The following is a 54,726-nucleotide window of genomic DNA, read 5'->3' on the forward strand; positions in this document are numbered from 1 at the left end:
GGTCATGTGTCCTCCGGGGCCGCGCCCGCTGTGTTTCGATGCCGCAAGGATACGCGCTCACGGCAGGGCGTTGCCGGAGATGCGACACTGCGCGAACGCCCACCGCGGAGTACCGCCATGCGCATCCTGATCCTGTCCTTGTCCCTGCTGGCCATCGTGCTGCTGGTGGCCTGCCAGCGTCCTCCGACGCCGAACCCGGAGAAGCCACCGGTACCCAAAGCGATGTCGCGTGCGATGCAGGAGCCGCTGGACCGCGCCAAGGGCGCGCAGAAGGCCGTGGATGAAGCCGCCGCACGCGAGCGCAAGGCCGAGGCCGACGCGGCGCAATGACGAGTGGCCCATGGGGTCAGAGCCCTTTGCGAAGCCAAGGGATCCAACCCCATGAACGAGAACGCCCGGCCAAGGCCGGGCGTTTCGCTGTCCAGTAGTTCCACGATCTGCGTGGATGGCTTCCGTCAGAACCCGCAGAAGCAGTAAGCAAGCGCCTTCACCGGTGCGCCATTGCCCTTCTCACGGGCCGCGTTCTCGACAAAGCGCAGCTGCGTATCCACTTCGGGCATCGTGCGTGCCAGCATCATCCGCGCCATGCCCGAATCGGACAGCATCCAGGCACCGGCGCGGCTGCCGGCGAAACCGCTGACGAACTGTGCGAACGGCGTGGCTGCCTTCTCGATGTAGCGCACCCGGTAGGCATCGGCCTTGCCCAGCTTGGCCCGGCTGGCGGCGTCGGCCACGGCATCCTTCAGGCCACCGAAGGCGTCAACCAGGCCACGTTCCTTGGCCTGTGCACCGCTCCACACGCGGCCACGGGCCACTTCGTCGACGGCCTCGACCGGCTTCTTGCGGGCGTCGGCGACGCGACCGGTGAAGTCGGCGTAACCCTTGTTGATCACCGTCTGGATGACCTGGCCCACCGCCGGATCCATCGGACGGGTGACATCGAAGGCACCCGCGAAACGGGTGGTGCCGACACCATCGGTATGCACGCCGATCTTGTCCAGCGCGCGGCTGAAGTTCGGCACCATGCCGAAGATGCCGATCGAACCGGTGATGGTCGACGGATCGGCATAGATGCGATCGGCATTCATGCTGATCCAGTAGCCACCGGAGGCAGCCAGGTCGCCCATCGACACCACCACCGGCTTGCCGGCAGCCTGCAGGGCTACCACTTCACGACGGATCTGCTCGGAGGCGAACACTTCACCGCCCGGCGAATCCACCCGCAGCACCACCGACTTCACGTTGTCGTCGTCGCGCGCGGCACGCAGCAGCGCCGAGGTCGACTCGCCACCGATGCGGCCGGCCGGCAGGTCACCGCCACTGATTTCGCCGGCAGCCACCACCACGGCCACCTGCGGACGCGAGTCCACCGGGTTGCGGCGCGCGTCGAGCAGGGCCAGGTAGCGGCCGAAGTCGACGTTGCGGAAACCACCGTCGGCATCCTCGTCGGCCACGCCGCGCTCGATCATCAGATCCTCGAATTCCTCGCGGGTCTTCAGCGCGGTCACCAGCTTCTGCTGCAGCGCGAACTTGGCCAGGTCGCCACCGGCGGCGGCGATGCCTTCCGGCAGCGTGTCGATGCCGGCGGCCAGCTGTGCCGGGTCCAGGCGGCGGGCCTTGGCGATGTCGCCCAGGTAGCGCTGCCACACGTCGTTCATCCAGAACAGGTCGGCTTCCTTGGAGGCCGGCGACGCGGCGTCGAGCACGTACGGCTCGGCCGCGGACTTGTACTCGCCCACCTTGAACAGGTGCACGTCCACGCCCAGCTTGTCCTGCAGGCCGGTGCGGAAGTACTGGCGATAGCGGCCCAGGCCTTCGAGCACGACCGAACCCATCGGGTCCAGGTAGACCTCGTCGGCCTGCGCGGCCAGCAGGTACTGCGACTGGCCCATGCTCTCGCTGTAGGCCACCAGCTGCTTGCCGGAGGCACGCAGATCCTGCAGCGCGGCGGCCACTTCACGCAGCGAAGCGAACCCGGACGGCTGCAGCTTGTCCAGCTCCAGCACCACGCGCTCGATCTTCTTGTCGTCCTTGGCCGACTCGATCACCCGCAGCAGATCGCGCAGCTGGATTTCCTCGGCACCGTTGTCACCCACCGCCTTGGCCAGCGCGCGGCTGACCGGATCGGCACTGAACTGCTCGACCAGGCGGCCTTCCGGCGCGATCACCAGGGTGGTGCGGTCCTGCAGCGACTTGCTGGCACCGGCGCCCATGCCGGCGGCGATGACGAACATCACCAGCAGCAGGAACAGCAGGCCGAAGAACACCAGGTTGAGGATCAACCGGCGGGTGAAGTTCATGACGTCCCACAGCCCGATGAAGAAACTGGCGACGGGGTTGCGACGCGCCGGGGGCAGCGGGGGCACGGGTTGATTCATGGAACGCTCCGGATGGCTTCTTGCCGTGGTACCAGCATAGCCGGTGCCGCGTGATGCAGCATCGGACACAAGTCAGGGGATCGCCCGTCACGGGTGAACGTAGCGGGCAGGAAGATCAGGACAGCGCGGACTGCCCGATGCGCTGGCTGCTGCGGCGCAGGCGCCAGCCCATCAGGATCGCAGCGGCGGTCAGGCCGACGATCAGGCCGATCCACATGCCCTGCGGGCCCATGCCCAGCCCCAGGCCGAGCCCGGCGCCGAGCGGCATGCCCAGGCCCCAGTACGCGAACATGGCGATGAACATCGGCACGCGGGTGTCCTTCAGCCCGCGCAGCGCGCCGGCCGACAGTACCTGGATGCCGTCCGGGAACTGGAAGGTGGCCGCGTACAGCAGCAGGGTCGAGGCCAGCCCGGCCACCGCCAGGTCGTTGGTGTACACGCCGACGATGGCGTCGTGGCCGAACAGCAGCACCGCCGCCGACAGCGTCTGCGTGCCCATGATGATCGCGTAACCGGCCCAGGCCGCGCGTCGCACGCCGAAGCCGTCACCACGGCCGACCGCATGGCCGACGCGCACGGTGGTGGCCTCGGCCACGCCCATCGGGATCATGAAGCACAGCTGCGCGACGTTGATCGCGATCTGGTGAGCCGCCGCTTCATTGGCTCCCAGGCGACCGATCAGCAACGCGGTGACGATGAACAAGCCACCTTCCATCAGCACGGTGATGCCGATCGGCAGGCCGGTGCGCAGCAGCTCCCAGATCGCCTTCCAGCGCGGCCCTTCGAAATGCGAGAACAGCTGCAGGTGGGCAAAGCGCTTGGTGCGCCACAGGTACAGGGCAAACGCCGTGGCCTGCAGCCACATCATCACCGCCGAAGCGATGCCCAGGCCTTCCGCCCCCAGTTCCGGGAAGCCGAGCTTGCCGTTGGCCAGCACGTAGCCCATTGGCGCCAGCACCAGCAGGCCACCGAAGCCGAGCAGCATGGTCGGCAACGTCCAGTGCATGCCTTCGCTCAGGTAGCGCATGCAGAAGTACAGGGTCAGCGCAGGTCCGCCCCAGCGCACCGCATGCAGGAACGCGGTCGCCCCCGGCACGATGTCCGGCGCGATGCCGAAGGCCGGCAGCAACGGCGGCACCACGGTGAGGAAGGTGAACATGATCAGGCCCAGGCCCAGCGCCAGCCACAACGCCTGGCGGAACAGCGGGCCGATCTCGCGCTCGCGGCCGGCGCCATGCAGCTGCGACACCGAGGCGGTAAGCGAGATGAGCGTGCCGATCGGGATCAGCATCGGCAGCCACAACAGTGCGGTACCGATGGTCACCGCAGCCAGGGTCGCCGTAGCGTGGTGGCCGGCAATCACGTTGTCGACGAAGGAGATCAGACCGGTGGACACATGGCCCAGCACGAGCGGCAGGGCGAGCAGACCGGTGGCGCCGACTTCCTTGCTGAAGCGCGGCGTGGAGGTTGCAGTAGACATAAGGTGCTTGACGCGAACTGCGGTTGCGCGCGAAGGGCACAGGCACCGGGTTTGCGGCCGGTCATCTTACGCGCGCAGCGCGGGTATTCCCATGACACGGCGTGAATGCTGGGTTCCAGCCGCCCCACACAAAAGGGGACGGAGGGAATTAAGTCGTTTCAGGCCCGTTAGTGCCGGATGCGACTTAATCCCCTCCGTCCCCTTTTTTACTGGCCGGCCTGACGCTTCAGCCAGCTGTCGCGCTCGGCGGCGGGCACGGCGAGGAAGGCGCTGCGCACCGTGTCGCGTTCCTGCGGCGGCGTGCGCTGCGCGACCAGGGTCAGCTGGGCCAGCTGCGCCGGGCTGAGTTGGCGCAGCACGGCCAGCGCGGTCTCGCGTTGCGCCGGTGGAACGAATCCGAACAGCCCGTGCAGCTTGGGGAATTCCAGGCCCAGCTGCGGGCCCAGCCGCCATCCGTCGCGGAACGCCTGATCCTGCGCCTGGAACTGCTGCCGCATGCGCTGCTGTTGATCGGCCGGCAGCGAATTGAAGCGCGCAGCCGCCTGACGGATGCGCTCGCGCTCTGCTTCCGGCAATGCGCGCCAGGCGGCGTAGTCGGCACGGCGCTGTCGCTGCTGCTGCGCATCCAGCTGGGCGAACTCCGCAGGTGCTGTTGCAGCGGCCGACGCCGGCGTGGCCGGCGAACTGCCCGCAACCGGTGGCGGCAACGGCACGCTCAACGGCTGCGGTGCGGCGGACAGCGACAGCGGCAGGGCCAGCAGCAGGCTGGCGAGCACGGACTTATTCATCGGCGGCAGCAGTTTCCAGCGTGGCACTGGCCGGCTCCGGCCGGCTCGGCTTGGCTTGCGATTCATCCACCGGCAGCGGGCCGCCCGCGGCAGTCCACGCGTACAGGTCGGCATCGGCGACCAGCGGGTAGTCGCGATCTGCCAGCATCGCTGCGTCATCATTGGCTTGCGCCTGGCCCGCGTCCGGTGCGGCGTCGACCTTGCTCGGTGGCAGGGCTTCCACGGTCACCGGACCGGCTTCGGCCACCACGCCCTCCGGCAAGGGTGCATCGCTGCCGAACGAATGTCCCTGCAGGTGGCGCCAACCCAGCGCCGCGGCCAGCAGTACCGCCACGGTCACCAGCAGGATCAGCGGACCGCGCCAGCGCGGCTTGGCACTCGCCCGACGGCGCTTGGCGTTGGCAGTGGCCCGCTCGTCGCGCTGGGGAGCGCGCCAGCTGGAGGCCGGTGCTTCATTGTGGGTGGTGGGTGCGGCCGGCTGCTGCAGTTGCTGCAGGCGCGCGGCCGGCAGGTCACGGACACGGGCCTGTACCTGCTCGGCCAACTGGCGCCAGGCCGCGGCATCGGGCCGGCCCTGGGCATCACGCGGGCAGGCATCGGCCAGCAGGTGCTGGTAGCCGGCCTCGTCCTGGTCGAGCACGCGCATGGCGATGCCCTCGTCGAGGCTGCCGCCCACCCGCAGCAGCAGCGCCAGTCGTGGAAGTGGCGGCATCGCGCCCAACGCGGCCAACGACGGCGCCCACTGCCCGCCCGCCGGCTCGCGCAGCGCCTGGCGCTGGCCCAGCAGGGTCCAGAAGCGGGTCGGCCATTGCGCCATCGGCAGGTCGCTGGCGACCGCCGCAAACGCGCGCATCACCGCCACCAGGGTCTGCTCGGCACGCGCGGCATCGCCGCACTGCAGTTCAGCCACCACCAGGGCGCGGCGCTCGACGCCACGCAGGAACGCCGACAGCGCGCCGGCCGCGGTCGAGGAAACAGGGGCGGGCACAGCCGTCATCGGTCACTCCAAAGGTCTGCCGGCATGATAGCGGCAGCCCATCGGCACCCGTAGGACTTGCGCCCACAGGCACTTCGTGCTGCAGGTTGTGCACAGCACCACGCTCCCCGCGCGGGAAACTGCGGCATGCAGCTGAATTCACTCTGTTTCAGCAATGTTTCACACTCAAGTCGTTGATTTTGAATGACTTTGAAGTGTGGCGATTTTTTGACCAACCCAAGGGTGAGCTCGTCGCCATCGGCCTCCTAGGTTCCCGTCGACCGGTAACGCACAACGTTATCCACAGAACATGTGGATAAGACTGAATCTCCAATGGACACCGATATTTAGGTGACATTTATGATTCAACGGTCGTCGCCCGGGCACGTCTGCCCCCTGCCATTCCAGCGCGCATGGCCCGTTACACTGGCCCGATGCTTTCACCCATTCCGACCCTGCAGGTCGCCCTGCCCGTCCCGCTGCCGCGCCTGTTCGACTACCTGTCGCCGGAGGGCGATGGCCCCACGACCGCAGTCGGCTGCCGCCTGAAGGTGCCGTTCGGCAACCGCGAGCTGGTCGGCGTGGTGGCCGGCCACGGCCAGACCGACGATGGCCAGGGACTGCGCCAGGCGCTGGCCTGGTGCGACCTGCAGCCGCTGCTGCAGGGCGAACTCTGGCAGAGCCTGCAGTGGCTGGCGCGCTACACCCATGCGCCACTGGGCGAGGTGCTGAGCACCGCCCTGCCCGGCCCGCTGCGCCATGGCGAGGTCCTGCCCGACACACACCACTGGGGTTGGCAGCTGACCACCGAAGGCCACGCCCAGCGTGAAAAGCTGCGCGCCGGCAGCCGTCCGCGGCAACTGGCCGAGCTGCTGGCCGGGGCGATCGTGGATGAGGACGTGCTCGGCGAACGCATGGCCGACTGGCGCATCGCTGCACGCAGCCTGGCCAAGCGCGCGCTGGCCGAGCGCGTTGCGTTGAGCGTGGCCCCCCAGCATGCACAGCCACTGCCCGGCCCCACGCTCAACCCGGACCAGGCCGGGGCGGTGGCGGCGATCAACGCTGCCGACGGCTTCCAGCCGTTCCTGCTGGATGGCGTGACCGGCAGCGGCAAGACCGAGGTCTACCTGCAGGCGATCATCCACTGCCTGGCGCAGGGCAGACAGGCGCTGGTGCTGGTGCCGGAAATCGGCCTGACCCCGCAGACCCTGGCACGTTTCCGCGGTCGTCTCGGCATCGCCGTGCACGCCTTGCATTCGGGGTTGAATGACAACGAGCGCGCGCGCGTCTGGGCGGCCGCCTCACGTGGCGAAGCACGGGTCATCGTCGGCACCCGCTCGGCGGTGTTCACGCCGTTGCCGCAGGCCGGCCTGTTGATCGTCGACGAGGAACACGACGGCAGCTACAAGCAGCAGGACGGCATCCGTTATCACGCGCGCGATTTCGCTCTGGTCCGGGCCAAGGCGCTGGGCATTCCGGTACTGCTCGGCAGCGCCACGCCCTCGCTGGAAACCCTGCACAACGCCTATGCAGGCCGCTACACCCACCTGCGCCTGAAGCAACGTGCCGGCGATGCACGGCCACCGCGCGTGCGCATCCTCGATGTGCGCAAACGGCCCTTGCACGACGGCCTCTCGGCCGACGTGCTGGCCGGCATCGGCGAGCACCTGCAGCGCGGCCAGCAGGTGCTGGTGTTCAAGAACCGCCGCGGCTACGCACCGGTGCTGCTGTGTCACGACTGCGGCTGGACCGCGCCGTGCCAGCGCTGCGATGCGCCGATGACCGTGCATGGCGGCGGCCGGCGCCTGCAATGCCACCACTGTGGCGCGCGCCAACCGGCGCCGTTGGCGTGCCCGGCCTGCGGCAGCCTGGCACTGCAGCCGCAGGGTATCGGCACCGAACGCCTGGAAGAACACCTCACCGCCGCCTTCGCCGACTTCCCGGTGGTGCGCATCGACCGCGGCACCACCTCGCGACGCGACGCGCTGGAACAGCAGCTGGCGAAACTGGGCGACCAGCCCGGCATCCTGGTCGGCACGCAGATCCTGGCCAAGGGCCACGACCTGCCGAAGCTGACCCTGGTGGTGGTGGTCGGCATCGACGAAGGCCTGTTCTCCGCCGACTTCCGCGCCAGCGAGAAGCTGGCGCAGCAGCTGATCCAGGTGGCCGGTCGTGCCGGACGTGCACGTGACCCCGGCGAGGTCTGGCTGCAGACCCATCACCCGGGTCACCCGCTGCTGGAAACCCTGGTCAGCGGTGGCTACCACCCGTTTGCGCAGGCCGAGTTGAACCAGCGCCAGGCGGCCGGGTTCCCGCCATTCGCGCATCTGGCGCTGATGCGTGCTGAAGCGCAGCAGGTGGAGCATGCCAATGCATTCCTGCTGGCCGCGCGGCAGCTGCTGGGCGAGCAGGACGTGGTCGAGGCCTACGGGCCGATGCCAGCCCCGATGCCACGCCGCGCCGGCTACCAGCGCACGCAGCTGCTGCTGTCGGCGCCGCAGCGGCCGCCCCTGCATGGCGTGCTTTCGCAACTGGTACCGCAGCTGTATGCGCTGCCGGAAGCCCGCAAGGTGCGCTGGTCGCTGGATGTGGATCCGACGGATCTGTATTGACGGGTCAGAGCCCACCCGTCGGGTGGGATCCGACCCCGAACGCCTTCGCTTACGTCAGCGGCGACATCACGCCGCGCTGGTAGGCCGGCCGCTCGCGCAGGCGCGCATACCAATCCGCCAGGTGCGGAAGCTCCGGCCGCTGGATCGGCAGCTCGTACCAGGCGTAGACCAGCGAGCCCAGCGGGATGTCGCCCATCGCGAACTTCTCGCCCGACAGCCACGGCTGCCTGGCCAGGGTAGCGTCGGCCATCGCCAGGTAGTCACCGGCGCGCACGATGGCGGCACTGATGCGCGCTTCGTCGCGGTCGGCCGGCGCGGTGCGCATGATGCCCCAGACCAGGTCGCTGTACAGCGGTGCCATCCGCGAAGTGCTCCAGTCCATCCACTTCTCGGCCTGGGCGCGTTCCATCGGGTCCTCGGCGTACAGCGTGCCCAGCGCATAGCGCGCGCTCAGGTAGCGCACGATGGCGTTCGATTCCCACAGCGGCAGGCCGTGGTCTTCGATCACCGGCACCAGGCCGTTGGGATTCATCGCCTGGTACTCCGGCGTCTGCGTGCCGCCGTGGCTGCCGCCGACCTCGATGGATTGGTACGGCAGGCCGATTTCCTCGGCACACCACAGCACCTTGCGGACGTTGCTGGAATTGCGGCGGCCCCAGATCTTCAACATGCGGGTTTCCTTTGCTGGCAATGCGAGCGGCAACGATACGCCTGATCGATACAGGTGTGTGCGTGCCGGATGCGGGACCTGGCATCCGGGCATTGCCGGCAAGCGGCCGGCACTACCGGTTCTTCTTTGGCAGCGCGCGCACGTAGGAGGACTTGCCATCCTTCTTCAGCTCGAACAGGCCGATCGCCGCCAGCAGATCGCTGAGCTTGCCGTAGCCGTAGTTGCGCGGATCGAACGAGGCCTGGTTGCCGATCTGGCTGCCAACCGGGCCGAGGTGCGACCAGCCATCCTCGCCCTCGGCCGCGGACACCGCACGGCGCAGCATCTTCACCAGCCGCGTGTCGCTGCGCATCTCCGCGCCACTCTTGCGCGGACGCGAATCGTCGTTGGCCACCGGCTCGTTCGAAGCCTGCTCGCTGGACGCCTGCTCGGCATCCGGCACGCTGGCATGGGTCTGGCCCAGTGCCTCCAGGTAGGTGAACTTCGAGCACGCATTGACGAACGGCTCGGGCGTCTTCTTCTCGCCGAAGCCATATACCTTCACGCCATCTGTCAGCAGGCGCATCACCATCGGGGTGAAGTCCGCATCGCTGGAGACGATGGCGAAGCCATCAAGGTTGCGCGCGTACAGCAGGTCCATGGCATCGATCACCATCGCCATGTCCGAAGCGTTCTTGCCCTTGCTGTAGGCGAACTGCTGGATCGGGCGGATCGCATACTCATGCAGCACCGCTTCCCACCCCTTCAGTCGCGGGCTCTTCCAGTTGCCGTAGGCACGGCGCACGTTGGCCACGCCGTAGCGGGCGACTTCCGCCAGGACCTCGTCGATCTTCGAGGCCGGCGCATTGTCGGCGTCGATCAACAGGGCGATGCGCTTTTCCGGTTCGCTCATGGGCTCCTCACGGGCCGTTGCCTGAACCCGAGTATCGCCGATCCGGGCAGGCGCTGACGTGACAGGTGGCCGCCGTGCGAAGATGCCAGGCGCTTCCCCCGATGCCCCCACTGGAGTGAGTCGATGAGTCGCGAGCGCGTTCCCCACCTGGTCGTTGTCGGCGGCGGTTTTGCCGGTCTCTGGGCCACCCGTGCCCTGGCCCGCGAGCGCATACGCATCACCCTGGTCGATCGCCGCAACCATCACCTGTTCCAGCCGCTGCTGTACCAGGTGGCCACCGCCGGCCTGTCCGCGCCGGATATCGCCGCACCGCTGCGCCACATCCTCGGCCACCAGCGCAATGTGGAAGTCCGCCTCGGCGAAGTGGTGGCCATCGACAAGCAGGCGCGGCAGATCCGCATGGCCGATGGCAGCACGCTGGACTACGACAGCCTGCTGCTGGCCACCGGCGCCACCCACGCCTACTTCGGCAACGACCAGTGGGCCGATGATGCGCCCGGCCTGAAGACGCTGGACGATGCCATCGCGCTGCGCCGCAAGCTGCTGCTGGCGTTCGAACGCGCCGAGGCCGAACCGGACCCGGCGAAGAAAGCGGCGTGGCTGAGTTTCGCCATCGTCGGTGGTGGTCCCACCGGTGTCGAACTGGCCGGCACCCTGGCCGAGATCGCGCGCCACACGCTGCGCAACGAATTCCGCCACATCGACCCGGCCAGCGCCAAGGTGCGGCTGGTCGAGGCTGGGCCGCGCGTGCTGTCCTCGTTCCCGGATGTGCTTTCGCTGAAGGCGCGCCGCCAACTGGAAAAGCTGGGCGTGGAAGTGCTGACCGGAACCCCGGTGAGCGACATCGACAGCCAGGGCTTCAAGCTCGGCGAACAGTTCGTACCGGCGCGCACCGTGGTCTGGGCCGCCGGCGTGGCCGCTTCACCGCTGGCGCGCACGCTGGACGTGCCGCTGGACCGCGCCGGACGCGTGCCGGTGCAACCGGACCTGACCCTGCCCGATCACCCGGAGCTGTTCGTGGCCGGCGACCTGGCCGCGCTGAGCCAGGCCGACGGCAAGCCGGTCCCCGGTGTGGCACCGGCCGCCAAGCAGATGGGCAAATACGTGGCCAAGGTGATCCGCGCACGGCTGCACGGCACGCCCGAGCCCGGTCCGTTCAAGTACGCGGACTACGGCAACCTGGCCACCATCGGCCGCATGGCCGCGATCGTGCACCTGGGCCGACTGCAGCTGTCGGGCGTGCTGGCGTGGTGGTTCTGGCTGGCCGCGCACGTGTTCTTCCTGATCGGTTTCCGCAACCGCATCGTGGTGCTGCTGAACTGGGCCGTGGCGTACTGGAGCTACCAACGCAGCGCGCGCATCATCTTCGGTGATGACCGCGACGACCGGCGGCCGAAGCGGTAGGGCTGCGCGCAGCGGGGTCGGATCCCTTTCCGCAGGAAAGGACTCTGACCCCGTCAACACCCTCCACGCATGGCGTGGATCTACCGGTTCATCGGGCCACCGGGCACCCGCCGTTTCGACCAGGTCCGGCAGAAGTCCTCCTTCCTCGCGGTGTCGGCAATCTGCGCAGTACTCCAATGCCGGGTGATCCAGATCGCCAATGCGGTACTGCTGAGATGCCAGCGCGGCATGCCGCGCTGTGGTTGCCGCCACAGGTGGCGCCGGGCAATCCAGAAGGCCTCCCGCTCCACTTCCGGCACCTTCTTCTTCATCACGTCCTTGTCGAAGAACTGCGCGGCGAAACGCCAGGGATTCATCGGCTGGTATCCCGCGCGTGGTTCACTGCTGCACGCAGCCATACCACTGGGCGCGCGGTCGGCCGGCTTCGGCCGACCGCCTGCCAATGCCAGCCCGAGCAGGTACAGCAGGCCAGGCAACAGCGCGATGCCGGCGACCAGCACGACGACGGAGATCCATGCTTTGCCGGCGGCGCGCATCGTTCACGGCGCCTTCGGTTTCGGGTACCACAGCGACGACAATGACCGACGGTCGTGCTGAAAAGCAAAGGTGGACATCCGGGTCTCCAGCGCTTGGCGCGGAGCGATCATCGCATGGCCCGGCAGCCCATCCACGCATGGCGTGGACCTACAGAATCCGGAGCCGAGCGTGGGCCCAGCTCTACAGAAGGCTGGAATCCGGCGCCTGCAGCCAGGCCAGCTTGCGCTCGCGGGGCTGCTGCTTGAGCTGCCACTCGGCGCGTGAGGCGGCGGCCCGGTCCGGGTATTCGCGCACGGCCAGCACGCGCAGCGGTGGCCGGGCCCGGGTGTAGCGCGCGCCCTTGCCGGCCTGGTGGGCGGCGAAGCGCGCGTCCACGTCGGTGCTGATGCCGGCGTAATAGCTGCCATCGCGGCATTCGAGCAGGTACAGGAACCACGGGCGGAGGGACGGGGCCATGCCTGGATTATGCCGTGCTGCACTGCAGCGGATATACTGGCGCCCGAATGCAGGAGAGAGGCGCCGCGCTGGCGCCCGCCGAAGGCGCAGGCTCCCATGATCGCTCAGGCCGGTGGGCTGGAATCCCACCAACCATGCATTCGACTCGCCGAGCTGGAGAGAGGTCACCGGGCACGCCCGGGACGATCCGCCGAAGGGGCACGCGGCCGACGCCGCTGAACTCTCAGGCAAAAGGACAGCGGGAGCGGCACCGGTCATCGTCATCCCGTCATTGCGCAGGCAGTGGCGGTCGTCGCGCATGGCCGGCCCCACCGCTCTCGGAGCCTGTCCCATGCTGCTGTCCATCATCTACCTGATTGCCATTTCCGCCGAAGCCATGACCGGCGCACTGGCCGCCGGCCGCCGCCGCATGGACCTGTTCGGCGTGGTCATGATCGCCTGCGTCACCGCCCTCGGTGGTGGATCACTGCGCGACATCCTGCTTGGCCACTATCCGCTGGGCTGGGTCAAACATCCCGAGTACCTCGGCTTTACCGTGTGCGCGGCGCTGATCGCCACCTGGGTCGCACGCTGGATGCACCACTTCCGCCGCACCTTTCTGGTGCTCGACGGGCTGGGCCTGATCGCCTTCACCCTGATCGGCTGTTCGATCGCACGCGAAGCCGGACATGCGATGCCGATCGTGCTGATCGCCGGCATGCTGACCGGCGCGTTCGGCGGCGTGCTGCGCGACATCCTCTGCAACGAGGTGCCGCTGATCTTCCAGAAGGAGCTGTACGCGATCATCGCGCTGCTGACCGGCGCGGCCTACCTGTTGCTGCTGCACTGGGGCGTGGCCGATGCCACCGCGATCCTGTGCTGCCTGGGCGGCGGCTTCGCGCTGCGCCTGCTGGCGATCCACTACCGCTGGGAAATGCCGAAGTTCGTGTACCACGACGAAGTGCATTGAGGTTCGCGTTCGCCTTGGATTCCATGCTGGGCGCGGATCGACTGCACCACCCCGGCGATGTACCTGGCGCTGTCGCTCATGCGCAGCGCCAGGCGCATCGCCGGTGCGGACGGGCCGGTCTCCAACTCCGGCCGGCCCTGATCGCGGCCGCACCCCCGCAGGCGCTGGCCGCCATCCACACACGTGCCGCCATCAGGCGGCTTCATTCACGCGGCCTCGGACACCTTCACTTCACGACGGGCACGCACGGCCGCAGCCAATCGCTCCAGCACCGTCACGGTGGTGTCCCAGTCGATGCAGCCATCGGTGATGCTCTGCCCGTAGACCAGCGGCTGGCCTTCCACCAGTTCCTGGCGGCCACCGACCAGATGGCTCTCGATCATCACGCCGACGATGCGCTGTTCGCCGTCTTCCATCTGAGCGGCGATGTCGTCGATCACCTTCGGCTGGTTCTCCGGGTTCTTCAGGCTGTTGGCATGGCTGGCGTCGATCATCAGTCGCGCCGGCAGCTTGGCCTTGGCCAGCACCTGGCAGGCCTCAGCCACGCTGCCAGCGTCGTAGTTCGGTTGCTTGCCACCGCGCAGGATCACATGGCAATCCGGGTTGCCGGTGGTCGACACGATGGCAGTGCCGCCCTGCTTGGTGACCGACAGGAAATGATGCGGGTTGGATGCCGCACCCACCGCGTCGGCAGCGATCTTCACGTTGCCATCGGTGCCGTTCTTGAAGCCGACCGGGCACGACAGCCCCGAAGCCAGCTCGCGATGCACCTGGCTTTCGGTGGTGCGTGCGCCGATCGCGCCCCATGCCACCAGGTCGGCGATGTACTGCGGCGAGATCACATCGAGGAATTCAACACCGGCCGGCAGGCCGAGCTTGTTGATGTCGCGCAGCAGGCCACGGGCGATGCGCAGGCCCTTGTCGATCCTGAAGCTGCCGTCCAGGTCCGGGTCGTTGATCAGGCCCTTCCAGCCCACCGTGGTGCGCGGCTTCTCGAAGTACACGCGCATGACGATTTCCAGCTCGCCAGCCAGCGAATCGCGCAGCGGCTTCAGGCGCTGGGCGTACTCGATGGCGGCCTTCGGGTCGTGGATCGAGCACGGGCCCACCACCACCGCCAGGCGATCGTCGCGGCCGTGCAGGATCTGGTGCAGGGCCGCGCGCGAGGCGCTGACGGTGTCGGAAGCTTCATCGTCACAGGGCAGCATCGCCAGCAGCTGGGCAGGCGGTGTCAGCGGTTCGATGGTGCGGATACGCAGGTCGTCGGTGTGCGGGGGCATTGCAGGAGATCTCCGGAACGTTGGGGGTCCCCAGCGTGGCGGCATGAAAAAAGCCGCCAGGTTCGCTGGCGGCTTTCGGGAATGCGTCTGAAGCTTTCTTCAGGGTGAGCGCAGTCCTTCCTCCGCCAGTGGCTTCGGAAAGTAATACCAGTAAAAGCGGGTAGCGGCTGCGTTCATGGGATCTATTGATAGCACAGCTTTTGCGCAGTGCAAAATGTTTCATCCGCAACTGGGGGCGCGGTTCAGTGATGCGCCTGCCCGCGCAGCCCACGCGGCGGCCGCCGTGCAACGTCGCTCATCTGCCATGCACTTCCACGTCCAGCAGCAGGCCTTCGTGGATGTCGGCCCAGCGCTCCAGCACGCGGTCCAGCTCCTGCCGGGCCTCGTCCAGCTGCTCGGGATTGAGCAGGGAACGGGCGGTGTAGAGATCGGACACCAGCCGGCGCAGTACCGCTTCGGGGATGGCCACCGAGGGCCCTTCCATCTGCGGCAGCTGCAGTGCCGGCGTATCGCCCTGCGGGCCGTACAGCGTTACCTGGAGCGTGCTCTGCATGATCAACTTCCCTGCGGATGGACATGGGCAATGTCCTGTTTACCGCGTCTGGGTGACAGGCGCATGTGCCATGCGCGTCCGGGGTGCCGCTACAAGGCGGCCAGATCGGCCAGGTGCTGGACCATCCCATCGTCTGCGCCGACGGCGTTGGTGGTGGCGAAGTACTGATGCCAACCGGTGGCGGCAATGCCGGCCACCAGGGCGTCGGCGTCCGCGCGGCTTGCACAGCGCCAGACCGCATAGAACTGCTCATCGCTGCCGTGCTGTACGCCCGTGGCAATGCGGCCCATCGCCAGCGGTGTGATGCGGACCGGATCGAACTGCCGCATGCCAGCACCGATGCGGGCGAAGAAGGCGGTGCGTTGGTCAGGCGGGAGCGCGGTCCAGGCCGGGGTGGCGGTGTAGAGCTCGATGAGGGTGTGGGACATGGAAGGTCTTCCTTTAGGTTGATGAGATTGCCGGCCAGCGGCCGGCACTACCGGAGCGAGCGCATGGCGCGTTTGCGGATGTAGGCATTGGCATCGCCAGGGTGCTGCTGTTGCCACCGCGCGCACAGCTCGCGCAGCCACTGCGGTTGAGTCTTGCCGGCATCGTTGAGCCAGTTCCCGACCGAGTCCTGCACGTAGCGCTCCGGGTCGTTGGCCATTGCTTCCAGCATCGGCAATGCGAGTTCTGGATGCTGCTTGAACAGCGCGATATGCGTGGACCACACGCCTCGTGGGCGCAGCGCTTCGCAGGCGAAGCGGCGCAGGTAAGGCGATGCCTCCTGCGTCCACATGTGCAGGTACTCAAGCGCCTGCAACGGTGCGGCAACGATGTCGCTGCGCAGCGCCAGCCATGCCCATTCGCGCACGCCGAAGTGCGGGTCGTCAGCCAGCGGACGCATCGCCCGCAGCTTGGCCGGCAGCGTCGCGCCGGCATCGCTGCCGATCAGGTAGCAGGCCCAGCCACGCACGGTGTCTGATGCGTGTGCCTGCCAGTGCGCGGGATCACCCTGCCCGGCTTCGCGCAGCAACCGCGCCGCCAGCGCCATGCGCTGGGTGATGCCCCTGCCGGAGGCGTCGCGCATACGTTGCAGCGCTTTCGGCTCGAGCGCAGGTGCCACCCCCTGTAACAGCGCGGCGAAATCCACTGCCAGGCATTCGGCCAGATGCGTGGCAGCGGCACCACCGCTGTTGAGTGCACGCAGCCGTTCCGCGGGAATGGGCGTGCTCATGCGGCGGCTTCCCGCCCGGTGTCCGTGTGCTGCCAGACCTTATGCAGCAGCTGTGACAGCTGCTGCCGTTCATCAGCATCCAGGCCGTTGAACAGGCCGCTGATCCATTGTGTGTGCTGCTCGAACAGCGACTCGGCCAAACGCTTGCCCCGTGCAGTCAACACGATCTGCAGACGACGGCCATCCTCGTCATCGCTGCGACGCTGCAGCAGGCCTTCGCGCTGCAGGCCATCGAGCAGGCCGCTGATGGTGGCCCGGGTCACGCCAGCGCGCTCGGCCAGCGCGTGCGGCGCCAGTGCGCCGCCGGCCCCGTGCAGCAGGAACAGCACGATGAAGCGACCCTCGCTGAGCCCGTGCGGTGCCAACCGTGCAGCGCAGTCGCGATCGATCGACGAGGACAACGAGAGCAGCTGGAAGCACAGGCGCAGCTGCGCGATGTTGGCGTGGCCGCGCCGCTGCGCTTCCTCCAGCAACGCCTGATGCTTGGCTTCGATCATCCTTCCCTCGCAGCATGATTAGGCGCCTAATCATATGGCGGAATGACCAGTGGAGGCAAATCGGAGTTGACTCAGGAAGTGCGTCCCAGCAGCAGCCGCGCGACCAGCCCCCCGCCCTCGCGGTGCAGCAGCTGAAGTTCGCCCGCGTGGCGCTTCGCCACGTTGGCAGCCACGGCCAGTCCAAGTCCGGCGCCCCCGGTGGCGCGGCTACGTGAGCCCTCGCTACGCTGGAACGGTTGCAGCAGGCGTGCGCGATCGATCTCGGCGATGCCAGGCCCGCGGTCCATCACGTCCAGCTGAACCCCGTCACCCGCCATGGCGACCGACAGCTCCACGGCGCCCGCGTAGCGCTCGGCGTTGTCGATGAGATTGTCGACCGCGCGCCGGAGCAGCAGCGCATCGCCATGCCACGGCAACGTATCCGGGCCCTGAAGGGAAATGTCGACCCCGCGCAGCAGCGCCGCCTGCACGCACTCCTCCAGCAGCGCTGAAAGATCCAGCATGCGCATCTGCAACGGCTGCAGCTCACCGCGTGCGTAGTCGAGCACCTGCTCGATCATCGTATCCATGCGCTCGATGTCTGCCACCATCCTGGCGGCCTGTGGCGCGGGAGCGAACTCCGCGCGCAGGCGCAGGCCGGTCAAGGGCGTGCGCAGGTCATGCGCCACTGCCGCCAGCATATGCGTCATGTCCCGTGCCTGGGCGCGCAGGCGTTCGCGACCGGCGCTGATCGCTGTGGCCAGTACCTGCACTTCGCGTGGACCATCATCAGGCAACGGCGTTTCAGCCTGCAGGTCGACCCGTGCGCTGGCTTCAGCCAGGCGTCGCAGCGGGCGCCCCAACCGGATTGACGCCCACGCCGCCAGAGGTGCCAGCAGGATCGCACCGCCCAGCAGGGCGAGCATCACCTGGCGGCGCCAGGCCGCCAGATCACTGTGGTCGCTGCCGACCACCCGCCATCGGCCATCGGCTTGCCGCATCCCCAGTTCGAACGGCGGCCACTGCATGGCAGTCAGCAACGCGGCCTGCGATTTCAGCACGCCAGCACGAGCGGAGGCGTCCAGTACCGCGCCACCCTCGATGACCTGCACATCGGGCGCCCTGCCCTGCCCCGTCCACACCAGGCGTACATTCCCGGCCGGCAGGTCCATCTGCACCGCCGCCAACTGGGTGAGCCAGTCGCTGGCGCTGCCCCGGGGCGGCGCGTCCTGCGTCGACATATGCAATCCCAGTGGCGCCGGCGCCTGTTCCCCACGCAGCACCTGCATCGCATGGTCCAGCCGCATCGGTGGCGGCGCGGGCCGGGGCATCCACCCCACTACCGCAACGCTGACCAGGGTTGCCAGCAGCAGGCTGGCCAAGGCCAGCATCGCGATCCAGCGGGTGGTCGACCACCGGCTGCTCACAACACCCCTACCTCCGCGTTGAAGCGGTACCCTTCGCCGCGCAGTGTCTGCACAAGGGCTTCAGCGCCGGACGCGGCCTGCCCGAGCTTGCGGCGCAGGCGGCTGATCGCAAGGTCGACGGCACGGTCCACGCTGTCACTGGCTTCTCCGCGACTCAACTGCAGCAGCTGTTCGCGCGCCAGCACCCGCCCGGGACGTTCAGCCAGTGCCAGCAGCAGGGAGAATTCACCGCGGCTCAGCACCAGTTCGGCACCATCCGGCGCGAACAGGCGACGCTGGTCAGGCAGCAATCGCCAGCCATCAAACCGCAGCTCGCTGGCCACCTGTGCGCGCAGCTTGTCCTGCCTGCGCAGCAGCGCGCGTACCCGCGCCAACAGCTCGCGCGGATCAAACGGCTTGGCCAGGTAGTCGTCCGCGCCCATCTCCAGGCCGATCACGCGATCCGGCGCGGCCCCCATCGCCGACAGCATCAGGATCGGGATCGCCCGCGCCTGCAGCCGGCGGCAAACCGACAGGCCATCCTCACCGGGCATCATCCAGTCGAGGATGATCAGGTCAGGACGTTCAACCTGCAGCAACACGTCCAGCGCTGTTGCATCCGCCGCCACACGCACCTGGTAGCCGTGCAGCAGCAGGTGGTCGGCGATGGCGTCACGAATGCTGGCATCGTCATCGACGACGATGACGCGGATGGGAGTGTTCATTCCCCCAGTATCCCGCACCTGTGTATCAGGACGGTATCAATGCCGATATCGCGGTGATACGCCGCTGCGCGCCAATGGTCGCCCACGATCACTGCGGAGTCTTCCCTTGCGCCTGTTCCTGCTGCCCCTGTTCGCCATCCCCTTGCCGGCGCTCGCCTCCGATGCCGCCGAGCACGTCCTGCCGATGTGGATGCAGGGCGGTCATCCGGCAGTGGCCGTCTCGCTGGACGGGCGTACAGAGCCGCTGCGCTTCGTGGTCGACAGTGCCGCCGGGGCAACCCTGGTCGATGCACGCGTAGTGCGGCGCTATGGTTTGCAGGATGCGGAAGCGGCAGTGTCGCAGGCCCAGGGCGCGAGCGCGAAGGCGGCGCGGTTGCAGCGCATGCGCAGCACAGCATGGCAGCTGGGCAGTTGGCAATTGAAGGCCAGTGGCATGCAGGTCGACCTGTCATCGCTGGCGGAGGGCGATGATCCGGCCATTGACGGCTTGATCGGCAACGATCTGACCGGGCGCTGGGACACCCGTTGGGACTTCGGCCGCAATCAACTGGCGCTGTGGACAGCCGGCGGCCTGGACCTGGAAGGACCGGGTTGCCAACCCAATGCGCTGCCCGGCCGCGGCGACGGCCTGCGCCAGTTCGGCTTCATCACGCTTGCCTTGGGTACGCCCGGCGTGGACGCCATCGCCGTGGTCGACACCGGTGCCGCGCAGACCGTCCTCAACGCCGAAGCAGCCCGCGCACTGGGCCTGCGCACCGACGGCAGCGATGCTCGGGTGCGTGCACGTGAAAAGGGCACCGAGGGGCTGGGTGGCGGTGCACAGGCAACCTGGCTGTACACCCTGCCCGGCATGACCGGCAGCGGCTGGCAGCACCCGCCGATGGAGGTCCGGATCAGCGAACTGCCGGTGTTCAGGGCGATCGGCCTGGAGGCGCGACCGGCCTTGATCCTCGGTGCCGACGCGATGCGCGGTGGCCAGGTGGACATCGGTGCGGGTGCCGCGCGGATCTGCCTGCGCCGACCCGGCTGACGTCCGGCGCATGACGGCGGGACCTGGCAGGCGTAGCATCGCGCCACGTCCTGCCAGGAGTTCCACGCATGCGCCGTGCTGTCCTGCTGTTGCTGACGCTGCTCCCGCCGGCCGTGCTGGCCGCGCCGCCGCCGCTACCCTCGCCCGCGCGCATCGATGCCGAAGCACAGCGGCTGATGCAGGCGGCCCATGCGCGCGGGATGGCGCTGGCGGTGATCGATGGCGGCAAGGTGGTACACGTGGCCGCCTACGGCGAACGCAACGCCGCAGGCGAGCCGCTGCGCACCGATACCGTGATGTACGCCGCCTCGCTGACCAAGATGGCGTTCGGCCACCTGGTCGCACAGCTTGCCCAGGACGCGCGGATCGCGCTGGACGCCAGCATCGCCACGGCGCTGGACAAGCCGCTGCCGGACTACCCGCCAGAGCCGAAGAAGTACGCCGACTACAGCGTACTGGCCGATGATGCGCGCTGGCGCCGGCTCACCCCGCGCCTGCTGCTCAACCATTCCAGTGGCTTCGCCAACTTCGGGTTCCTGGAACCCGATGGCCGCCTGAAGTTCCACTTCGATCCCGGCAGTCGTTACGGGTATTCCGGCGAAGGGCTGATCCTGCTGCAGTTCGTGATCGAGCGTGGACGGCTGGGCCAGGACGTGGGTGCATTGATGCAGCGGCAGGTATTCGACCGCTTCGGCATGGTCCGCACCAGCATGATGTGGCGTGAGGATTTCGCCGCCAACCTGGCCGATGGCTGGACTGCGGAAGGCACGGCCGAGCCGCACGATGAACGCAGCCGCGTGCGTGCGGCCGGTTCGATGGACACCACCATCGCCGACATGGCGCGCTTCGCCGCCGGCTATGTCCGCGGCGATGGGCTGTCGCCTGCAATGCGCAGGGAACTGGTGCGGCCGCAGCTGCCGATCACCACCGCCAGCCAGTTCCCAACGCTGCAGCCGGAGCTGCCCGCGGCGCAGCGACGCCAGGATCTGGCCGCGGGCCTGGGCGTGGTGACGTTCCGCGGCCCGCAGGGCGCAGGCTTCTACAAGGGCGGCCACGACGATGCGGTCGGCAACACGCTGGTGTGCATCGAACAGCACAAACGCTGCGTGGTGATTCTGGGCAACGATGTACGGGCGGAAGCTGCGTTCCCGGCACTGGTGGCATTCGTGCTGGGCGATACCGGCGTGCCGTGGCAGTGGGAGTATGGCGCGGCGAAGGTATTCGTCGAATGAGGGTGCGATCACGCGTGCATGGCGAATGCGGCCAGGGCGAGCATCCACGCCACGCGTGGATGGCACTCCTCAACGCGCCTGCTCGAAGAACATCAGGTACACCAGCCGGCCATTCTCTGGCCGATCACCGAACGCTGGCCCGGCGGTGTGCCAGAACCAGGGCCGCAGCAGCACCAGCCGGTTGAAGCGCATCGGAATGCGCATGGTCATTTCCCACTGGCTGTCGTCGTTGCTGTCGCGCTCGATGATGTCGCGATGCATGTCGCCGCCGTTGGCGTAGCCCAATGCGGCCAGCTCCGCCGCATCCAGGGCCATGCGTTCGGTGCCGGTACGGCGGTGGCGGAAGAACTCGGTGCCGCCCTCGCAGTGCTCCGGTGCACTCAGGTAGAGAATGCCCGACCAGTGCGAGCGGTCGGCGTGTACCTTAGCGCGGCCGGTGTCGCCGGCAAGGGTAAGGCGGAACTTGCCGTGCGACTGCAGCGGGTTGACCGGCCGCAGCGGTTCGTTGACCAGTCGCGAGACCGCGCCGGACAGTCCATCCAGGTCCAGCCGCTGCTGTGAATTGCGGCCGGGGAATGCGCCCTCCTGAACGGGATAGTCCAGGCCCAGTGCCGCCTGGCGCAACCCTTGCGCATCGGCGGGAGAAAGGAAGTCGTCAACGACGATGAACGAGGTAGGCATGGTCACCGAGCGTAGCGATGCACTGCGGCGACGGCAACCGGGCAACAAAAAACCCCGCCTTGCGGCGGGGTTCTTCTTTACATCACATCGGGAAGGCGTGCCGACCGAGGCCGGCAACGACCGCCGGAGGCGTGGACTTAGAAGTCCATGCCGCCCATGCCGCCCATGCCACCCATGCCACCAGCGCCGCCCATGGCCGGCTCGTCCTTCTTCGGAGCTTCGGCAACCATGGCTTCGGTGGTGATCATCAGGCCGGCGATCGAGGCCGCGTTCTGCAGGGCCGAACGGGTCACCTTGGTCGGGTCCAGGATGCCGAACTGCAGCATGTCGCCGAACTCGCCGGTGGCCGCGTTGTAGCCGAAGCTGCCGGTGCCTTCCTTGACCTTGTTGATGATGACCGACGGCTCGTCGCCGGCGTTGGCCACGATCTCGCGCAGCGGGGCTTCCATCGCACGCAGGGCGATCTGGATGCCGTGGTTCTGGTCTTCGTTGGCACCCTTCAGGCCGGCCAGCGCAGTGATCGCGCGGACCAGGGCGACGCCGCCGCCCGGAACCACGCCTTCTTCAACGGCCGCACGGGTGGCGTGCAGGGCGTCGTCGACGCGGTCCTTCTTTTCCTTCATTTCGATTTCGGTCGAGGCGCCGACCTTGATCACGGCAACACCGCCGGCCAGCTTGGCCACGCGTTCCTGCAGCTTCTCGCGATCGTAATCCGAGGAGGTGTCCTGGATCTGGGTCTTGATCTGCGCCACGCGTGCATCAACGTTGGCCTTGTCGCCGACGCCGTCGATGATGGTGGTGTTCTCCTTGGAGACCTGCACCTTCTTGGCGCGGCCCAGGTCCTTGATGGTGGCCTTTTCCAGCGAGAGGCCGACTTCTTCGGAGATCACGGTGCCGCCGGTCAGCACGGCCATGTCTTCCAGCATCGCCTTGCGACGGTCGCCGAAGCCCGGGGCCTTGACGGCCACGACCTTGACGATGCCACGGATGGTGTTAACCACCAGGGTCGCCAGCGCTTCGCCTTCGACTTCTTCGGCGACGATCAGCAGCGGCTTGCCGGCCTTGGCGACGCCTTCCAGCACCGGCAGCAGGTCACGGACGTTGGAGATCTTCTTGTCGTGCAGCAGGATGAACGGGTCATCCAGGTCAGCGGTCTGCGACTGCTGGTTGTTGATGAAGTACGGCGACAGGTAGCCGCGGTCGAACTGCATGCCCTTGACCACGTCCAGCTCGTTGTCCAGGCCCGAGCCTTCTTCAACGGTGATGACGCCTTCCTTGCCGACTTCCTTCATCGCGTCAGCGATGATCTGGCCGATCGACTCATCCGAGTTGGCCGAGATGGTACCGACCTGGGCAATCGCCTTGTCGTCGGCGGTCGGCTTGGAGATGTTCTTCAGCTCGGCGACGGCAGCCGAAACGGCCTTGTCGATACCGCGCTTGAGGTCCATCGGGTTCATGCCGGCGGCAACGGCCTTGGCGCCTTCGCGGATCAGGGCCTGGGCCAGCACGGTGGCGGTGGTGGTGCCGTCGCCGGCATCGTCGTTGGTGCGCGAAGCAACTTCCTTCACCATCTGCGCGCCCATGTTCTCGAACTTGTCAGCCAGTTCGATTTCCTTGGCGACGGAGACGCCGTCCTTGGTGATGGTCGGGGCGCCGAAGCTCTTTTCCAGCACGACGTTGCGGCCCTTCGGGCCCAGGGTGGCCTTGACGGCATTGGCGAGAACATTGACGCCGCGCACCATGCGCGAACGGGCGTCTTCACCGAAACGAATATCCTTGGCAGCCATTGCATTTACCTCATTGGTAGCGCCGGACGATGCCCGGCGGCTGGGAGTCTGGGATCAGGTTGAAACAGGTCGCGCCGGGGCTCAGCCGATGACGGCGAGCACGTCGTCTTCGCGCAGGACCTTGTATTCGACGCCTTCGCTCTTGTACGAGCTGCCGGCGTACTGGCCGTAGATGACCTTGTCGCCGACCTTCAGCGACGGCGCGCGCACGTTGCCGTTGTCCAGCGGCTTGCCCGGGCCGACGGCCACGACCTCACCCTTGGTGGACTTTTCCTTGGCCGAGTCGGGGATGACGATGCCACCGGCGGAGATTTCGTCGGCTTCGATCGGCTTGACCACAACGCGGTCGTGCAGCGGCTTGATGCTCATAGGAGACCTCTTAAGTGATTGATTGGTCTAAAAAAGTCCGGCGATGTTAGCACTCACCCCAGGCGAGTGCCAGAACCGCACGTGAAGAAACCCGACAACGTCGGGAGCAGGGCAGAGATGGAGCCCCGCCGCCCCCTTTCAAGGGCGGAACTAAAAAAAATTTTCCCGCCCGCGCGCCTCGCCCAAGGCGTCGGTCCTGGACAATTTCGGTGACAAGCGTCGCACTGTCAGATATCTGACGTTCATTTACGACAAAGTGTCACTGGATCGGCCTTAGGCTCGGTCAGGCATTCCCAATCACAAGGAGTCGTCGATGCGATTGCTGTCCCCGCTTGCCGCCGCCTGCCTGCTGGCGCTGGCCACTGCGCCGGTCCAGGCCGAGGTCTTCATCAATGAACTGCACTACGACGACAGCACCGCCGCCGGTGACGTCGGCGAAGCGATCGAGGTCGTAGCCACTGCCGGTGAGGACCTGTCCGGCTACCGCCTGTACCTCTACAACGGCAGCAATCCGTCGGCCGCCACCGTCTATGCCAACAATCCGGTCCCGGCCGGCACCGCCGCCGGCTGCGGCAGCGCCACCATCGCCGTGGTCAACTATCCGACCAACGGCATCCAGAATGGTCCGAACGACGGCATCGCCCTGGTCGATGCCAGCGGCAAGGTGGTCCAGTTCCTCAGCTACGAGGGCGCCATCACCGCCTCCGGTGGCCCTGCCGCCGGCATGACCAGCCAGAACATCCCGGTGGCCGAAAGCAACAGCACGGGGCCGGGTACGTCACTGCAGCTGACCGGCAGCGGCAGCCAGTACACCCACTTCACCTGGGCCGATTCGGCCGGCCAGACCTTCGGCAGCTGCAACAACGGCCAGACCTTCAGCGGCGGTGGCACGCCAGGCCCGAACACGCCGCCGTCAGTCTCCACCACCACCCCGGCGCAGGGCAGCAGCACCTTCCCCGCTGCCGCCGACCTGGAAGTGGTGTTCAGCGAGACGGTGAACCTGGCCAGTGGCGCCTTCGCCCTGAGCTGCGGCACCTCCGGCACCGTGCCGCTGACCTTCCCGGCCAGCGGCCGCAGCGTGAAGCTGTCCACCAATACCGCGCTGGTGGCTGGTGAAGCCTGCCGCTTCGACATCCGCGCCGCGCGCATCACCGACCTGCAGGGCGCGCATCCGGCCGCCGACAGCCGCATCGCCTTCACCGTGGCCAGCACCGGCGGCAATCCGGACCCGGGCAACCCGGGCGTGCCGGCCGGCTACTACTCCAGGGTCAACACCAGCAGCCCCAGCCAGCTGCGCTGCTCGCTGCACGCCACCATCAAGGGCCATACCGCCTACCCGTACAGCGGCTCGGGCACCAGCACCTGGACCATCCTGGAAATCGCCGACGAGGATCCGAACAACCCGAACCGCATCCTCGATGCCTACCGCAACCGCAGCTACGCCAAGGTCAGTGATCGTGCGGGCACCGGCAGCGGCCTGACCTACAACCGCGAGCACACCTGGCCGAACTCGCTGGGCTTTGCCACCACCACCGGTGACAAGGGCCTGCCCTACGCGCCGTACACCGACACCCACATGCTGTACCTGACCGACGCGCAGTGGAACGCCGACCGTGGCAACAAGCCGTTCGGCAAGTGCGATGCCAGCTGCGGCGAGCGTGCCACCGAAGCCAACAACGGCCAGGGCGGCGGCAGCGGCGGCTATCCGGGCAACTCCAACTGGGTGCGCACGCCGGACGGCAACACCGGCACCTTCGAGGTGTGGGGCAAGCGCAAGGGCGACATGGCGCGTGCGGTGATGTACATGGCGATCCGCTATGAGGGCGGCAAGGATGCGGCCACCGGTCAGTCCGAGCCGGACCTGGAGCTGACCGACGACCGCAGCAAGATCGTCAAGACCAGCAGTTCGCCGGCCTACATGGGCCTGCTGTCGACGCTGATCGACTGGCACCTGTCCGATCCGCCGGATGATGCCGAGCGTGCCCGCAATGACGTGGTCTACAGCTTCCAGGGCAATCGCAACCCGTTCATCGACCACCCCGAGTGGGCGACCCCGGCCCTGTTCACCTCGGCCAAGCCAGCCACCTGCCAGCTGGCCAACTGACCGCGCAACGCTGCGGTCTACTGCCGCCGCCGGGCCCTGACCCGGCGGCGGCCCTATACTCGACGGTCATGCCGACCGTCGATCCCGTCCTGCTGCTGTTGACCACCTGCCCGGACCGGGCCAGTGCCGAGCGCATCGCGCACGCGCTGGTCGGCGAGCGCCTGGCCGCGTGCGTGACCCGCCTCGATGGCGCGCAGTCCACCTACCGCTGGCAGGGCGAGGTGACCACCGATGCCGAGCTGCAGTTGCTGGTAAAGACCACCGCGAGCCGCGTCGATGATGCAATCGCCCGGATCGTCGAACTGCATCCGTATGAACTCCCGGAGTGCATCGCGGTCGAAACCCGGGCCGGCCTGCCGGCGTATCTGGACTGGATCCGGGCACAGACCCGGGAGGACACTGATTGAAGACTCTGTTTGCGCGTGGCGCCGCCTTGTGCGCCCTGTTGTGGCTCTCGCTGCCCGCCTTGGCCCTGGATGAGAAGGACCTGCTGCCGGTGGACCAGGCGTTCGCGCTGACCGCCATCGCCCCCGAACGGGGCCAGGTGCAACTGCAGTTCAAGATCGCACCGGGCTACTACCTGTATCGCCACCGCACCAGCGTCAAGGCGGATCCGGCCTTCAATGCCGGCGCGCTGCAGATGCCCAAGGGTGACAGGCACCACGATGATTTCTTCGGCGAAGTCGAAACCTATCGGGAGCGCCTGCAGGCCACCCTGCCCGGCACGCCGACGGACGCCGCCGGCACCATCAGCCTGGAAGTACGCTACCAGGGCTGCGCCGATGCCGGCGTCTGCTACCCGCCGCAGAAGCGCGTGGTGCAGGTCACGCTGCCCGGCGGGGCTGTGGCGTCCACTGCGCCTCCCGCGCGCAGCGGTGCGGCCAGCCCGTTCAACAACCCGCTGGCCGGTGCCGGCAACAGCGGTGGCCTGCGCCTGCCGGGCGCGGCCAACAACAGCCAGGCGCTGCCGCTGCCGTCGGAACAGGCGTTCGGCTTCGATGCCATCGCCAGCGACGGCAACACCCTGCTGCTGCGCTTCAGCCCGGCACCCGGCTACTACCTGTACCGCGACCGCACTTCGCTGAAGCTGGAAGGCAGCGCCGGCGTGCTCGCCGACAAGCCGCGCTGGCCGGCCGCGCAGTCGCATCGCGACGAGCACTTCGGCGATGTCTCGGTGTACTTCAACCAGGTGGAAGTGCCGCTGCCGCTGCGCCGCACCGTCACTGATGCGGTCGACAGCACCCTGGTGGTGACCTTCCAGGGCTGCCAGACCGATGGTATCTGCTACCCGCCGATGACCCGTCGGGTGAAGCTGTCGATTCCGGCCGGCAAGCTCAACGCCGGCACCGGCCAGGCGCCAGTGCACGAGGAACCCGTCAATGCGCTGCGCGCTGCCGGTGCGCCGCGTGAATCCGCCAGTGGCCTACCGCTGCGCCTGCTGCCGACCGTACCCAACGACGGCAACGCCACTCCCGCCGCCACGGGCGGCCAGGGCGCAGGCAACGAGTTCGCCACCGACGCGCGTGGTGACAATGCGCTGCGCACGCGTCCGCCGGCGACCACCCCGAACCCGGACCGTTCGTTCGTCTGGGTGCTGCTGCTGGCGCTGGCCGGTGGCCTGGTACTGAACCTGATGCCCTGCGTGCTGCCGATCCTGTCGCTGAAGGTGCTGAGCCTGGCGCAGAGTGGCGAGAGCCCCGAGCGGGCGCGCAGTCATGCCCTCTGGTACACGCTGGGCGTGCTGGTCGCCTTCGCGGGGATCGGCGCGCTGATGGTGGGCCTGCGTGCGATCGGCAACGCCGTCGGCATCGGCTTCCAGCTGCAGCACCCGGGCGTGGTGGCGGCACTGGCCTACATCATGTTCGCGGTGGGCCTGAGCCTGTCCGGCGTGTTCACCCTCGGCGGCGGCATCGGCAACCTTGGCCAGTCGCTGGCCAGCCGCAGCGGCCCGGCCGGTGACTTCTTCACCGGTGCGCTGGCCTGCGTGGTCGGCAGTGCCTGCGTCGGCCCGTTCATGGGCGGTGCGATCGCCTACGCCTTCATTGCCCCGCCGCTGAAGGCGATGACCGTGTTCCTGTTCCTCGGCCTGGGCCTGGCGCTGCCGTTCCTGCTGATCGGCTTCGTGCCAGCGCTGGCCCGCCGCCTGCCCAAGCCCGGCCCGTGGATGGAAACGCTCAAGCACGTGCTGGCCTTCCCGATGTACGCCACTGCGCTGTGGCTGCTGTGGGTGCTGGGCAAGCAGCGCGGCGTGGACGGCATGGCGCTGGTGCTGGGTGGCCTGCTGCTGTTCGCGTTCGGCCTGTGGCTGTTTGAACGCAACCGCTGGACCGGCTCGCGTGCGGTGACCCTGCTCGGCGTGCTGCTGGCGATCGGTGCGCTGGTTCCGGCCTGGGGCGTGACCCAGCTGGCACCGCCGGCGAGGGCCGCACAGGCCGCCAGCGACAACGTGGTCGAGTATTCGCCGCAGCTGCTGGACCGCCTGCGCGCCGACAACCGCGTGGTGTTCGTCAACATGACCGCCGACTGGTGCGTGAGCTGCAAGGCCAACGAACGTGCGGTGCTGTCACGGCTGGAGTTCAAGGAACTGCTCAAGCGCACCAATGCGGTGTACATGCGCGGTGACTACACCAACGTCGACCCGCAGATCACCACGTTCCTGGAAGAGCACAAGGCGGTGGGCGTACCGCTGTACGTGGTGTACGGCCCCGGCGCGCCGCCGACCGTGCTGCCGACCCTGCTGACCCAGGCGGTGGTCGAGGAAGCGCTGCTGCGCACCGCACGATGAAGTGGCAACGGCCAGCGCTGCTGTGGACAGCGGTGCTGGCCGCCGGCCTCGGCCTGTGGGCCGGGCATCGATTGGCACCGGCGCCGACTGCGCGTGAGGCCATGCCAGGAGCGTCTGTTGTGGCGGCGGCACCCGCCCTGCAGGTCGGCGACAGCCTGCCCGCGTTGTCGCTGCCCGATCTTGAAGGCCGGCCCTTGGACCTGCGCCAGCACGCTGCCGGTCGCCCACTGTTGATCAATGTCTGGGCCAGCTGGTGCGCGCCCTGCGTGGAAGAGATGCCCGAACTGGCGCGCTTCGCCGCCACCCAGGGCGACAACGGCGTGCAGGTACTGGGCCTGGCATTGGACACCGCGGACGGTGTGCGCGGATTCCTGCAGCGGATACCGGTGGATTATCCGATCGTGGTCGAGACGCCAGGGCCACGCGATGCCAGCGTACAGCTGGGCAATACGCAGGGGCTGCTGCCCTACAGCGTGTTGTTCGATGCACAGGGACGGCTGGTGAAGGCGAAGCTGGGGCCGTTTGCCCACGGCGAGATCGACGGCTGGGCGAAGTGAGGGTGTTTTTTGCAGGGCTTGCAGCCCTGCACCCTGCTCAATGCAACGGCAACAGCCAAAGCCAAAGCGGGCATTCCGTGGGTTGCCGGGGCGGTGTCGGAGTGCGGGGACGCTGCAAGTACGTCGCTGTAAGCTTGGCAGCCGCATCCATGCGGCTGACACCCCGCACTCCGACACCGCCCCACCTCTGACAGTTCGCGGCTGTTGGTAGGTGTCGACCTTGGTCGACACATCTGTCAGATATCGATATTCAGAACGGAATCAGACCCCGTGCCGACCAACGGTCGGCACCCACCAAAGCAGAACGCCGTTCCGACAGATCGCAGGAAACTGTCGAAGGCGGGGTGGGTCCGGTTGAGGGGGTGTCCGCGGCATGGATGCCGTGACCAAGGCTACAGGGACGTACTTGCGCCGTCCCCCGCAACCGGACCCACCCCGCCTCCTCACAGGAAACCCGCTGTTGCTTCGGCTGTTGCTTCTAAGGTTGCCGGCCAGCGGCCGGCACTACCGCGGGTGCCGGGCGACGCCCGGTCGATACCCCCTGCTTGACCGCGGACGAAGCGCCACGGAGAATTCCGCGACTAATTCTCATTTGCTGTTGCGCAGGATGCGGGCGGCAGCCTCCCGGGCCTCCTTCTTCGATGTTCAAGAACGTCCTGTTCCAACTGCACTGGCTGCTGGGCATCACCGCAGGTGCCGTCCTGGCCGTGATGGGCCTCAGTGGCGCCACGCTGTCCTTCGAGGACGAACTGCTGCGCGCCGCCAATCCCGGCTTCGCCGAGATCGCCGAGCACCATGCCGACGGACAGCCTCCCCTTGCACTCAGTGAGCTGGTGCCGCTGCTGCAGGCCGGCAGCGAACGCCCCCTGCAACGCCTGCGTATCGATGCCACCGGACAGCGGCCGTCGGTCGCGCGCTTTGCCGGGGGCAGGGAACACTGGGTGTACTTCGACCCGTACAGCGGTGAGCGCTTCAGCGCCCTGCGCGGCCAGGCGTTCTTCGACTTCGTCGAGGACCTGCATCGCCACCTTGCCGCGGGCGAACGCGGCAAGTGGATCACCGGCAGCTGTGCCATCGCCCTGCTGTTCTTCACGCTGTCCGGGCTCTACCTGCGCTGGCCACGACGCTGGTGGCACTGGCGCAGCTGGCTGGCAGTGGAGTGGAAACGCAGCGGGCGCGGCTTCCTGTGGAGCCTGCACTCGGTCGTCGGCACCTGGGTGCTGCTGATCTACCTGATGAGTGCGCTGACCGGCCTGTGGTGGTCGTTCGACTGGTATCGCAGCGCGGCCAGCACGCTGCTGGGCGTCCCACCGGCGGCCAAGCACCAGGTTGCCACCGATGCGTCGCTGGAACTGCACCGCATTGAAGCCACGCTGTACGCGCTGCCGGGCGTGCGCGCCGGCTTCATTGACCTACGCCTGCCGGAGAAGCCCGGGCAGGCACTGAATGTTCGGGTGATGGCCGGTGATCCGTCGCAGCGCGGCGGCCACCACGATCGTGCGCATGACCTGCTGCAGCTCGATCCGGCCAGCGGTGCCGTTCTGGATGCTCGTCCGTACGCACGCCAGGGCGCGGGCGGACAGTTGGCCACCAGTGTGTTCGCGCTGCATTCGGGCAGCTACTTCGGTGTGCCCGGGCGCGTGGTGGTGATGCTCAGCAGCCTGGGCATGAGCCTGTTCTTCATCACCGGCTGGATGCTGTACCTGGACCGCCGCCGCAGCCAGCGTGCGGCGCGAGGGCTGCGCCAGGCGCTGCCGATGCCGGCCGGCGATGCCGGCAACGCAGCGTGGCTGGTGGTGCATGCCAGCCAGAGCGGACTGGGCGAACAGCTGGCGTGGCGCGCGGCGGCACAGCTGCAGGCGGCCGGCCATGCGGTGCAGGTGCTGCCGCTGGCGCGTATCGATGCCGCGCTCCTGCTGCGTGCATCGAGCGCGCTGTTCGTGCTGAGCACCTTCGGCGACGGCGAGCCGCCCGACGCCGCCCGGCGCGCAGCGCGGCAGTTGCTGGCACAAGCGCTGGACCTTTCGCGCCTGCAGTTCGGCCTGCTCGCGCTGGGCGACCGCCAGTACCCGCATTACTGCGGCTTCGGCCGCCAGTTCGATGGCTGGCTGATCGGCAACGGCGCGCGCCCGCTGTTCGAGCGTGTCGATGTCGACGCCGCTTCGGTGCCGGCACTGCGCCAGTGGCAGCAGCAGCTGGGTACGCTCACCGGCATCGTCACCGATGACAGCGTGCTGCCTGCGGCTACGCAGATGCATGCGTGGCGCCTGCTCGGCCGCGACCGCCTCAACCCGGGCAGCGTCGGCGGAGCCATCTGGCGTATCCGTCTTGCCGCACCGGCCGACGTGCAGTGGCAGGCGGGTGACATCCTGCACATCGCGCCCCGCCACAATGCGCAGCATGCCGGTGCCGTGTTGAAGGCGCATGGGCTGGATCCGCTGCAGCCACTGCTGGTCGATGGCCATCCGCGCACGCTGCTGGCGCTGGCCAGTGAACGCGAGCTGCCCGAGGCCGATGCTGCGCTGGCGGTGCAGGATGCCTGCCTGTGGCTGGCCGGGCTGCCGCTGCTGCCCAGCCGCGAGTATTCGATCGCCTCCTGCACGGATGATGGCGTGGTGGAGCTGGTGGTGCGGCTGGTGCATGACACCGCCGGTCGCGCCGGGTTGGGCTCGGGCTGGCTGTCGTTGCATGCGCCGATCGATGCCGGCATCGTCGCCCGCGTGCATCGCAACCCCGGTTTCCATCGCGTCATTGGCGCGCCGATGGTGCTGATCGGCAACGGCACCGGCATCGCCGGGCTGCGCAGCCTGTTGCGCGAAGCCGCCCGGGCAGGCGAGCACGGGCACTGGCTGTTGTTCGGTGAACGCCAGCGTGCGCACGATTTCCTGTTCGCCGACGAGATCGAAGCGTGGCAGGCCGATGGCCATCTCGCGCGGGTGGACCTGGCGTTCTCGCGCGATGGTGACGGCGGTTATGTGCAGGATCGCCTGCAGGCGGCCACCGGAACGCTGCGCGACTGGATGCAGCGCGGTGCGGTGATCCATGTCTGTGGGTCGTTGCAGGGCATGGCCGAAGGCGTGGACCAGGTGCTGCGAACCGCGCTGGGTGATGAAGCGGTGGAAACGCTGCTGGAGAACGGGCGCTACCGCCGCGACGTGTATTGATTCCTGCCGCCGAACGCTGGTGTGAGCCGAGCATGGGCTCGGCTCTACAGTGTTCCTGCAGCCGATGCAGCGCCGAGCCCACGCTCGGCTGACTAGGCCGCCGCGCGCGACTGAGGTGTCGATTGCAACCGGAACGCGCCCACCGCTTCAGCCAGGGCACGCACCTGGACCTGCATCTGCGCCGTGGAGGCACCGGCCTCTTCCACCAGGCTGGCGTTGCGTTGGGTGCTGGCTTCCATCTGCACGATGGTCTGGTTCACCTGTGCGATGCCGGCATGCTGGTCCTGCGACGCACTGCGGATACCCGCCAGCAGGTCGGCCAGCTGCTGCACGCTGCCGACGATCTCGCCCATCGTGGTGCCGGCCTGTTCGGCCTGCTGGTTGCCCTGTCCCACACGCGCCACCGAATCCTCGATCAGGCCCTTGATCTGCTTGGCCGCCTCTGCGCTGCGTTGTGCAAGCAGGCGCACTTCCGCGGCCACCACGGCGAAACTGCGGCCCTGCTCACCGGCACGCGCCGCTTCCACCGCAGCATTCAGCGCGAGGATGTTGGTCTGGAAGGCGATGCCGTCGATCAGCTGGGTAATGTCGCCGATCCGCCGCGACGCCTCGCTGATGCGCTGCATGGTCGCCACCACCTGGCCGACGGCCTCGCCACCGCGCTGCGCCACCGCAGCCGCACCCTTGACCAGCGCGTCGGCACGGCCTGCGGCATCAGCATTGCGACCGACCGTATCGGTCAGTTCGTGCATGGAAGCGGCGGTCTCTTCCAGGTTGGCGGCCTGCTGCTCGGTGCGCTGTGACAGATCTTGATGACCGGCAACGATCTCGCCAACGCCACTATCGAGACGGGAGGTGGCGTGCTGGATGCGGGTGACGATGCGGCCCAGCTGCGCGACCGTCGCGTTGGCATCATCGCGCATGCGCGCGAACACGCCCTGCAGCTCCCCCTCCATGCGCACGCTGAGGTCACCACGGGCCAGCGCGGCCAGCAATGCCTGCAGGTCGCCGAGGTTGGTTTCAAACGTCGCCAGCAGGCGGTTGATGCTGGTCGACAACGTGCGCACGAAGCCCTGCTTGCCGTCCAGCGTGATGCGACCGTGCAGGTCGCCGTGTGCTGCAGCATCGACCAGGGCAGCGACCTCGGTTTCCAGCAGGGTCTCCAACGCACGACTACGCCATTCCACCGCTACGCCGAGGAATTGCCCTTCGTCGATGACGGGGTTGGCAATCAGCTGGTAGCGCGTGCCGGCATGGCCGATCTCGCGCTCTTCGCGCTGGCGCACGCCGGTCAGGCTGGCCAACGCCGGATGCAGGCGTACCGCGTCGCTGCCCACCAGATCCTGGTCCCGGAGGTCCAGCTGCTCCAGCAGAGCCGGATTGGCATACGCCACCAGGCCTTCTGCATCGATCACCATCAAACCGGTCTGCGCACTGTCCAATGCCTGGCGCACCCGGGTGTTGCCGCGCGCCACGGCACGCTCGGTCTCGATACGCGCGCGCAGGCGCTGCTGCATGTCGACCAGGCGCTGGGCCAGCTGGCCGATCTCGTCGTTGGCGTTGTAGACGCGCAGGGTGGTGTCCAGGCGGTCGTCAGCGATGTCGCTGGCGAAGCGCAGGGTGTCATGGATCGGCTGGCGCACTGCACGCAGCACCAGCACGAGGCTGGTGATCAGCACACCGGCGACCAGCAGCACGGTCAATGCAAACAGCACGCTCATGGTGCGCGCACCAGCCTGCTGGCGGGCCTGGGCACGGGCCAGTGCCGCGACCTGTGCCTGCTGGAATGCGGCCAGCGCAGGCGCTACACCCGCAGCGGCATCCAGCAGCGACTGCGCTTCCACATCCAGGCCGACACGGGCAGCGGTATACCCAAGCAACGCGGCCTGATACGCCTCCATTCCGGTGCGCAGGGTGTCCTGCGCATCCGCGGGCAGGCCCGCCAGCGCGAGATCGAACGGCAGCTTTTCTTCGCTGGCGCGGTCGGCGTGGGTGGAGTCACCGTCGAGCAGCAGCAGCGCCTCCTGCCGACGCATCTTCTGCAGGGACAACGCCAGCGCATCCCGCTGCTGCGCATCCACCTGCCCCTGCAGCGTGTCTGCAGCCTGTTGCAGCTGCGCGGCGAGGCCGGCCTCACCACGGCCCATCTCGTCGACCCGTTCGAACAGGGCGGCCACACCCTGCGAGAACGCGCCTGCAGCTTCGGTCAGCGCTTGCAGGGCCTTGCGCCGGCCGGCATCCATCGGCATCGCGCGCAGCACCTGCAGGTCGCTCTGCAGCGCTTCCTGCACGGCCAGCAGCTGGTCGCGATCGGCATCGTCGAAACTGCGTGCATACTGGATCTGCAGGCGGCGCGCTTCGGCCACCCGCGTGGCCAGGCGCGCGGCCAGATCACTGCCGCGCTGGTAGCTGGCCTGGCTGCGCGCAGCCTGCGTGTTGGCATGCCCGGTCCAGGCATAGACGGCGGCGATTGCGACCAGTCCCAAGCCACAGACCCACAAGGTCGCCTTGAGCTTGTTGGCTACGCTCAGCCGATGCGGTTGCAGCCACGGCAGCAGGCCGGAGGACGCCGGGCGCAGCGCCGCAAGCCGCGTGCGCAGGGACCGGAGGTGGAGGACAACGGCCGACATGACAGACTCCAGGCAGAAGGACGCACCTGTATCGGCCGGATTCAAGGCAACTTTAGAGCTTTCGTCGTCCTGGCCCAGCGATGACTGGCGGACGCGGCCTTTGTACCGGGTGCAGGCGACGCTGGCGTGACACGACCATCGCCCTTGACCTCAACCCCGGTTGGGGGAGCACAGTGGACGCCCCTCCCCGTTCCGGTGCCTCCATGACCACCCTCGATGTCCCCCGCTACCTGCAGCGCCTGCAGCTGGATGCACCGCCACCGCTGACCCTGGCCGGCCTGACCCTGCTGCAGCAGCGCCACAACGCAGTGCTGCCGTTCGAGACCCTCAGCTGCCTGCTGCGCGATGCGGTGCCGATCGACCTGGACAGCGTGCAGCGCAAGCTGCTGGACGAGCGCCGTGGCGGGTACTGCTTCGAACTCAATGGCGGCCTGCTGGCGCTGCTGCAGGCGTTGGGCTTCGATGCGCAGCCGTTGAGCGCCCGCGTGCTGCTGGCCGCCCAGGACGGCGAACTGACCGCACGTACCCATCTGCTGCTGCGCGTGCAGGTGGAGGGCGATGACTGGCTGGTGGATGCAGGTTTCGGCAGCCTGACCCCGACCATACCGCTGCGCCTGGATGATCCGCAGCCGCAGGCCACGCCACACGAGCGGTACCTGCTGCAGCGCCTGGCCGTTGACGGGGATTTCGTGCTGTCCGCCGAATCCGGCGACGGCTGGCGATCGATGTACCGTTTCGACCTGCACGTGCCCGCACCGATCGACAACGTGGTGGGCAACTGGTACGTGTGCACCCATCCCGACTCCAGCTTCCCTGGCCAACTGCGCGCGTCGCTGACCGGGCCGGACTGGCGACGCACCATCGGCAGCGGCAACTACACCGAGTACCGCCCCGGCCAGGTACCGGACAAGCGTCCGCTGCACGATGTTGCCGACGTGCGCGAGGTACTGCAGCAACGCTTCGGCATGCAGTTGCCCGAAGACCCGCGGCTTGACCCGGCGATCAATGACTGGCTGCAGCGCTCACGCGCCGCAACCTTGTAGCGCCGAGCCCATGCTCGGCTGAGCTTGGGCTGCTGGGTCAACAGCAGCCGAGCATGGGCGCGGCTCTACGCAACCGCGCGCGCCTGCAACGCAATCCGGTTGCCTTCACTGTCGCAGATCTCGGCCACGCGCCAGTCGCCCGCGTCGGCCGGTCCGAAGCGCAACGCAGCTCCCGCGCGCAGTGCACGCTCCAGGCTTACCTCCAGGTCATCGACGCCGATGTAGATGCGCGCACCCTGCTCGGAGGGCCGGTAGTCCGCGCCGTGCACCAGCGCCACACTGGCACCGGCGGCCGGATCGGAAAACGGCAGATAGGCCATCCGGCAGTCGTGCAGCACGATGGGTTGGCCCACCGCCACCTGCAGCCATTGCTGGTAGAACGCGATGGCCCGGGCCAGATCACGGACCGGTATCTCGACGTGCAGGATCGGATTCATGCGCGCAGGATAACCGGATACTGACACCCCCTTGCAGGGCAGCGCTGGCATGCTGGGTGCCCCTTTCCTCGCGGAGTCCTGCATGTCCCTGGCCGACCATCGACGTACGCTGGCACCGCATGGTTTCTTGCGCGTGGCGATCAACCTGGGCAACCCGGTGCTGGCGCACGGCGATGCGCACTCACCGCGCGGACCGTCAGTGGAGCTGGCCACGACATTGGCGCAGCGCCTGGGTGTGCAGGCACGCTTCACCTGTCACGATGCCGCGGCCTCGGTGGTCGCTGCGGGAGGCGAAGACGGCTGGGATCTGGCCTTCCTGGCCATCGATCCGGCACGCGCCGACCGCATCGCCTTCAGTGCTCCGTACGTGGAGATCGAAGGCACCTATCTGGTGCGCGACGATAGCCCTGCGCAGCAGGTGAACGACCTCGACCGCGAGGGGCTGCGCATCGCGGTGGGCCGCGGTGCAGCCTACGACCTGTTTCTCAGCCGTGAACTGCGCCACGCGATGATCGAGCGGGCTGAGACGTCGGCGGCGGCCATCACCCTGTTCGACCTGCAGCGCCTGGATGCCGCCGCCGGCGTGCGCCAGCCGCTGCAGGCATGGGCGCGGGCGCATCCCGGCCACCGCGTGCTTGCCGACCGTTTCACCGCGATCCAGCAGGCGGTGGCGGCGCCGGCGTCGCGCCCCGCCGACGCGCTGCAGGCGCTGTTCGAGGAAGTGGAGGCGATCAAGTCCGGCTCGCTGCTGGAGGAGGCGTTCGCGCGTGGCGGGCAGACGGTCACGCTGGTGCGATGAGTGTAGCGTCCGCCATGTGCCGGACGTGCTCGGCCGCCTGCGCGTGCAGCCAGTCGCGGAAGGCGAGAAAGCCGCGATGGCGGGCCGATCGCTGCGGGTAGACCAGCCAATGCGGCCAGGCGGTTTTCAGGCGCAGGTTGGACAGCGCCACCAGTTGCCCGGAATCCAGCAACAAGCGCGCCCGCGTCACCCGCCCAAGCGCCACGCCCACCCCGTCCAGCGCCGCACGGTGGTGTGCCTCCGAATCATCCAGCACCGCTACGAAGCGCGACGGCGGGGTCTGCCCGCTCAACGCGAACCAGGCACCCCACGCACCATCGGGGTCCCCCAGCAGCGGCCACTGGTTCAGTGGCACCCGGTCGATCCCTCCCATGCGTTCGATCAGCGCCGGGCTGGCCATCGGCAGCAGCCACTCGTCGAACAGCGGCTCAACCACCAGGCCCGGCCACTGCCCGCTGCCCAGCCGCAGCGCGGCGTCGAACTGGCGCTGCCGCTCGAAATCAATCAGGCGCTCGCTCGACTGCAGGTTGATCTCGATCTGTGGGTGCTCGGCCACGAAATGACCCAGGCGCGGCACCAGCCATGCCGACGCCATCGACGGCACCGCACTGATCGTCAGCACGTGCTCGGCGCGGGCCGCATAGGGCTGGAAGGCTTCGTTGATCGCATCCAGATGCGGGCCGACCTGGTCGAGCAGGCGCTGCCCCTCCAGGGTGAGGGCGACGCCACGCGGTTGGCGGACCAGCAGTGGCTGCCCGAGCCGCTCTTCCAACTGGCGCATCTGATGGCTGAGCGCACTGACGGTCAGGTTCATCGACGCCGCTGCCCGTGACAGGTTGCCCAGCCGCGCGGCGGCCACGAAACCCTGCAGGGCATGAAGGGGTGGACGGGACATCAGGCTTGAATTCCTCTCAAGGCATGCTTGCGGAAATGTCGCTTTTTGCGCGCCCATGCTGCCCGTATCGTGCAATCCACTCAAGTGGAGGCACGCTCATGAACATCTTCGGCAGCCTGTTGTTCCTGCACGGCCATGTGGCCAACGCCGAGCTGGCACGCCAGCTGGCCAGCCCGTCCACCACCTCCCCTGCGTGCGCGGCGCGACCGGCCACGCCGGTTCAGCAGCCGGGGACCCGTTGAACGCGGCTCAACCTGTGTACCAGCGTTGGACGTGTTCAGGCAGCCATGGCATTGGATCGATATCCAGTGTCCGGCAACCGTCGAGGGTGTCACGCAGCACGCCCTCACCGGGGCCACCTGGAATCCGCAGGCCTTCCTCTTCCGGAAGCTGCACCACAGCCCAGTCGTGCAGCCGGTCCATGCGCAGGCGCAGCGCAGCCTGCAGCCATGCCTTCAGCGGGTAACAGCGATAGCCCTGTTCGCCCAACGCATCAACCGCGAGCGACAACGCCTGGTTGGCGCCACGTACCCACTCGGTGTGGCCTCCGGCCTTGTCCTGGACCGTCATCGGTGCCGGTGCGCGGTGCGCCTTGAACGGCGAACGCAGCTGCAGCTCCAGATCACGTGCATCGCGCTCGCTCTCTGCTTCCACCAGCGCACCGGCATCGAGGTCGAAGAACTCGAACCAGCGCCGGTGCAATGCGCTGATGCGTCCGAGCGGATCACGTGAGAAGCCGATCTTCGCGTAGTCCTCCCACGCACAAGGGAAGACGTAGGTGAAGACACGACCGTCGATGCGGATATCCGATTGCATGTGCGCAGGCTGCCTCCACCTCAGCCCGGGCGCAACCGGGCGCTACCGTGCGCGCTGCAGCGCTCCGGCAGTGCGGCTTCGTGCAGCCGGCACCAACTATTCTTGCTGACTGTCGCTGCCATCTCCGCCCGCCATGCCGTCTGCTGCGCCCGCCCCCCTACCGATTTCGTCCATCACCCTGGAAGCGGCGACCTCCGCGGTGATCCACCAGCACAACGCTGAAACCGCGCGGCAACCGGCATCGCTGACCAAGCTGATGACCGCCTACGCCGCCTATGCGTGCGTCGAAGAGAACGGACGCACGTGGGACGACCCGGTCACCATCGCCGCCGACGATGTGCATGCCGTGGCCGATGATGAAACGCGCATGGGCCTGGTGCCCGGCGAGACAATCACCCTGGCACGCCTGCTGGAAGGGTTGATGGTGGTTTCCGGCAATGACGCTGCATTGGCGATCGCGCGCCACCTGGACGGATCGCAGGCGGCATTCCTGGAGCGCATGAACCGGCACGCACGCCAGCTCGGGCTGCGCAGCACCTGGTTTGCCAGCGTGTCCGGCATCACCACACCGCACCACGTCTCCAGCGCGCGCGACATGGCGGCGCTGGCCGCCCGCCTGCTGAACGATCATCCGCAGATCCTGGCGATCACCGCGCAGCGCGCGTTCGCCCATGGCAGCTTCAACCGCAGCAACCAGAACGCCCTGCTCGGCGAAGACGGCGTGGACGGCTTGAAGACCGGCTACACCCAGGCCGCAGGCTTCTGCCTGGCCGCCACCGCGTGCCGGGCAGTGCCCGGGCGGGACCAGCCGGTACGCCTGATCACCGTGGTACTGGGCTCTGCAAGCCGCGACGCGCGCGACGCACTGGTGCGCGACCAGCTGGCCGCGGGATTCGCCGCCCTGGCCGGCGGCTGACCGCTCGTGCGGCTCAGCGCCGCTTGACCGTCGCCACGATCAGCCGCTGCAGCTCGGCCACGGCACCGGCCCTGTCCAGCGCGCCGGCAGCCACGCCCTCTGAAAGGGCTTCAGCCGCACCGAGGATGGCCCAGCGCCCCGCCAGCGACACCGTGCCGTCGGCGGCGAACGGGCCCAGCCAGACCTGGCAGTTGTCGATGAAATCCTGCTGGTAGCGCCGCCGCACCTCATACAGTTCCGGCGCCCCCACCAGCGCGGCGAGGATGCCTTGCACTTCACTGCCCTGGCTGAGGACGCAGTCGATGTAGCCGGAGGCGATGGCCGCCGCCCGATCGACCAGTTGCGCCCGGGCGCGGCCGATGCGCTCGTGGAAGACCACGGTCTGGCGTCCGTCATAGTCATCGTAGAGTGCCGCCAGCAAGCCATTGCGGGTCACGAAGTGATCGTAGGCCACAGGCTTGGTCACGCCCGCCGCCTCGGCCAGCCGCCCCAGCGTCAACGCGCCGGTACCTTCTCCGCGGACCAGTGCCCAGGCCACATCCAGCAACTGGCGGGTGCGTTGCTCCCGGGTCATTCGGCGGCGCGTGGGGGTGGCGTTGGCGGGCATCGGCGGAGCACGGCGATCAGCGCATCGGAACACCGATTTTACGGCCGATCGCCAGCGCGGTCTGCAGGTGCGCTTCAGCGGCACCGGTATCGGCGTCCAACAGCAGGTCGGACGACAGCACGCGTGCGCCGCAATAGTCGAAGATGCCCATGTCGATCTGCGTCCTCATCGCCGCGTCGTAGCCACGACGTTCGACCATGGCTGCATCGGCGCCGCCCAAGCCGACCAGATGCACATTCAGGCGCTGCAGCTTCTTCACCAGCCTGCCCTGCGCATCCTGTGCGTAGGCCCAGTCGTTGGTGAACACACGGTCGATCCAGCCTTTCAGCAGTGCCGGGAACGACCACCAGTACAACGGGAACACCAGCACCAGCGTATCGGTGGCATCCAGCCGCGCGTGTTCGGCGGCGACATCGGCGGGTACCGCGCCGGTGCTGCGGAACAACGCCTGGTCCCGCGGGTTGAAGCGCGGATCGAAGCCTTCGGCCATCAGGTCGGCATAGGCCACGGTGTTGCCGGCGTCGGCCGCGGCAATGGCATCACCGATGCGACGCGCCATCGCGTGGGTCAGCGAACCGGGCTCAGGGTGGGCGATGACAATGAGGCTGTGCATGGGGATCTCCAGGAATCAATACTTACCGATAGTAAGTAGCGATTCCGGGGAAAGCAGCGCCACCGGTGGGACGCTGTTTTCGCGTCCAACGTATAGTGCAGCGATGCCCTGTGGGACACCCGGACATGGATCGACGCCTGCCCCTGACGATACTGACGCTGCTGCTGTCGCTGCCATCCGCCTTCGCGGGTGACCTCAGTCCCAGTGACGCGAAGGCCCTGCGCGAAGATGTGCGCGCCCTGATGACTGCCTACGCCCGCGGCGATGCGGACTTCCTCATCGAGCGCACGCATCCCAGCCTCAAGCGGCTGGCCGGCGGCGATGAGGCCTTCCAGGCGATCACCCGCGATGCGTTGAAGACGCAGCACAGCACCGGCGTGGTGGTCATCAGCGAAGACGTCGGTGTGCCGACCCGGACCTATGCGGCCGGGGAGGAAGAAGTCTGCTTCGTGCCACGCCAATCCCTGGTACGGGTGCGTGAAACCCCGATGCGCAGCACCACGTTCATGGTGGCCGTGCGCCGCATTGGCGGTTCCGGGTGGACGTATCTGGACGGCACGGGGCTGCAGGACAATCCACGCCTGCTTCGCCAACTGCTGCCAGCGCTGGAACCCGGCGTGATCCTGCCCAAGCGGGAGATCGAGGCGTTGTAGTTGCCGGCCCTTCCCGCCATGCAGGGCGCGGGTCTAATGGAACAACGCATTCAGGGCAGCCCCGGACGCCGCCTGCTGCAGGCCATCGAAGCGTCCGTCCTGCACGATCGGCTGGGTCGCCTGCATCAGTCCACCCCACGCGGCACGCGCCAGCGCACCGCCCAGGCTGACCCGGCGAACGCCAAGTGCGGCGATGTCCTGCAGGCTCAGTGCTGTGGGTCCACCGACCAGCAGGTTCACTGGCTTCGAGCCCGCAGCGGCGACCACCGCACTGATCTGCTCGTGCGTACTGATGCCCGGTGCGTACAGCACATCGGCACCGGCCTCGGCGTAGGCACGCAGGCGCCGCAGGGTGTCCTGCATATCCGGTACGCCCACGAAGAAATTCTCCGCTCGCCCGACCAGCAGCACGTCGCCGCCCGCGCGGTCGATGGCCGCACGTGCCGCGCGCAACCGCTCGACCGCCTGGTCGATGGGCCTCAGTGGTGCATCGGCCAGGCCGCTGGCGTCCTCGATCGACAACGCCGCAATGCCGGTATCGAGCGCCGCGGCCACCGCCTCCTCCACCGCCTGTGGCGTAGCGCCGAAGCCATCACCGAAGTCGGCATTCAATGGCAACGGGGTCGCCGCCGCCATCAGTCGCAGGTGCTCCAGCGTGGCCTGCAGCGATACCGCGCCGTCCGGCCGCCCCTCACTCCAGGCGCAGCCGGCACTGGTCGTGGCCAGGGCCTGGAACCCCTGCCGTTGCAGATAGCGCGCACTGCCGGCGTCCCACGGGTTGGGCAGCACGAAGCATCCTGCTGCATGCAGCTGGCGGAAGCTGGCGCGCTTGCGCAGGGTGTCGGCATCAGGCGAGGCCATGGCGGGCTCCGGGGCGGCAGACCTGCACCCTAGCCCGCCGTTCGGTCGCGCTCAAGGCGACGAAGGCAGCCGTGCATGAAGTGATGCCGGCTGCTTATTGGACGCCACTGGCGACCCTGCCCGAGCGTGGTTGCCTGCCCACACAATGCCTTCACGGAGCCCCTCATGCACCCGGACCCGCAGCCCCTCATCGACGCAGGCGACGATGACGCCCACTGGGCCGACCTGCTCTCGCCCGCACGGCGCCGCCTGATCGCCTCGGCGGGGCTGGCCGCCGGCGGCCTGGCCAGCGCCTCCACCGCCGCCGCCGCGCGCGTCGGCAGCGCCGTGAACACCACCGAACCCGGGCGACCCGGCTTCCGCGCCATCGTTCCGCCAGCAGCGAAGGGCCGCAGCCCCTGGGGTCAGGCCACCGCCAGCGAACCGACCCCGCGCCCGGCCAGCGTGCGCCCCGGCGAGGCCACGTTGCCCACCGCCCCGCGCGCCTACACCGACATCAAGAGCTACCACGCACATATCTATTTCGACGAGGACAGCTTCGAGAAGGCAGCCCTGCTGCGGCGCTGGGCCGCCGAGCGCTTCCCGGTGGAGCTGGGCAACTGGAACCTGGAGCCGCGTGGCCCGCACGTCACGCCCTCCTTCTACTTCGGCTTCACCAACGACCTGCTGCCAGTGCTGGTGCCCTGGCTGCAGCTCAACAGCCTGGGGCTGACCATCCTGATCCACCCCAATACCGGCGACGGTCGCGCCGATCACCTGTACTACGCGTTGTGGGTGAACCGCGCGCAGCCGGTGAACGCCTACAACTGGCCGGCGCCGCAACCGGGGGAACAGGAGCCGTTGGAGGAGGTATTCCCGAACGTGGTGCCCACGGTACCGTTGGAGACCTGAGCGATCAGCTGCCACGCAACTCCCTGGTGAGGGCACAGCGTGCTGCGCCCTACGCTTCCTCCTCCACGCAGGGTGTGGCTCTGCCGATGAGCGGCCCGGGCGTGATCGTCGGCCTACGTGCCCGCATCCACCGCCTGCACGACGTTCAGCGCGCCTTGATCCGGCGTCCGCCATACGGCCACAAGCCCTCCGGCACATTTCAAACATACGATTGAAACGCTGCAAACTTCGCCGAACTGGACAGCATCCAACGGTTCCGCCAGACTGCCGCCCTTTCCCGTCTTCCGGATCCCATGGCGAAGCTGCTGGTCCTGCACGGCCCCAACCTCAACCTGCTCGGCACCCGCGAGCCGGAGGTGTACGGCCACACCACGCTGGCCGACATCGACCAGGCCCTGGCCGCGCAGGCATCGGCTGCCGGGCACGCCGTGGAGAGCCTGCAGTCCAATGCCGAGCATGTGCTGGTCGACCGCGTGCAGGCTGCGCGCAACGACGGAACCGCTTTCATCCTGATCAACCCCGCCGCCTTCACCCACACCTCGGTGGCCCTGCGCGATGCGCTGGCAGCGGTGGCGGTGCCGTTCATCGAGATCCACCTGTCCAACCCGCATACCCGCGAACCCTTCCGCCAGCACAGCTTCTTCAGCGACAAGGCGGTGGGCGTGGTGTGTGGCTTCGGTGCCGACAGCTACCGCTACGCGATGGACGCGGCGCTGCTGCGCGTATCCGCCACCTGATTGTCGACCCGAGCGCTCACGGCGCTCTCCTCACCTAGAAGAAACCAAAGAGGCCCTCATGGATCTGCGCAAAATCAAGAAGCTGATCGACCTGCTGGAAGAGTCGAACCTGGCTGAAATCGAAATCAAGGAAGGCGAAGAGTCGGTGCGCCTGTCGCGCGCTCCGGTCGCTGGTTATGCCGCGCCGGTCGCTGCCCCGGTGTACGCCGCCCCGGCCGCTCCGGCGGCGCAGGCCATGCCGATGCAGTCGCCGACCGAAGCCTCCACCGGCGGCACCGCCAAGCCGGGCCCGGCGCTGCCGGAAGGCCATGTGCTGCGCTCGCCGATGGTCGGCACCTTCTATGCCTCGTCCGCGCCGGACAAGCCGGCCTTCGTCACCGTGGGCCAGCAGGTCAAGGAAGGCGAGACCCTGGCCATCATCGAAGCGATGAAGATGTTCAACCCGATCGAAGCCGACACGTCCGGCACCATCGTCGCCATCCTCGGCGAGAACGGCCAGCCGGTGGAATTCGACCAGCCGCTGTTCGTGATCGGCTGAGGGGCGCGCCATGCTCGACAAAGTCGTCATCGCCAACCGAGGGGAGATCGCGCTGCGCATCCTGCGCGCGTGCCACACCCTCGGCATCCGCACGGTGGCCGTGCATTCCACGGTCGACCGCAACCTCAAGCACGTGGCCATGGCCGACGAGTCGGTCTGCATCGGTCCGGCGCCGTCGCCGCAGAGCTACCTCAACATCCCGGCACTGATCGCCGCCGCTGAAGTCACCGACGCTCAGGCCATCCACCCGGGCTACGGCTTCCTGTCGGAGAACGCCGACTTCGCCGAGCGCGTGGAAGAGTCGGGCTTCATCTTCATCGGCCCCAAGGCTGACACCATCCGCATGATGGGTGACAAGGTCGAAGCCATCCGCGCGATGAAGGCCGCCGGCGTGCCGTGCGTGCCCGGTTCGGGCGGCCCGCTGGGCGAGGACATCGTCGCCAACACCAAGATCGCCCGTGAGATCGGTTATCCGGTCATCATCAAGGCGGCCGGCGGTGGCGGTGGCCGTGGCATGCGCGTCGTGCACGCCGAAGCCTCGCTGAAGACCTCGATCGAAACCACCAAGAGCGAGGCCAAGGCCGCGTTCGGCAATGGCGAGGTCTACATGGAGAAGTTTCTGGAGAACCCGCGCCACGTGGAGATCCAGGTGCTGGCTGACGGCCAGGGCAACGCCATCCACCTCGGTGAACGCGACTGCTCGATGCAGCGCCGCCACCAGAAGGTGGTGGAAGAAGCACCGGCACCGGGCATCACCGCCGAACAGCGTGAGCAGATCGGCAAGGTGTGCACCGAAGCCTGCATCCGCATCGGCTACCGCGGCGCGGGCACGTTCGAGTTCCTGTACGAGGACGGCCGCTTCTACTTCATCGAAATGAACACCCGCATCCAGGTGGAACATCCGGTCACCGAAATGGTCACCGGCATCGACCTGGTGGCCGAGCAGCTGAAGATCGCCGCTGGCCAGAAGCTGTCGATCAAGCAGAGCGACGTGGTGCTGACCGGCCATGCCATCGAGTGCCGCATCAACGCCGAAGATGCTGAGACCTTCGTGCCGAGCCCGGGCACCATCACCGGCTTCCATCCGCCGGGCGGCCCCGGCGTGCGCGTGGATACCCACATCTACAGTGGCTATCGCGTGCCGTCCAACTACGACTCGATGATCGGCAAGCTGATCGTGCACGGACCGGACCGCGAAACCGCCATCGCCCGCATGCGGGTGGCGCTGAGCGAGATGGTGGTCGATGGCATCAAGACCAACATCGCCCTGCAGCAGCGGATCATGCGTGACAAGGGCTTCCAGGCCGGTGGCCAGAACATCCACTACCTGGAAAAGCGCCTTGCCGAGCGCAAGAACAAGCCGATCGCGCTGACCTGATCGGCGCCAGGCACTGGACATGAAAAGGGCGGGGAAATCCCCGCCCTTTTTTTGTTGCTGTAGAGCCGAGCCCATGCTCGGCTTGCCGCAACGCACAGCCGAGCGTGGGCTCGGCTCTACAGCCGGCGCATCAGCGCTTGCTGGCCGCTTCGGCCGGAATCTGCGAATTGGCCAGCGGCCGCACGCCATTGGGCGAGGTCGGATCGACGATCACCATGGTCTCGGTCGAGCCATCCGGCCACACTACCTGGAAGGTGCTGCCGGCCGGCAGTGAAGCGAACGGCATGCCCGTCTGCGCGCGATAGACCGCAGCGACCTGGCTGGCGCCGGCGCGGCGCACGTCTTCCTGCGCCTTCACCGTGGTCAGTTCCACCTTCGACAGATGCCGGTACCGATCTTCGTAGGTATCGATCATCAGCAGGCCGACCGCACCGGCAGAGTAGGCCACGAACAGCGCCACCCAGAACCAGAACTTGGCCCCATGCAGGAATCGACGGTAATTCATCGCCCGTCCCTCTTTCCAATCAATCGCTTGATCCATTCCTTCATTTTCCCAGCACCTTGCCGCGATACCGCAGCGTCATACACGAAATCCCGGAAATCCTGCGCTCCATCCTGCGAACAGATCCCTCCGTTCGCACAAAAACTGTTGACCAGCACGCTGTCCGCTCCACACGGTAGACCGAGTTCGCAGGCCGCAAGCCGCCATGCAAGCTCACTGAGCTGTTCGCCCGCCACCAGGCCGTCAAGTGCGCTGTCACCGGCGGCACGCACGCCCATGCCCGGCGCGATCGCCATATAGGCCTCCGGGTCACGCGAAGTGCGCACGCGCTCGACCAGGTCACGGCGGTACTCGGCGCTGTCATGCAACGGCTCGCCCTCGGCGAACAGCGATGCTTCCGCGGCCAGGTTGCCCTGCGCGGCCGCCTTGCGGCGCTCGGCCAGCACCAGTGCCGCGCCCAGCTTGTCGCCCGGGACGAAACCGCCGCACCGCTGCGCCACGCGCTCGCGCGCCTCGATCATCGCCGGCGCCGCAGTCAGGCCCAACCCGCTCAGTACGTTGTTGTCCAGGCGGTAGCCACCCGGATCGAGCGCGTACTGCGCGCAATAGTCATACACGCGGCTGAGCATCCAGCGCGCTTCATGGTTACCTGTATCGGCCTGCACGCGCAGGCGCTGGGCGTAGGCATACAGATCGCTGGCGTCTTCGATGTCGGCGCGGAGGTCCAGCGGCAGGCCCGACGGCAGCATGTTGCCGCGCTCGACGGTAGCCAGCCGGCGCGCCAGGGCTTCCGGCACCACCGGCAACGCCACTGCGCTGTCGCGGCCGGCCACGACGGTCGGCAGGTCCGGCGACGCTGATGTCACGCCCGCCGCATGGCCACTGGCCCGGTACCCGGCCACGCCCAGCACGGCCACCGCCGGCAGCACGAGCAACCAGGTTTTCAGGGTCGGGGCGAAGGCCATCGGCGGCGGTGAGCGTTCACGGCGCACAGGAAAGTCCCGAGTTTAGCAAGGCCCGGCGGGCCTGTCTGAACTGCCCCCGTTCATCTCAAGGCGGCATCTCAGGCAATACGGAGACGCCCCGATGGTCTAGCATGGCCCCCTTTCCCGTGATTGCCCCCACCGCCATGCCGTTCCTGGAACTGACCCTGCGCTGCACCGAAGCCACCCAGCCCCGCTATGAGAATGCGCTGGAGGACGTCGGCGCACTGGCCGTGACCCTGCTCGATGCCGAAGCCGACACCAGCAACGAACAGGCCATCCTCGAACCCGGCGTGGGTGAAACGCCGCTGTGGGACACCCTGGTGCTGAGCGCACTGTTCCCCGCCGACAGCAATGCGCTGTTGCTGCTGGCCGCCCTGGAATCGTTCGATCCGGAACTGGACTGGAGCAACGGCAGCTTCCGCGCCGTCGAGGATGAAGACTGGGAACGCGCCTGGCTGGACCAGTTCCAGCCGATGGATTTCGGCAGCCGTACCTGGATCGTGCCGTGGAACCATGAACTGCCGGACGCCGCGCAGGCCGCCGATGCCGCCGTGGTGCGGCTGGACCCGGGCCTGGCCTTCGGCTCGGGCACCCATCCGACCACCGCCCTGTGCCTGCGCTGGCTGGACCAGCTGGCCGTGGACGGCCAGTTGCAGGGCCAGCGCGTGCTCGACTTCGGCTGCGGCTCGGGCATCCTCGCCCTGGCCGCGCTGAAGCTGGGTGCCGCCGAAGCGATCGGCGTGGACAACGATCCACAGGCACTGGTCGCCACCGCCGACAATGCCGAGCGCAACGGCGAGCAGGCGCGCATGCACGTGTACCTGCCGCAGGACGAACCGGTCGCCACCTACCCGATCGTGGTCGCCAACATCCTTGCCTCGGCACTGGACGCGTTGGCCGAGCTGCTGGCCGCGCGCGTCGCTGCCGGCGGCCGCATCGCCCTGTCCGGCATCCTGCAGGGCCAGGAAGGCGAACTGCTGCAGCGCTACGCCGCATGGTTCGACGACCTGCAGGCGACCCAGGATGGCGACTGGATGCGCATCACCGGCATACGCCGCGCCTGATCGTGATTGAATGACCGCTGGATCCGAGCCCGCACCCTGAGCATGTCCGAGCCGAACCCGCCGCGCCGCCCCTTGGCCACCTTCCTGCGCCCCGCGTCGGAAGGCGAGGCTGCACCTGCGACCGATTCACGCACGCCCGACCCGGTGATGCATGACATCCCGCCAGCCCAAGCCCGCAGCCCCCTCGAAGCGGCGCTGCCACCGATGGCGGAAACGCGACAGAGCGATGACATCGTCAACCTCGACGAAGCGGCCGTGATCGAACCCGTCCTTGCCGCTCCGGTCCCGCAGGCCGTGGCCGGAGATGCACCCAGTTTCCTGGGCACCTCGCGGCCACGCGCACTGCCGACGCCACGCTGGCACTGGGGGCTGGTCGCCGGACTGGCACTGCTGCTGGTCCTGCAGAGCGTGCTGGCCGATCGAGCGCGACTGGCCGCCGACGCGGGCAACCGCGCCTGGCTGGGCGCACTGTGCGGCGTACTGCGCTGCAGCCTGCCGGCCTGGCATGAACCCACCGCGTTCACCATGACCAGCCGCGAGATCCGCCCCCTGCCAGGCCAGGCCGGCGTACTGCAGGTGCAGGCCAGCATCCGCAACGATGCGCGCTGGGCACAGGCCTGGCCGGATCTGCGCCTGTCGCTGTCCGATGCCGATGGCCGGTTGATCGGCAGCGGCGTGTTCGCACCGGCGCAGTACCTCGGCGAGAACCCCGGCGCGGCCGTGCTGGAACCGGGCCAGAGTGCACGCATTGCGTTCCGCGTGCAGGAACCCGCCGCATCCACCGTCGCATTCACCTTCGACTTCCTCTGAGCAGGATAGAGGCGACCAGCCGTGGCAGGTCGGGCACGCTCGCGCTAGACTGGCCGCCACCACCTCGTCCGGCCGCGCGCTCCGCGCGCACGGGCCAACCGAATCGGGAACCCCCTTGAACGCTGTCCTCTCTCGTCCTGACAACAGTCGTGGCGCTCCCCGGCCACCGCTGCGTGAACACGTCGCCCAGTCCGTGCGCCGCTACCTGCGTGACCTTGATGGCTGCGACGCGGACGATGTCTACGAGATCGTCCTGCGTGAGATGGAAATCCCGCTGTTCGTGGAAGTGCTCAACCACTGCGAAGGCAACCAGAGCCGCGCCGCAGCGATGCTGGGCATCCACCGCGCCACCCTGCGCAAGAAGCTGAAGGAATACGGCATCAGCGCGTAAGCGTGCGTGGGTAGTGCCGGCCGCTGGCCGGCAACCCCATGAACGATGGCAGGAAGTTGCAGTTGCCGGCCAGCGGCCGGCACTACCCGTGGACCCACGCCATGCGTGGATGGAAGCCCGGCAGAATCACCCGCCTCCGCCGGCCTTCCAGTAGTACCTCACCACATGGAAGAACACGGGCGCGGCGAAGCACACCGAATCCAGCCGGTCGAGCATGCCGCCATGGCCCTCGATCATGTGGCCCCAGTCCTTGATGCCACGGTCGCGCTTGATCGCCGACATCACCAGCCCCCCCCAGAACCCCATCAGGTTGATCAGCAGCGACAGGCCGAACGCCTGCAGCGGCGTGAACGGCGTGATCCACCACAGCGCCGCTCCCAGCGCGCTGGCACTCAGCACGCCACCCACGAAGCCCTCCACCGTCTTCGACGGCGACAGCTTCGGCGCGACCAGACGCCTGCCCAGCAGCTTGCCCCAGATGTACTGCAGCACGTCCGAGGACTGCACCACGATCACCAGGAAGGCGAACAGCAGCACGTTGCGCGACGGGTCATGGCCCGGCACGTGCAGGTTCAGCAGCAGCGGCACGTGCGAGATGCAGAACACGCAGATCATCAGCCCCCACTGCACCTTCGCGGTGCGCTCCAGGTAGTGCGTGGTGTCACCACCGATGGTCGACAGGATCGGCAGGAACAGGAACGCGTAGACCGGAATCAGCAGCGTGTACATGCCGTACCAGTCGATCCACACCAGGTAGTACTGCCACGGCAGCACGATGTAGAACGCGGCCAGCAGCGCGTAGTAGTCGCCCGAGCGGGTCGGTGCCAGAGTAATGAACTCGCGCAGCGCGAACAGCGAGATGATCGCAAACAGTACGATCACCCCGGCGCGACCGAAGAACAGCGCCAGCCCGACCACGATCGCCATCACCCACCAGGCGCGGATGCGCGACACCAGGTTGGCGATGACCGCACTGGGCTGCCCACGCTGCCGCCAGCGCAGGGTCTCGGCCACCAGCGTGGCCAGCACCAGCACCGCGCCGACGCCGGCAAACAGCAGGCCGGTCTGCTGGCCCACGCTGCGCGCGGCCAGGTCACCGGACACGTCCATCAGATAGCTCATGCGCGCCCTCCATTCGGCGCCAGGTCCAGCAGCGCCTGCCGGCTGCGGGCCAGGAATGCAGCCTTGTCCTCGTCGGCCTGCAGCCGCAGCGGCGTACCGAAAGTGGCCGTGCACAGCAGCGGCAGCGGCAGGAACCGGCCCTTGGGCATCACCCGCTTCAGGTTGTCGATCCACACCGGCACGAACTCCAGCTCCGGCCGTTGCCGCGCCAGATGGTAGATGCCGCTCTTGAACGGCAGCAGTGGCTCATCGCCCACATTGCGCGTGCCTTCCGGGAACAGGATCAGCGAGCACTCTTCGTCCACCGCATCGCGCAGCACCTGCAACGGGTCCTGCTGGCGATGGCCGGCCTCGCGCTCGACCAGCACGCCGTTGAACACCGCATCGATCAGGTAGCGGCGCAGGCCGTCGCGTTGCCAGTACTCGGCAGCAGCCACCGGGCGCACCTGGCGCCGCAACGCCGGTGGCATCGACGACCAGATCAGCACGAAGTCACCATGGCTGGCGTGGTTGCCGTAGTACACGCGGCGCTCGCTGGACGGCGCACAGCCGATCCACAGCGCACGGGCGCCGGTCACCACGTGGATCGCGCCACTGCAGGCGCGTGCAATCAATTCGGCGAACATCGGTCCCTCCGGTTCACGTCTGCGGCCACAACACGGCGATTACCAGCAGTGCAAACTGCACGGCCGTCAGCAGGTACTGCCGCAACAGCAGGCGGCGCATACCGGCCCAGCGCAGGTCCCAGCCGCGCAGCGGCGCGTCGGGCTGTGCGCGGCGCAGGCCACTGTCGTGCAGCAGCTGGTCGGTACGGCGCGCAGCGGCTTCGCCGTCCAGGCCTTCATCGCGCAGCAGTTGCAGCAGGCCGGCGTCCAGCCCGACCCGCCATGCGTGGTAAGCCTGTGTGATGCCCGCGGCAATGCTGAGCAGCAACAGGCCGGCGGCGATCATCGCCAGCCCCGCTTCGATGCCCAGCAGCAGCAGCGCCACCAGCAGCAGCCCCAGCGACAGCAGCGCGGGCCAGCGTCCCTGGCGCAGCAGCAGTTGCATGGTCGCCAGATCGGGAACCGGACTCATGCGCCTGCCCCCGCCGCATCAGCAATGGCGCGCAGATGTGCCGGGCCCAGCACGATGCCGGGGCGTGCAGCGCGCACGATCGCCACCGCCGCTTCGGCATCGGCGGCACGCCCACTGCGCAGCAGCCAGGCGGCAACACCGGCGGCACTGCGTGAGTAACCCAATGCGCAGCACACCAGCAGCGGCCCCTGTACCCGCAGTCGCTCAATGGCCTCGGCCGCCTCGCGCAGCTGGTGCGGCGTGGGCACCACCAGGTCCAGCATCGGCACGCTGGCGTACGCCGCGCCCGGCGCGCGGCAGGACAGCTCGGCACAGGCATCGACCACGCCCACCAGCGGTGCTGGCAACGCCGCGCGGGGAATACGCCCCAGCCACACGCCATCCGTCACCGGCACCGGCTGCGGCGCACGCCGCGTCCACAGCCGCGAATTGATCCAGGCCGCGCCCAGGTACGGCGCCAGCAGCCAGCGTGCCGCCATGCTCAGGCGACCATCGGCGCGCTTCTGGAACACCGCCGTACCCAGCCCGGCATAGGCCAGCGCCACCAGCAGCAGCGACACCACCGGCCACAGCAGCCACAACGCCGTACCCCGCAGCAGAACCACCGGCACCAGCAGCACAGCGGCCCCCAGCAGGTACAGCGCAGCCAATCGCCACCGCTTGGCATGCCGCGCGATGCGCCAGGCACGCAGCGGTGGCGTGCCCTGCTCCGGCCACAACCACACGCACAGCCAGCCGGCCAGCAGGCCGGTCGGGATGTCGATGAAATGATGCTGGAACGTGGTCAGCACCGAGACGCCGATCAGCAGCGCCCACACATGCAGTACCCAGCGCCAGGCACCGTGCAGGTACTGCGCGAACTTCACCCACAGCACGATCAGCAGCACGATGTGCAGCGATGGCGCCTGGTTGAACGGCTTGTCGAAACCCAGCAGCACATCGAACAGCCAACCGAACACGCCGCCGATCTCCGGCCGCTCGAAACTGAAGCGCAGCGGCCACAGCAGGAAGCAGCTCACCGCGATCAGCTGTGCACTGAACAGCCGCAATGCGTGCCGGTCCAGTTCGAGGCGCTGTCGGCACAGGAAGAACGAAACCGCGTAGAACAGGTCGATCGACCAGTACGGCACGATCGTCCATGGCACGAACGGAATCTGCGTTTCCCAGCCGAACGCCATCACCGGCAGTTCGGCGTGGCGGCCGGCCATCCAGTTGGCGAAGCCGTAGCTGGCAAAGAAGAACGGGCCCAGCAGGGCCAGCCACAGCAGCGCGCGCCGCCAGGGGCGCCCCGCCGTGGCAAGCGGAGTTGCAGCCAGCGTCGCCATCACGCGGTCCGGCGTGCCAGCGACACAGTGAAGATGCCGAAGTCATCGATGCGCTGCGCCACTTTCTCGAACCCGGCCAGGCGCACCAGTTCATCCATTTCCTGCTGGGTGCGGCGGCGCATCACCCATGCGGCGCCACCACGATGACTGGTCAGCGCGCGGGCGATGAACTCCAGCTGCGGGTGCCAGGGCTGGCCGGTGTAGGCCAGGTAGCCACCCACCGGCACCGTTGCGGCGATGCCCTGCAGCGAGCGCAGCACGGCGTCGTTGTCGGGGAACAGTTCGTACAGGCCCGATACCACCGCCAGCGTCGGCGCCGGGTCGACCTGCGCCAGCTGCACCGGATCGAACGCATCGCCCTGTTCGAAACGGGCGATGTCGGACGCACCGAGGCGCTCGATCAACGCCTGGCCCTGGGTCACGTTCAGACCGCTGAAGTCGCGCAGCACGATGTGCTCGGCGCGTTGCTCGCCCTGGCCCAGCGCTTCCAGTACATAACGGCCATGGCCAGCGGCCACGTCCAGCACGCGCACCGGCATGCCCTGCCCGCGCAGGCGCTGGGCGGCATCGCGCAGCAGTTCCTGCAGGTGCCGACCGCGAATGCGGATGCCGCGCCAGCCGATCGCATCCAGGTAGTTGCGGTCGACCAGGCGACCCAACGGGCCCTTGCCACGTGCTTCGTCGCGATAGATGTAGTCCAGCGTGCTGCCCGAATCGAAACCGGTCTGCAGGCCCAGTGCAATGCCCTCGGACAGTCTGCCGCCAAAGCGCAGGCCACCGCGCACCACGCGCCAGCGCAGATCGGCCAGGCTGTTGCGCTCGGGCGGCCAGGCCAGGATTTCAGACTCTTCAAATGTCGGCCCATGGCGGTGCGCATCGCGACGCGACAACTCGCGCAACGGCTCGGCGAAACGCGCCTGGATGAAGCGGCGGATGCGCGCCAGTGCCGGTGCCCGATCACGCTCGCCCAGCGTGTCGTGGAAGAAGCCCGGCAGATGCACGCGCTCCTTGATCGGGCTGGACAGGCGCTCGTAGAAGCGGTCCTGCGGGCCACGGTGGACGACGAAGTCCGAGCCGGACACCAGCAGCTGCACCGGCACGCTGATCGCCTGCGCATCGGCGACGATG

Annotated in this window: 56 protein-coding genes and 2 riboswitches (2 of these 58 only partly in view); of the genes, 23 read left to right on the forward strand and 33 right to left on the reverse strand. The window is 67.9% G+C overall.

Translation table 11 applies throughout. The features are described from left to right. Positions 1-6 carry the start of an SDR family oxidoreductase gene (locus AC5P66_RS13210; protein ID WP_014038643.1) on the reverse strand. The gene continues 771 nt to the left of window position 1, outside the view, so the window shows 6 of its 777 coding nt (coding positions 1-6); it begins with the start codon at positions 4-6; its stop codon lies beyond the left edge, outside the window. Positions 7-117: 111 nt separating this feature from the next. On the opposite strand from AC5P66_RS13210, the gene AC5P66_RS13215 reads away from it, so the two are divergent. After that, positions 118-330, forward strand: a complete 213-nt coding sequence (locus tag AC5P66_RS13215) for a hypothetical protein (RefSeq protein ID WP_049411884.1) — start codon at positions 118-120, stop codon at positions 328-330. 125 nt (positions 331-455) lie between these two features. Here the strand turns inward: AC5P66_RS13215 and sppA are convergent, their stop codons facing one another. From sppA to AC5P66_RS13235, 4 genes are all read right to left on the reverse strand, one after another. Continuing rightward, complete coding sequence (gene sppA / locus AC5P66_RS13220; RefSeq protein WP_049411880.1) at positions 456-2,378, reverse strand: signal peptide peptidase SppA; 1,923 nt, start codon at positions 2,376-2,378, stop codon at positions 456-458. Positions 2,379-2,493: 115 nt separating this feature from the next. Further along, positions 2,494-3,858 carry an MATE family efflux transporter gene (locus tag AC5P66_RS13225; RefSeq protein WP_005419642.1) on the reverse strand — a complete coding sequence of 455 codons (1,365 nt, stop codon included), beginning with the start codon at positions 3,856-3,858 and terminating at the stop codon, positions 2,494-2,496. Positions 3,859-4,064: 206 nt separating this feature from the next. Next, a complete protein-coding gene (locus tag AC5P66_RS13230) occupies positions 4,065-4,646 on the reverse strand; it encodes a DUF3106 domain-containing protein (RefSeq protein ID WP_099485534.1) in 582 nt (193 codons plus the stop codon). Next, a complete protein-coding gene (locus tag AC5P66_RS13235) occupies positions 4,639-5,643 on the reverse strand; it encodes a hypothetical protein (protein ID WP_049411873.1) in 1,005 nt (334 codons plus the stop codon). Before AC5P66_RS13235 ends, AC5P66_RS13230 begins: the two co-directional genes overlap by 8 nt. A 413-nt stretch (positions 5,644-6,056) precedes the next feature. Between AC5P66_RS13235 and AC5P66_RS13240 the strand changes: the two genes are divergently transcribed. Then, positions 6,057-8,234, forward strand: a complete 2,178-nt coding sequence (locus tag AC5P66_RS13240; RefSeq protein WP_099542475.1) for a primosomal protein N' — start codon at positions 6,057-6,059, stop codon at positions 8,232-8,234. Positions 8,235-8,283: 49 nt separating this feature from the next. Here AC5P66_RS13240 and AC5P66_RS13245 read toward each other — a convergent pair whose 3' ends face one another. Both AC5P66_RS13245 and AC5P66_RS13250 read right to left on the reverse strand, forming a co-directional pair. After that, the gene (locus AC5P66_RS13245) at positions 8,284-8,904 is read right to left on the reverse strand and encodes a glutathione S-transferase family protein (RefSeq protein WP_099494887.1); all 621 of its coding nucleotides are present in this window, start codon (positions 8,902-8,904) and stop codon (positions 8,284-8,286) included. 112 nt (positions 8,905-9,016) lie between these two features. Beyond that, positions 9,017-9,796 (reverse strand): NYN domain-containing protein, encoded by a 780-nt coding sequence (locus AC5P66_RS13250; protein WP_049438505.1) that lies wholly within the window; start codon positions 9,794-9,796, stop codon positions 9,017-9,019. Between the two features lie 123 nt (positions 9,797-9,919). Here AC5P66_RS13250 and AC5P66_RS13255 point away from each other — a divergent pair, with 123 nt between their 5' ends. After that, the gene (locus AC5P66_RS13255; protein WP_049438504.1) at positions 9,920-11,200 is read left to right on the forward strand and encodes an NAD(P)/FAD-dependent oxidoreductase; all 1,281 of its coding nucleotides are present in this window, start codon (positions 9,920-9,922) and stop codon (positions 11,198-11,200) included. 80 nt (positions 11,201-11,280) lie between these two features. Here AC5P66_RS13255 and AC5P66_RS13260 read toward each other — a convergent pair whose 3' ends face one another. Next, positions 11,281-11,736, reverse strand: coding sequence for a hypothetical protein (locus AC5P66_RS13260; protein WP_495216417.1), 456 nt, complete (start codon positions 11,734-11,736; stop codon positions 11,281-11,283). A 181-nt stretch (positions 11,737-11,917) separates the two neighbouring features. Next, positions 11,918-12,193: a GIY-YIG nuclease family protein gene (locus AC5P66_RS13265; RefSeq protein ID WP_049411861.1), complete on the reverse strand. Its 276-nt coding sequence runs from the start codon at positions 12,191-12,193 to the stop codon at positions 11,918-11,920. 40 nt (positions 12,194-12,233) lie between these two features. Then, a riboswitch (glycine riboswitch) is annotated at positions 12,234-12,323 on the forward strand. A gap of 13 nt (positions 12,324-12,336) precedes the next feature. Next, a riboswitch (glycine riboswitch) is annotated at positions 12,337-12,440 on the forward strand. An 84-nt stretch (positions 12,441-12,524) separates the two neighbouring features. Between AC5P66_RS13265 and AC5P66_RS13270 the strand changes: the two genes are divergently transcribed. Beyond that, complete coding sequence (locus AC5P66_RS13270; protein ID WP_033835258.1) at positions 12,525-13,142, forward strand: trimeric intracellular cation channel family protein; 618 nt, start codon at positions 12,525-12,527, stop codon at positions 13,140-13,142. Between the two features lie 206 nt (positions 13,143-13,348). Here the strand turns inward: AC5P66_RS13270 and AC5P66_RS13275 are convergent, their stop codons facing one another. The 7 genes from AC5P66_RS13275 to AC5P66_RS13305 form a co-directional block, all read right to left on the reverse strand. Continuing rightward, positions 13,349-14,422, reverse strand: coding sequence for a 3-deoxy-7-phosphoheptulonate synthase (locus AC5P66_RS13275; protein ID WP_495216418.1), 1,074 nt, complete (start codon positions 14,420-14,422; stop codon positions 13,349-13,351). A 295-nt stretch (positions 14,423-14,717) separates the two neighbouring features. Next, positions 14,718-14,975 carry a hypothetical protein gene (locus AC5P66_RS13280; RefSeq protein WP_049411856.1) on the reverse strand — a complete coding sequence of 86 codons (258 nt, stop codon included), beginning with the start codon at positions 14,973-14,975 and terminating at the stop codon, positions 14,718-14,720. A gap of 89 nt (positions 14,976-15,064) precedes the next feature. Further along, complete coding sequence (locus AC5P66_RS13285) at positions 15,065-15,403, reverse strand: DUF6616 family protein (protein ID WP_495216419.1); 339 nt, start codon at positions 15,401-15,403, stop codon at positions 15,065-15,067. A gap of 47 nt (positions 15,404-15,450) precedes the next feature. Next, on the reverse strand, positions 15,451-16,191 hold the full coding sequence (locus tag AC5P66_RS13290) for a DNA alkylation repair protein (RefSeq protein WP_049411850.1): 741 nt from the start codon (positions 16,189-16,191) through the stop codon (positions 15,451-15,453). Further along, positions 16,188-16,688: a MarR family winged helix-turn-helix transcriptional regulator gene (locus AC5P66_RS13295; protein WP_495216420.1), complete on the reverse strand. Its 501-nt coding sequence runs from the start codon at positions 16,686-16,688 to the stop codon at positions 16,188-16,190. Before AC5P66_RS13295 ends, AC5P66_RS13290 begins: the two co-directional genes overlap by 4 nt. Positions 16,689-16,759: 71 nt before the next feature. Next, a complete protein-coding gene (locus tag AC5P66_RS13300) occupies positions 16,760-18,058 on the reverse strand; it encodes a sensor histidine kinase (RefSeq protein ID WP_495216430.1) in 1,299 nt (432 codons plus the stop codon). 32 nt (positions 18,059-18,090) lie between these two features. Continuing rightward, positions 18,091-18,798, reverse strand: coding sequence for a response regulator (locus AC5P66_RS13305; protein WP_061478145.1), 708 nt, complete (start codon positions 18,796-18,798; stop codon positions 18,091-18,093). A gap of 106 nt (positions 18,799-18,904) precedes the next feature. On the opposite strand from AC5P66_RS13305, the gene AC5P66_RS13310 reads away from it, so the two are divergent. Then, positions 18,905-19,828 carry a pepsin/retropepsin-like aspartic protease family protein gene (locus AC5P66_RS13310; protein WP_447906447.1) on the forward strand — a complete coding sequence of 308 codons (924 nt, stop codon included), beginning with the start codon at positions 18,905-18,907 and terminating at the stop codon, positions 19,826-19,828. A gap of 68 nt (positions 19,829-19,896) precedes the next feature. Further along, entirely contained in the window at positions 19,897-21,060 is a 1,164-nt protein-coding gene (locus tag AC5P66_RS13315; protein ID WP_180880611.1) for a serine hydrolase domain-containing protein, read from the forward strand. A 69-nt stretch (positions 21,061-21,129) separates the two neighbouring features. Here AC5P66_RS13315 and AC5P66_RS13320 read toward each other — a convergent pair whose 3' ends face one another. The 3 genes from AC5P66_RS13320 to AC5P66_RS13330 form a co-directional block, all read right to left on the reverse strand. Further along, a complete protein-coding gene (locus tag AC5P66_RS13320; RefSeq protein WP_100478820.1) occupies positions 21,130-21,741 on the reverse strand; it encodes a DUF6445 family protein in 612 nt (203 codons plus the stop codon). A gap of 137 nt (positions 21,742-21,878) precedes the next feature. After that, positions 21,879-23,528: a chaperonin GroEL gene (gene groL / locus AC5P66_RS13325; RefSeq protein ID WP_005411226.1), complete on the reverse strand. Its 1,650-nt coding sequence runs from the start codon at positions 23,526-23,528 to the stop codon at positions 21,879-21,881. Between the two features lie 81 nt (positions 23,529-23,609). Then, a complete protein-coding gene (locus tag AC5P66_RS13330; RefSeq protein ID WP_005411227.1) occupies positions 23,610-23,897 on the reverse strand; it encodes a co-chaperone GroES in 288 nt (95 codons plus the stop codon). Between the two features lie 313 nt (positions 23,898-24,210). Between AC5P66_RS13330 and AC5P66_RS13335 the strand changes: the two genes are divergently transcribed. The 5 genes from AC5P66_RS13335 (at position 24,211) to AC5P66_RS13355 (ending at position 32,507) form a co-directional block, all read left to right on the forward strand. Continuing rightward, the gene (locus tag AC5P66_RS13335) at positions 24,211-26,001 is read left to right on the forward strand and encodes an endonuclease (RefSeq protein WP_049411829.1); all 1,791 of its coding nucleotides are present in this window, start codon (positions 24,211-24,213) and stop codon (positions 25,999-26,001) included. 68 nt (positions 26,002-26,069) lie between these two features. Beyond that, the gene (cutA, locus tag AC5P66_RS13340; RefSeq protein WP_005419675.1) at positions 26,070-26,408 is read left to right on the forward strand and encodes a divalent-cation tolerance protein CutA; all 339 of its coding nucleotides are present in this window, start codon (positions 26,070-26,072) and stop codon (positions 26,406-26,408) included. Further along, positions 26,405-28,786 (forward strand): protein-disulfide reductase DsbD family protein, encoded by a 2,382-nt coding sequence (locus tag AC5P66_RS13345; protein ID WP_495216421.1) that lies wholly within the window; start codon positions 26,405-26,407, stop codon positions 28,784-28,786. The genes cutA and AC5P66_RS13345 overlap by 4 nt, the downstream gene beginning before the upstream one ends. Beyond that, positions 28,783-29,343 carry a TlpA family protein disulfide reductase gene (locus tag AC5P66_RS13350; protein ID WP_049411820.1) on the forward strand — a complete coding sequence of 187 codons (561 nt, stop codon included), beginning with the start codon at positions 28,783-28,785 and terminating at the stop codon, positions 29,341-29,343. Before AC5P66_RS13345 ends, AC5P66_RS13350 begins: the two co-directional genes overlap by 4 nt. Positions 29,344-29,984: 641 nt before the next feature. After that, entirely contained in the window at positions 29,985-32,507 is a 2,523-nt protein-coding gene (locus tag AC5P66_RS13355) for a PepSY domain-containing protein (protein ID WP_495216422.1), read from the forward strand. 92 nt (positions 32,508-32,599) lie between these two features. Here AC5P66_RS13355 and AC5P66_RS13360 read toward each other — a convergent pair whose 3' ends face one another. Continuing rightward, positions 32,600-35,137: a methyl-accepting chemotaxis protein gene (locus tag AC5P66_RS13360; protein WP_495216423.1), complete on the reverse strand. Its 2,538-nt coding sequence runs from the start codon at positions 35,135-35,137 to the stop codon at positions 32,600-32,602. A 203-nt stretch (positions 35,138-35,340) separates the two neighbouring features. Here AC5P66_RS13360 and AC5P66_RS13365 point away from each other — a divergent pair, with 203 nt between their 5' ends. Continuing rightward, positions 35,341-36,180, forward strand: a complete 840-nt coding sequence (locus AC5P66_RS13365; protein WP_134709471.1) for an arylamine N-acetyltransferase family protein — start codon at positions 35,341-35,343, stop codon at positions 36,178-36,180. Between the two features lie 65 nt (positions 36,181-36,245). On the opposite strand, the gene AC5P66_RS13370 is transcribed toward AC5P66_RS13365, so the two are convergent. Further along, positions 36,246-36,617 carry a VOC family protein gene (locus AC5P66_RS13370; protein ID WP_099494878.1) on the reverse strand — a complete coding sequence of 124 codons (372 nt, stop codon included), beginning with the start codon at positions 36,615-36,617 and terminating at the stop codon, positions 36,246-36,248. Between the two features lie 82 nt (positions 36,618-36,699). Here AC5P66_RS13370 and AC5P66_RS13375 point away from each other — a divergent pair, with 82 nt between their 5' ends. Continuing rightward, a complete protein-coding gene (locus tag AC5P66_RS13375) occupies positions 36,700-37,416 on the forward strand; it encodes an ABC transporter substrate-binding protein (protein ID WP_099494877.1) in 717 nt (238 codons plus the stop codon). On the opposite strand, the gene AC5P66_RS13380 is transcribed toward AC5P66_RS13375, so the two are convergent. After that, positions 37,400-38,311 (reverse strand): LysR substrate-binding domain-containing protein, encoded by a 912-nt coding sequence (locus AC5P66_RS13380; RefSeq protein ID WP_032954576.1) that lies wholly within the window; start codon positions 38,309-38,311, stop codon positions 37,400-37,402. The two genes, AC5P66_RS13375 and AC5P66_RS13380, sit on opposite strands and share 17 nt — an antisense overlap. A 98-nt stretch (positions 38,312-38,409) precedes the next feature. Here AC5P66_RS13380 and AC5P66_RS13385 point away from each other — a divergent pair, with 98 nt between their 5' ends. Then, on the forward strand, positions 38,410-38,553 hold the full coding sequence (locus tag AC5P66_RS13385; protein ID WP_199161074.1) for a hypothetical protein: 144 nt from the start codon (positions 38,410-38,412) through the stop codon (positions 38,551-38,553). Positions 38,554-38,560: 7 nt separating this feature from the next. On the opposite strand, the gene AC5P66_RS13390 is transcribed toward AC5P66_RS13385, so the two are convergent. Then, complete coding sequence (locus AC5P66_RS13390) at positions 38,561-39,127, reverse strand: GIY-YIG nuclease family protein (RefSeq protein WP_099494876.1); 567 nt, start codon at positions 39,125-39,127, stop codon at positions 38,561-38,563. 133 nt (positions 39,128-39,260) lie between these two features. Here AC5P66_RS13390 and AC5P66_RS13395 point away from each other — a divergent pair, with 133 nt between their 5' ends. Further along, entirely contained in the window at positions 39,261-40,043 is a 783-nt protein-coding gene (locus AC5P66_RS13395) for a D-alanyl-D-alanine carboxypeptidase family protein (RefSeq protein ID WP_099494875.1), read from the forward strand. A gap of 13 nt (positions 40,044-40,056) precedes the next feature. On the opposite strand, the gene AC5P66_RS13400 is transcribed toward AC5P66_RS13395, so the two are convergent. Together AC5P66_RS13400 and AC5P66_RS13405 are read right to left on the reverse strand one after the other, a co-directional pair. Then, positions 40,057-40,650 carry a TetR/AcrR family transcriptional regulator gene (locus AC5P66_RS13400; protein ID WP_049440925.1) on the reverse strand — a complete coding sequence of 198 codons (594 nt, stop codon included), beginning with the start codon at positions 40,648-40,650 and terminating at the stop codon, positions 40,057-40,059. A gap of 16 nt (positions 40,651-40,666) precedes the next feature. After that, positions 40,667-41,263 (reverse strand): NAD(P)H-dependent oxidoreductase, encoded by a 597-nt coding sequence (locus AC5P66_RS13405; RefSeq protein WP_049412945.1) that lies wholly within the window; start codon positions 41,261-41,263, stop codon positions 40,667-40,669. Positions 41,264-41,388: 125 nt separating this feature from the next. Between AC5P66_RS13405 and AC5P66_RS13410 the strand changes: the two genes are divergently transcribed. After that, positions 41,389-41,916: a hypothetical protein gene (locus tag AC5P66_RS13410; RefSeq protein ID WP_049412944.1), complete on the forward strand. Its 528-nt coding sequence runs from the start codon at positions 41,389-41,391 to the stop codon at positions 41,914-41,916. 33 nt (positions 41,917-41,949) lie between these two features. Here the strand turns inward: AC5P66_RS13410 and AC5P66_RS13415 are convergent, their stop codons facing one another. After that, a complete protein-coding gene (locus AC5P66_RS13415; RefSeq protein WP_099494874.1) occupies positions 41,950-42,777 on the reverse strand; it encodes an isocitrate lyase/PEP mutase family protein in 828 nt (275 codons plus the stop codon). 165 nt (positions 42,778-42,942) lie between these two features. Here AC5P66_RS13415 and AC5P66_RS13420 point away from each other — a divergent pair, with 165 nt between their 5' ends. The 4 genes from AC5P66_RS13420 to accC all read left to right on the forward strand — a co-directional run bounded on the left by AC5P66_RS13420 (position 42,943) and on the right by accC (position 46,321). Next, on the forward strand, positions 42,943-43,668 hold the full coding sequence (locus AC5P66_RS13420) for a DOPA 4,5-dioxygenase family protein (RefSeq protein WP_049412940.1): 726 nt from the start codon (positions 42,943-42,945) through the stop codon (positions 43,666-43,668). 293 nt (positions 43,669-43,961) lie between these two features. Then, entirely contained in the window at positions 43,962-44,405 is a 444-nt protein-coding gene (aroQ, locus tag AC5P66_RS13425) for a type II 3-dehydroquinate dehydratase (protein WP_005419695.1), read from the forward strand. 58 nt (positions 44,406-44,463) lie between these two features. Next, positions 44,464-44,943, forward strand: coding sequence for an acetyl-CoA carboxylase biotin carboxyl carrier protein (gene accB, locus AC5P66_RS13430; RefSeq protein ID WP_019660824.1), 480 nt, complete (start codon positions 44,464-44,466; stop codon positions 44,941-44,943). Positions 44,944-44,953: 10 nt separating this feature from the next. Continuing rightward, entirely contained in the window at positions 44,954-46,321 is a 1,368-nt protein-coding gene (gene accC, locus AC5P66_RS13435; protein WP_049412937.1) for an acetyl-CoA carboxylase biotin carboxylase subunit, read from the forward strand. 130 nt (positions 46,322-46,451) lie between these two features. On the opposite strand, the gene AC5P66_RS13440 is transcribed toward accC, so the two are convergent. After that, the gene (locus AC5P66_RS13440; RefSeq protein WP_049412934.1) at positions 46,452-46,826 is read right to left on the reverse strand and encodes a hypothetical protein; all 375 of its coding nucleotides are present in this window, start codon (positions 46,824-46,826) and stop codon (positions 46,452-46,454) included. Then, complete coding sequence (locus AC5P66_RS13445; protein ID WP_049412932.1) at positions 46,823-47,788, reverse strand: hypothetical protein; 966 nt, start codon at positions 47,786-47,788, stop codon at positions 46,823-46,825. Before AC5P66_RS13445 ends, AC5P66_RS13440 begins: the two co-directional genes overlap by 4 nt. A gap of 164 nt (positions 47,789-47,952) precedes the next feature. Between AC5P66_RS13445 and prmA the strand changes: the two genes are divergently transcribed. From prmA to fis, 3 genes are all read left to right on the forward strand, one after another. Next, positions 47,953-48,873: a 50S ribosomal protein L11 methyltransferase gene (gene prmA, locus AC5P66_RS13450; RefSeq protein WP_049440916.1), complete on the forward strand. Its 921-nt coding sequence runs from the start codon at positions 47,953-47,955 to the stop codon at positions 48,871-48,873. Positions 48,874-48,915: 42 nt separating this feature from the next. After that, a complete protein-coding gene (locus AC5P66_RS13455) occupies positions 48,916-49,683 on the forward strand; it encodes a DUF3426 domain-containing protein (RefSeq protein WP_099485495.1) in 768 nt (255 codons plus the stop codon). Between the two features lie 115 nt (positions 49,684-49,798). Then, entirely contained in the window at positions 49,799-50,074 is a 276-nt protein-coding gene (fis, locus tag AC5P66_RS13460; RefSeq protein ID WP_005419706.1) for a DNA-binding transcriptional regulator Fis, read from the forward strand. A gap of 126 nt (positions 50,075-50,200) precedes the next feature. Here fis and AC5P66_RS13465 read toward each other — a convergent pair whose 3' ends face one another. The 5 genes in view from AC5P66_RS13465 to AC5P66_RS13485 are tightly spaced (at most 13 nt apart) and all read right to left on the reverse strand, a layout consistent with a single transcriptional unit that may run on beyond the window. After that, complete coding sequence (locus AC5P66_RS13465; protein ID WP_049412928.1) at positions 50,201-51,196, reverse strand: phosphatidate cytidylyltransferase; 996 nt, start codon at positions 51,194-51,196, stop codon at positions 50,201-50,203. Further along, positions 51,193-51,822 (reverse strand): lysophospholipid acyltransferase family protein, encoded by a 630-nt coding sequence (locus tag AC5P66_RS13470; RefSeq protein WP_005419712.1) that lies wholly within the window; start codon positions 51,820-51,822, stop codon positions 51,193-51,195. The genes AC5P66_RS13465 and AC5P66_RS13470 overlap by 4 nt, the downstream gene beginning before the upstream one ends. A gap of 13 nt (positions 51,823-51,835) precedes the next feature. Next, complete coding sequence (locus AC5P66_RS13475) at positions 51,836-52,273, reverse strand: hypothetical protein (protein ID WP_049412926.1); 438 nt, start codon at positions 52,271-52,273, stop codon at positions 51,836-51,838. After that, positions 52,270-53,598, reverse strand: coding sequence for a phosphatase PAP2/dual specificity phosphatase family protein (locus AC5P66_RS13480; RefSeq protein WP_099494873.1), 1,329 nt, complete (start codon positions 53,596-53,598; stop codon positions 52,270-52,272). The genes AC5P66_RS13475 and AC5P66_RS13480 overlap by 4 nt, the downstream gene beginning before the upstream one ends. After that, on the reverse strand, positions 53,598-54,726 hold the 3' portion of the coding sequence (locus tag AC5P66_RS13485; RefSeq protein ID WP_100478835.1) for a bifunctional alpha/beta hydrolase/class I SAM-dependent methyltransferase. 623 nt of this gene lie beyond the right edge of the window; the window shows 1,129 of its 1,752 coding nt (coding positions 624-1,752); its start codon lies off the right edge, out of view — the gene reads right to left on this strand; the stop codon is at positions 53,598-53,600. The genes AC5P66_RS13480 and AC5P66_RS13485 overlap by 1 nt, the downstream gene beginning before the upstream one ends.

This window comes from Stenotrophomonas sp. YJH_SMC_122, assembly GCF_059369535.1.

Coding starts and splice junctions, on each gene's coding strand:
- AC5P66_RS13475 (WP_049412926.1), bottom strand. CDS start 52,273: ATGAGTCCGGTTCCCGATCTGGCGACCATGCAACTGCTGCTGCGCCAG.
- AC5P66_RS13410 (WP_049412944.1), top strand. CDS start 41,389: ATGGATCGACGCCTGCCCCTGACGATACTGACGCTGCTGCTGTCGCTG.
- groL (WP_005411226.1), bottom strand. CDS start 23,528: ATGGCTGCCAAGGATATTCGTTTCGGTGAAGACGCCCGTTCGCGCATG.
- AC5P66_RS13390 (WP_099494876.1), bottom strand. CDS start 39,127: ATGCAATCGGATATCCGCATCGACGGTCGTGTCTTCACCTACGTCTTC.
- AC5P66_RS13265 (WP_049411861.1), bottom strand. CDS start 12,193: ATGGCCCCGTCCCTCCGCCCGTGGTTCCTGTACCTGCTCGAATGCCGC.
- AC5P66_RS13285 (WP_495216419.1), bottom strand. CDS start 15,403: ATGTCCCACACCCTCATCGAGCTCTACACCGCCACCCCGGCCTGGACC.
- accB (WP_019660824.1), top strand. CDS start 44,464: ATGGATCTGCGCAAAATCAAGAAGCTGATCGACCTGCTGGAAGAGTCG.
- AC5P66_RS13405 (WP_049412945.1), bottom strand. CDS start 41,263: ATGCACAGCCTCATTGTCATCGCCCACCCTGAGCCCGGTTCGCTGACC.
- AC5P66_RS13415 (WP_099494874.1), bottom strand. CDS start 42,777: ATGGCCTCGCCTGATGCCGACACCCTGCGCAAGCGCGCCAGCTTCCGC.
- AC5P66_RS13305 (WP_061478145.1), bottom strand. CDS start 18,798: ATGAACACTCCCATCCGCGTCATCGTCGTCGATGACGATGCCAGCATT.
- AC5P66_RS13290 (WP_049411850.1), bottom strand. CDS start 16,191: ATGAGCACGCCCATTCCCGCGGAACGGCTGCGTGCACTCAACAGCGGT.
- AC5P66_RS13395 (WP_099494875.1), top strand. CDS start 39,261: ATGCCGTCTGCTGCGCCCGCCCCCCTACCGATTTCGTCCATCACCCTG.
- AC5P66_RS13465 (WP_049412928.1), bottom strand. CDS start 51,196: ATGAGCTATCTGATGGACGTGTCCGGTGACCTGGCCGCGCGCAGCGTG.
- AC5P66_RS13480 (WP_099494873.1), bottom strand. CDS start 53,598: ATGGCGACGCTGGCTGCAACTCCGCTTGCCACGGCGGGGCGCCCCTGG.
- AC5P66_RS13380 (WP_032954576.1), bottom strand. CDS start 38,311: ATGTCCCGTCCACCCCTTCATGCCCTGCAGGGTTTCGTGGCCGCCGCG.
- AC5P66_RS13300 (WP_495216430.1), bottom strand. CDS start 18,058: ATGCTGGCCTTGGCCAGCCTGCTGCTGGCAACCCTGGTCAGCGTTGCG.
- AC5P66_RS13275 (WP_495216418.1), bottom strand. CDS start 14,422: ATGCCCCCGCACACCGACGACCTGCGTATCCGCACCATCGAACCGCTG.
- AC5P66_RS13370 (WP_099494878.1), bottom strand. CDS start 36,617: ATGAATCCGATCCTGCACGTCGAGATACCGGTCCGTGATCTGGCCCGG.
- AC5P66_RS13365 (WP_134709471.1), top strand. CDS start 35,341: ATGACCACCCTCGATGTCCCCCGCTACCTGCAGCGCCTGCAGCTGGAT.
- AC5P66_RS13455 (WP_099485495.1), top strand. CDS start 48,916: ATGTCCGAGCCGAACCCGCCGCGCCGCCCCTTGGCCACCTTCCTGCGC.
- AC5P66_RS13470 (WP_005419712.1), bottom strand. CDS start 51,822: ATGTTCGCCGAATTGATTGCACGCGCCTGCAGTGGCGCGATCCACGTG.
- accC (WP_049412937.1), top strand. CDS start 44,954: ATGCTCGACAAAGTCGTCATCGCCAACCGAGGGGAGATCGCGCTGCGC.
- AC5P66_RS13320 (WP_100478820.1), bottom strand. CDS start 21,741: ATGCCTACCTCGTTCATCGTCGTTGACGACTTCCTTTCTCCCGCCGAT.
- AC5P66_RS13330 (WP_005411227.1), bottom strand. CDS start 23,897: ATGAGCATCAAGCCGCTGCACGACCGCGTTGTGGTCAAGCCGATCGAA.
- sppA (WP_049411880.1), bottom strand. CDS start 2,378: ATGAATCAACCCGTGCCCCCGCTGCCCCCGGCGCGTCGCAACCCCGTC.
- cutA (WP_005419675.1), top strand. CDS start 26,070: ATGCCGACCGTCGATCCCGTCCTGCTGCTGTTGACCACCTGCCCGGAC.
- prmA (WP_049440916.1), top strand. CDS start 47,953: ATGCCGTTCCTGGAACTGACCCTGCGCTGCACCGAAGCCACCCAGCCC.
- AC5P66_RS13225 (WP_005419642.1), bottom strand. CDS start 3,858: ATGTCTACTGCAACCTCCACGCCGCGCTTCAGCAAGGAAGTCGGCGCC.
- AC5P66_RS13260 (WP_495216417.1), bottom strand. CDS start 11,736: ATGCGCGCCGCCGGCAAAGCATGGATCTCCGTCGTCGTGCTGGTCGCC.
- AC5P66_RS13240 (WP_099542475.1), top strand. CDS start 6,057: ATGCTTTCACCCATTCCGACCCTGCAGGTCGCCCTGCCCGTCCCGCTG.
- AC5P66_RS13235 (WP_049411873.1), bottom strand. CDS start 5,643: ATGACGGCTGTGCCCGCCCCTGTTTCCTCGACCGCGGCCGGCGCGCTG.
- AC5P66_RS13350 (WP_049411820.1), top strand. CDS start 28,783: ATGAAGTGGCAACGGCCAGCGCTGCTGTGGACAGCGGTGCTGGCCGCC.
- AC5P66_RS13250 (WP_049438505.1), bottom strand. CDS start 9,796: ATGAGCGAACCGGAAAAGCGCATCGCCCTGTTGATCGACGCCGACAAT.
- AC5P66_RS13245 (WP_099494887.1), bottom strand. CDS start 8,904: ATGTTGAAGATCTGGGGCCGCCGCAATTCCAGCAACGTCCGCAAGGTG.
- AC5P66_RS13400 (WP_049440925.1), bottom strand. CDS start 40,650: ATGCCCGCCAACGCCACCCCCACGCGCCGCCGAATGACCCGGGAGCAA.
- AC5P66_RS13445 (WP_049412932.1), bottom strand. CDS start 47,788: ATGGCCTTCGCCCCGACCCTGAAAACCTGGTTGCTCGTGCTGCCGGCG.
- AC5P66_RS13375 (WP_099494877.1), top strand. CDS start 36,700: ATGTCCCTGGCCGACCATCGACGTACGCTGGCACCGCATGGTTTCTTG.
- aroQ (WP_005419695.1), top strand. CDS start 43,962: ATGGCGAAGCTGCTGGTCCTGCACGGCCCCAACCTCAACCTGCTCGGC.
- AC5P66_RS13385 (WP_199161074.1), top strand. CDS start 38,410: ATGAACATCTTCGGCAGCCTGTTGTTCCTGCACGGCCATGTGGCCAAC.
- AC5P66_RS13355 (WP_495216422.1), top strand. CDS start 29,985: ATGTTCAAGAACGTCCTGTTCCAACTGCACTGGCTGCTGGGCATCACC.
- AC5P66_RS13315 (WP_180880611.1), top strand. CDS start 19,897: ATGCGCCGTGCTGTCCTGCTGTTGCTGACGCTGCTCCCGCCGGCCGTG.
- AC5P66_RS13360 (WP_495216423.1), bottom strand. CDS start 35,137: ATGTCGGCCGTTGTCCTCCACCTCCGGTCCCTGCGCACGCGGCTTGCG.
- AC5P66_RS13215 (WP_049411884.1), top strand. CDS start 118: ATGCGCATCCTGATCCTGTCCTTGTCCCTGCTGGCCATCGTGCTGCTG.
- AC5P66_RS13295 (WP_495216420.1), bottom strand. CDS start 16,688: ATGATCGAAGCCAAGCATCAGGCGTTGCTGGAGGAAGCGCAGCGGCGC.
- AC5P66_RS13440 (WP_049412934.1), bottom strand. CDS start 46,826: ATGAATTACCGTCGATTCCTGCATGGGGCCAAGTTCTGGTTCTGGGTG.
- AC5P66_RS13270 (WP_033835258.1), top strand. CDS start 12,525: ATGCTGCTGTCCATCATCTACCTGATTGCCATTTCCGCCGAAGCCATG.
- AC5P66_RS13255 (WP_049438504.1), top strand. CDS start 9,920: ATGAGTCGCGAGCGCGTTCCCCACCTGGTCGTTGTCGGCGGCGGTTTT.
- AC5P66_RS13280 (WP_049411856.1), bottom strand. CDS start 14,975: ATGCAGAGCACGCTCCAGGTAACGCTGTACGGCCCGCAGGGCGATACG.
- AC5P66_RS13420 (WP_049412940.1), top strand. CDS start 42,943: ATGCACCCGGACCCGCAGCCCCTCATCGACGCAGGCGACGATGACGCC.
- AC5P66_RS13230 (WP_099485534.1), bottom strand. CDS start 4,646: ATGAATAAGTCCGTGCTCGCCAGCCTGCTGCTGGCCCTGCCGCTGTCG.
- AC5P66_RS13335 (WP_049411829.1), top strand. CDS start 24,211: ATGCGATTGCTGTCCCCGCTTGCCGCCGCCTGCCTGCTGGCGCTGGCC.